The following is a 50,979-nucleotide window of genomic DNA, read 5'->3' on the forward strand; positions in this document are numbered from 1 at the left end:
GTATCATCGGGTTTAGCTTTAGTCATTAATGCCGGGTTGGCCAATACTGCCGTACCATAAGTCGAAGATGCAACTCCGGTCCCCCCCATCGCATCATTACGCGCATCGTAATAATTACCCGCAGCCAGTGCACTAATTGGAGAAAGAAATATGATAGGGAATACTACAGGACGGGAAAATCTCTTCATATTACTGGTTAATTTTGCCATTTTGCCTTAGACCTGTCGAAAAAGAGAGAGAAAGCTCCGGTAAGAGCGATAAGTTTTAGCCGCCGGAAAAATTGATTCAAAGGCAACAATTTATTGCTGTGAAATGAATAATATTGATTGGTCTTTTCAGGCCCGCACCGATTCGAACTCTGATAAGACTCTTTAATGACTTATTTAATTATTTCAAATAAAAGAAAATTTTTACTCCACTTTAAAAATACTAGTAAAATTTCAGTGCTGCAAATCTCATTATTGAGATTTTAGCAAATCTAATGAAATCTTTGCTGTATATCACTTTTTGCAAGCATATATTCTTGTTTGTATGAATTTATTAATAGATAACACTGCATTTCCAGTATAAAAATGTGGCGTATTGCTTGATCTCCTCACTCCCCCTCTTTTTTCATGGATGTACAAGACTCAACGTCTAGACATCGATTTGTTAAGTTATTTTTATTAAACGTGCCGGCAATACGGCATGTGACAGGTCTGAGGCTGTATTCAACTCTGGGTTACCACAGGATATTTTGGTAATTCTACTAATGTGACATTAATAAATTGAAAATTTTAAATTAACATCAAACTTTTTTAACATTTTTTATACGTTCAGGAATTAAAACTATGCCCTCAAGCATAATTGCAGAAAGAATTTAACTGAACAGCGGAAGCTTCCTACTCATACCGGCAGATCGATAGTTTCTGCCCAGATTGAGTTGATGCTTGATTTTATGCTTCGTGGGGAAGTTAAAGGAGAGCCTAACTGACATAGCATCGATTACCCGTACAAGGGAATCAGTGCTATGTCATAAAAGTGAAAAACTGGCAGTTCCTACAATCTGTTGTGATCAGAGTATGTTCACGGAGATCCGATATCCATGTTGAAGCAACCCCAAAATATCCTCTTTAATCAAAGCCAGCTTTAAGGATTTTAGAAATCTATGAATTTGATGCCTGAAAATTACGGCTAAAAAAGTCTATAAATGCCCTAAGCTTCGGCTGTATTGATTTATTATAGGGCCAGACCACGTTTACATCCCGTGCATTTATTCTGTCAGAATATAACGATACAACCTCACCTTTTGCCAGTAAATCTCGGGTAATAAAATTAGGGAGGCAAGCCAGGCCATCGCCATTAACGCAAAGATTTTTCACTAACTCAATGGCATTAACAACCAGAGATTTATCCGGGTTATTGTCTACCAGCTAGGCATGATAGGGTTCTGGCCAACGTTCTATTTTACCTGATGATGGATATTTATATAATAAGACCATGTTATTATTTCTTTCATCCTCGCCGACTTTATAGGCGGGTGAGTGAACAATATCCATGTAAGTGACCCCAATTTTCTTGGGAACTAACCTTGAGTCGGATACTTTGCCAAAGCGGATGACAGCATCAAAACCATCATTTATTAGGTCGATATGTTCATCGGAAAGCATCACCTCAAGGTTTATTTTTGGATATTCTTTGTTAAAGTCTGAAATTATTTTGTAAAAAGCCAAACCTACGTTAGGAAAACTCAATTTTAAAGTCCCGGATATATCCTCATTTCTTTTTTGATAGACTTCTTTTAGGCTTTCCATCTCGCTAAGAATATTTACACTATGTTTAAGGAATATTTCTCCTTCTTCAGTAAGAGACATACTTCTTGTATTTCTATTAAAAAGTTTAACACCATAGTGCTCTTCAAGACGAGTGATGACCTTGCCCACAGCTGAAGCAGTAAGCCCCAACGATGTAGCAGCATCGATAAAACTCATTTTTTGCGCGCATCGAGTGAAAATCATAAATTCTTGGTTAAGTCTCACAGTGGTGCCCCAAAACGAATTGCGGAATTTTTTTCCATTTAGTAAATACTAATCAAAACTACCTGCTTTGTCATCTGATATGCAAATATTGCCTTCCAAATAGAAGAGGGGTAACTCATGAAGAGTTTATTAATTGCAGTGCTTTTTTTTGCTCCCTTTATAGCATCTGCCAGTCAGGTTACAGGCAGTCAAATTAAATACTGGAGCCTATGGACCGATGCACAAGGTGTTTCACATCAATCTCCGTGTAAACTTGACAGCTTAGCTCTTCAAGAATTTAGTGTTAAAGGAAATCCTGAATGGGTTTCTACTGACGATATGAAAACAATCCGATACGTGCTTAATATTATGCCCACTCATTGGTCAGGCACATGGCATAAAAGTCCTGAGCCGCAATGGGTTATTCCTTTGACTGGCAAATGGTATATAGAGTCAATGGATAAAAATAAAGTTGAATATGGTCCGGGTGAAATATCTTTTGGCTATGACATCAAAGCGGTCGAAAAAGAAGGCAAGATAGGACACTTATCAGGGTCTGTAGGTAACGCACCTGCAAGAGTCATGGTTATTCAGGTTGATTCATTACCGAAAAATATCACTGATACTCGCTGCATGGCTGGCGGAGAATTTTTAAAATAACACAGGCATTAAATATGTATAAGGTAATCCACGATAGCTTTAACAATATTATATTCTCAGAAGCTAAAGTAGAAACACTATGGACTGGCGGCCGTTGGCTTGAAGGCCCTGTGTATATTCCATCATCCAAAACATTATTATGGTCTGATATTCCAAATAACAGAATTTTAACCTTCTCGGAAGTTGATTGTCATACCTGTGTATTTGAGAATAATATCGGTCATCAGAATGGTCACTGCCTTGATTTGTCGGGCCGAGTAATAGCCTGTGAACACAGTGGCCGCCGAATCAGCCGTTTAGGTCATTATGGCCATTGGGAATTATTGACCGACAGTTATCAGGGTAAAAGACTTAACTCACCTAATGATGTCATTGTCAAAAGTGACGGTTCAATTTGGTTCTCTGATCCAACATATGGCATTGATACTGATTATCTGGGGAAAAAGCAAAATGCTGAACTCAACATACATGGCGTTTATCGCTATGACCCAGAAACTCAAAGTGCAGAGTTGGTTATTAAAAGTCTGTTGCAACCTAACGGCCTAGCCTTTTCGCCGGATGAAAAAACCTTGTATGTCTCTGACAGTGGGGTAACTCATGCCAAGGATCACCCGGCAACAATCACAGCATATAGCGTGTCAAACAGCGGCACATCTTTAGATGATGCCCGTTTGTTTGCAACTTGTGATAACGGAGTATTTGACGGATTCAGAGTCGATAAACAAGGCAATATTTTTACATCTTGTGCTGATGGCGTAGCAGTCTATAACGTTAATGGTATTCTTATGGGAAAAATTATTATCCCAGAATGCGTATCTAACTTATGTTTTGGAGGACCTCTGCGCAACAGACTTTATATTACAGGCGCAACATCCCTTTACGCAGTTTATGTAAACACATCCCACCAATAACAATTAAGGCAATATCATGACAACCGCGTTCCCATATGCTGGAAAAAGCTTTACTTTATACCTTGCAGAATCTCTGCAGGTTATCAACTCATACTCAGAAGATGGCAAGACTGTATATATAGAATTTTTGAATGGTGATCTCAAAGGAACAAAAATGGATGTTCCTTTTAAATGGAAATCCCTTTCAGATGGAAACTTCCTAATATCTTGGCAGGAAGCAGATAAATCAACTGTAGTTCATTGCGATAATTTTGAACACAAGAAATCACATGCTTTTTATACTATGATGGATGGAAGTTTCTTTGTAATGGAAGGAGGCATTGAACCCACCAAAGATTTTTAAAACTCATTTATAGTGCGGATAAATTTTCTGGTTATGAATATTGAATTTATAACCAGATTTTTTATTAATTATTATTTTTAGTTGAAAGCACTAATATTTTGAAAATGGGTGTCTTACGCCCAGAGAAACCTACAGAGAATCGCTTTATAAGAGTCATTCAACGGAAATCTGCGTGATAAGTGACTATAAATTTACTGCTCCGGTTCCTATTCCTGGAAGATGCAAAGAATAAACTCAATGACGGGCGCAGGGAATATAACCATGAAAGGGAAGATTACTTATATGGACTCCATTAGAAATCAATAATCCCCCACATATTGTGCCGACAGCGCTACCTGAATAATTACTTGAACTATTCAATGCGACAACTACAGCACCATGCTCCGGCTGCATTTTTAAAAGAAAATGTTGCCGAGGGGCTTAAGTTTGCCAATATTTAATTAGTTGGGTCTGGCAGGTTTTTTCCAGTATTATTTACCCCGCCAAGCGAGTACCTGCCAAAAGATTATAATAACTCGGTTTAAGCGTTTGTCATTTATTCTCTGTAGACTTACCAAGAGCTATTCAGCACTCCTTACCCTCCTTGTAAAAACAAAATTGGAAGGTCGTCATGCTCAAAAGTGATATCCTTATCACCTTGGCCATTGCCGTCTGAAATGTTGTACTCGCGTTAATTTTGATTATGTACTCAAGTACCCTCAGACCAGCATGGTTTCTCACGTTATTTATCAGACTTGCTGATGCATGCCCCAACAAGTTAAGATTTTAAAGACCTGTTTTACAAGACAATTTAAATCAGATTAAGGCCCTAACCCGCAATGCAAGACAAAAGCGTTCAGCCAACATTTTACTTTCACGATTACGAGACTTTCGGCACTCATCCGGCGCTGGACCGTCCTGCGCAGTTTGCTGGCGTGCGCACTGACGCTGATTTCAACATTATTGAAGAGCCTCTGGTCATTTACTGCCGCCCTTGCGATGACTATCTGCCTCAGCCCGAAGCCGTGATGATTACCGGCATTACTCCACAGCTCGCACTGTCCAGAGGGTTGAGCGAGGCAGAATTCGCAGCCCAAATCCACGAGGCATTCAGCGTACCGGGCACCTGCATCGTGGGTTATAACAATATTCGTTTTGATGACGAAGTCAGCCGCAATATTTTCTATCGAAACTTCTACGATCCTTATGCCTACAGCTGGCAAAACGGCAACTCTCGCTGGGATTTGCTGGACGTGATGCGCGCCTGTTACGCCCTGCGCCCGGACGGTATTAACTGGCCGGAAAATGACGAGGGTTTCCCTAGTTTCCGCCTGGAACATTTAACCAGGGCCAACGGCGTAGAGCACGAAAATGCCCACGACGCGATGTCAGACGTTTACGCCACCATTGCCATGGCCAAATTGGTGAAACAAGCCCAGCCGCGCTTGTTCGAATATCTGCTTGAACATCGTAGCAAGCATAAAATCAATGCCCTAATCGACATCCCGACCATGGCGCCCCTGGTCCACGTTTCTGGCATGTTTGGTGCCGCTCGCGGCAATACCAGCTGGGTTGCACCCATGGCCTGGCATCCTGAGAACAAGAATGCGGTTATCGTCTGTGATTTAGCCGGTGACATGGCTCCGCTGCTGGAACTGGATTCCGATCAGATGCGCGAAAGACTTTACAGCCGCCGTGAAGATCTTCTGCCTGGCCAGTCTCCTCTGCCCATCAAGCTTTTGCACATCAACAAGTGTCCAGTTTTAGCACCGGCCAAGACATTGCTGCCTGAAAATGCGCTGCGTCTGGATATTGATCGCGAACGCTGTCTGCAAAACTTACAATTGCTGCGACAGAATTCTCAGGTGCGCGAAAAAGTGGTGGCGCTGTTTGCCGAAGCAGAGCCTTATACGCCGTCTGAAGACGTCGATGCCCAGCTTTATAACGGTTTCTTTGGCGATGCGGATCGAGCAACAATGAGAATCATCCAGCAAACCGCTCCTGAAAACCTGCCTGCTCTGGACCTGAAATTCCAGGATTCACGCCTTGAGGAGCTGCTATTTCGCTTCCGCGCCCGCAACTATCCGCTCACGCTGACTGATGCCGAGCAGCGCCGTTGGCTAACACATCGTCAGGAAGCGTTAAGTCCGGAGAAAGTTCAGGATTATGTCTTGCAGCTGGAAGCTCTTTATAATTTGCATGAAGAAGATGCCGAGAAAACCGCCCTGCTGAAAGCGCTGTTCGACTATGGCAAGAAACTGGTCGGCTAAATAATTCACCCTGAATTTTGAGCATAAAAAAGGACCTTTTCAGGTCCTTTTTAGTCTCTGCATTAACAGACTGTGGATTAGATGATTTCTTCGCTCATCTGCGGCGGCGGTTGGCGGAAACGACGAGTGATAAAGGCCAGGTAAGACAGGCCGATGGCCGCCCACACCAGACCCAGCGTCATCGAGCTGGCTTCGAGGTTCAACCAAAGCGCACCCACGGTCAACGCGCCAATCACTGGCAGGATCAGATAATGAATGTGATCGCTGATAGTGCGGTTACGTTTTTCACGAATATAAAACTGTGAAATCACCGAAAGGTTAACGAAGGTAAACGCCACCAGCGCACCAAAGTTAATCAGCGCGGTGGCGGTAACCAGGTCAAAGCTGATGGCCGAAAGCGCAACCACGCCGACCAGAATCACGTTAAATGCCGGAGTACGCCATTGCGGGTGAACGAATCCAAAGATTTTTTCCGGGAATACGCCATCGCGCCCCATCACGTAAAGCAGGCGTGAAACACCCGCATGTGCCGCCATGCCTGAGGCCAAAACGGTCACACAGGAGAAGCACAGAATAACGAACTGGAACGCTTTGCCGCCCACAAACAACATGATTTCAGGCTGCGAAGCGTCTGGATCGTGGAAACGCGAAATGTCCGGGAAATACAGCTGCAGGAAGTAAGACACCACCACGAAGATGACGCCGCCAATCAGCGCAGTCAGGAAAATAGCGCGCGGAATGACTTTATCCGCATTCGGCGTTTCTTCAGACATCGAGCTGATGCCGTCAAAACCAAGGAATGAGAAGCACAGGATCGTTGCACCCGTAATCATTGGCACAGTATGGGCATTTTCAGACCAGAACGGTTTAGAGCTGACCAGAGCAGCAGTGCCCTGGGCGTGATAGACGCCGTAAATCAGCAACGCCACGATAAGCGCCATGATAGCAACCTGAATCACTACAACAAAGCTGTTGATATTGGCAACCAGCTTGATGCCACGCAGGTTAAATGCGGTCATCAGCCCCACCAGCGCAACCACCCAGATCCATGAAGGGAAGCCGGGGAAAATAGCTTCAAGATAGATTTTTGCCAGCAGGATGTTAATCATCGGCATGAACAGGTAGTCCAGCAACGATGACCAACCCACCATAAAGCCGACGTGCGGGCTAATAGCCTTTTGCGCGTAAGTATAGGCCGATCCCGCTGACGGGAAACGTTTGACCAGCTTGCCGTAGCTCACCGCAGTGAACAGGACCGCAATCAAGGCAAAAAGATACGCCGTAGCCACATGACCGTCAGTCATGCTGGTCACGATGCCAAAGGTATCGAAGATAGTCATGGGCTGCAGATAGGCGAGACCCATCATCACCACCTGAACCAAAGTCAGGGTCCGACGAAGCTTGACGCGCGGTGCAGCGGCTATTGTAGCGGTATCATTAAGCGACATGGGCGAGCCTCCCCTGACCTGCAAAGTTCTGGCGTGCTAAGGCCGAATTCAGCAAGGTACTGGGAAAACTTCGTTCGAGGCGACTCGTTGAGTAAAATGGGGGATTAATCTTCACGTCGAAGAAAACAGACGCAAAGGCGGCCGGCTGTGGCACGCGGCAGGAAGCAACACCAGAAGGTATTGGTACAGGTTTGAAAAATTGCCCCATCTTACTATTCCTCATAGTGGCGATCGTTATTTATTTGGGATCGCACACGAAATCTGGTTATCTATCCGGATCTGGGTCCGGCCTCTGTTGAATTAGTTTGAAAAACCATGCAAAAAAAATAACCGGCGCGTTTAGGCGTCGGTTATTTTGCATGAGCGCTATTTTGCACTAATTTAGCGCCCGATGACAAGATTTCGCGGGCTAAAGTTACAAATTTCTTTTAGTAAAACATCCCGTGACTCACTCAATGCCACTCCCGACGACGCGTTAAGCCCTTTATCAGACTTTACTCAGGTTTACTCGGATCTTATTCAGGTATCCCAGTGACAGTTTAAGAAATTCCTCAGGAAAAAATCAGGCATTTCTCAGCATCCAGTCGATCTCGGTTTCAGTCACTCGGCGCTCGAACTGTAATAGCTCGTCAGATTTGCAGCTGTGGTAGACGTGGCTAAAACGTTCACCGAGATATTTTTTCAACTCGGTTTGCTGCTCAAACTCGTTAAGCGCGTCACTTTGGCGGATAGGTAACGGGATCCCTTCCTGCTCCAGACCATTACCGGTGACCGGTTCAGGCAGCGGCAGAATGTTATCAAGGCCAAACAACACTCCGGCCAACACGGTAGCGACCACCAGATAAGGGTTGGCATCAGCGCCTGCAACGCGATATTCCACGCGATGATTCTTGGCATCGCTGCACGGAACGCGCAGTGCAACGGTACGGTTGTTGTGGCCCCATGACGCCTGAGTCGGGACATACATTCCCGGCTGGAAGCGACGGTAAGCGTTGATGTTCGGTGCCAGTATCGCCATTGATGCCGGCATCATGGCAATCATTCCCGCCAGCGCTCTTTTCATCAATGCGGAATCTTCACCCTGCTCATTGGAAAACAGATTTTTGCCGTTGTCATCAAGCATGCTGACGTGAATGTGCATGCCGCTACCGGCATAATCGTCATAAGGCTTGGCCATAAATGTGGCGTCCATCTGGTGATTTTCGGCCACCAGGCGAACCAGTCTTTTCAGCGTCAGCGCATGATCGCAAGCGCCAAGAATATTTTCTGTGTGATGCAAATTGATCTCGAATTGACCTGGCGAGGATTCCGCCACCGCGCCATCAGCCGGTAAACCCTGCAGATGAGCCAGTCGGTCAATGTCGCTGAGTACGTCAGAGAAATGGTCGAGATTGTCGAGAGAATAAACCTGATTCTGTACATTTCTCTCTTGCGTACCTGGCGTACAAGGCGGCTGAAGCGCGCCATCGGCATCCCGCTGCCTGTCGAGCAGATAAAACTCCAACTCTACCGCTATCACCGGGAACAGGCCCCGCTGGCGCAATGTCTGCCAGATATGGTTCAGCACATTGCGAGGTTCAACGTCAAAGGGAGTGCCATCTTCGTCAAGCATGGTTAGCAACAGTTGACCGATATTTTCAGGATCGTTGGCTGAAGGGGTCAGCGTGCCGGGAACGGGGAGGCAAATTCTATCTGGCTCGCCTAATTCCTGCCCAAGTCCGGCCTCTTCAACCACGTTGCCTAAAATATCCATGGCGAAGACGGAGGCGGGGAAATAGCAGCCTTTTTCAATTTTACGCAGAGCTGAAAGTGGGATGCGTTTACCGCGAAAACTGCCGTTTAAATCTGTAAGAAGGACATCAACATGCTGGGTCAGTGGGTGACGTTCCAGGTAATGAGTAACTTCATCCTGGAACGCGCTACTTCGCTCTTCTTCGCCCGGGATAGCGAAGCTGTCAACTTCGATGTTATTAGTTATCAGATCAATTGCTTGCATAAAATTTCCGCCGTTATCCTTTGGATGACGTCTACCGCATTACCCTCATGGTAAGGCGCGCCAACGTTAATTTGCTCTGTTCAATTGCGTTATTCCCGTAAAGTAAAGTGCCAGATAGTTAATAAAAATAAGGTGAAATCTGCTGATATAAGTGTAAATACTCTATAAATATAGACTATGCAGAAGTTTCCGAAACATTGGTTTTAAAAAACCTTCGCGCGAAATATTGGCATTGGCGCTTAAACTCACGATTAGCGCCGCGGTTTGAAAAAGCATCAACAGGCTGTTAGATTGGTAGATCTGCTTAATTAAAAAACTTTGAACATTGCCACGCGAAGTCACTTTTGTTGAACTAACGCAGAACAATGGGAGGGCTGTCATCATTTTAATCACTCAACGAGGCGGTAAAATGGACAATAAATCTTCCACTTTAGAACTTATTCAATCCCAGGATCACGAGCCTTCCGACTATAGCCCGGTCATCGGCGTAGTGATGTGCGAAAATATTATCGATGAAAATCCTGCGTTAACTGTGCACGAAAAGTATCTCGACGCCATTTTTCACGCCAATGGCCTGCCCATTGCCCTGCCTCATGAACTGGCTTCCCGCGAAGGCGCCATCGACAGTATCCTCGCTCGCCTCGATGGCATTTTTCTCACTGGCAGCCCGAGCAATGTCGAGCCACATCAGTATGGCGAAGAAGGCGTTGAGGAACTGGCCGATCCGGGGCGGGACAAACTCAGCATCGCGTTGATTAAAGCGACGCTGGAAAAAGGCATCCCGCTGTTTGCCGCCTGTCGGGGTATGCAGGAGCTGGTTGTCGCTACGGGCGGCACGCTGTATCGCAAGGTCCACGAGCAGCCAGGTTATATGGATCACCGCGAAGATACTGCCCTGCCGCATGACAATCAGTATGATTTAGTGCATCCGGTCGAGATCCAGCCGGGTGGCCTTTTAGCGGAGTTACTGCCAGAATATCAACGCTTTGAGGTGAATTCCTTGCATGGTCAGGGGGCAAGGCGCTTAAGCTCGGTGCTGACAGTCGAAGCGGTCGCGCCGGATAATCTGGTCGAGGCGGTAAGCGTGCGTAATCACCCTTTTGCGCTCGGCGTACAGTGGCACCCAGAGTGGCACAGCCTGACGGATCCTGTCTCAAAGCAGCTGTTCGATGCGTTTATCAGCGCTTGTCGAATCCGCCATGATTTATTGCAGGAATAACGTGCTGCCTTGCGATTTTGCAGGGCAGAAAATAGAAAAAGCCGTCTGCGATTTTATCGGGACGGCTTTTTACATTACGTTTTTCGTTAGATAGTTGGCGTATTAACCAGACCATCAATCAGAATCTGCGGAGTGCCCTGCGAACAGCGCTCGATACGCCCTTTTACGCCGTAAACCCTGGCCAGGCTTTCTGCTGTAATGACCTCTTCCGGTTTACCGTCGGCAATTAGCTGGCCGTCTTTCAGCATCAATACGTTATCGCCGTGACGCAGCGCGATATTGATATCATGCACCACCACAACGGTAATGATATTTCGCTTACGAGTTTCGCGGCGCACCAGATCCATAACGTGAAACTGATAGTTAAGATCCAGCGCGCTTAAGGGTTCGTCGAGCAACAGGAGTGAAGGTTGGCGGATCAATGACTGTGCCAATCCCACCAGCTGTTTTTGGCCACCGGAGAGTTGATCTAGATAGCGCAACGCCAGATGCTCAATTCCCAGCAGCCGCAGCAGTTCCATCACCTTGTCGGTAGTTTGTGCCTGATGGGCCTGACCACCAGACGCGCGCTGGGCGACGATAATCGACTCCAACACGTGTAGATGCACGCCCGCAGGCAGCGACTGTGGCAAATAAACTACCTTCTCGGCACGTTTGGCGAAGGTCATTTTCATCAGGTCGTGACCGTCGAGAATAATCTCGCCCTGCGCCTTGTTCAAACCCGCCAGCGCGCGTAGCAAAGTAGATTTACCGCTGCCGTTGGGTCCAAGCAGTACGGTTATCTCTCCGCGCGGCAGTTTAGGCACCTGCAAGTCGCGGATCACCGCCCGCTTGGGATATCCAGCGGTAAAATCACGAATTTGTAATCCCTGCGTGCCGCTCAGCACGTTAACCGCCTGTTTTGCCAGCGTTAGGCTCATACTGTTCCCCTATGGCGCAAAATAATGCTCAGGAAAAACGGCACGCCTACCAGAGAAGTTACGATGCCGACTGGAATTATCACGCCGGGCACCAAATTTTTAGAGGCGACCGAAGCCAAAGACAGCACCAGAGCGCCAATCAACGCGCTGGCAGGCAAATAGAAACGGTGATCTTCGCCAAACATCATGCGAGCAATGTGCGGTGCAACCAATCCGATAAAGCCGATAGGCCCGACAAACGCCACCGCCAGTGCAGACAAAATGCTAATGCGCAGCAGTGTGCCAAGACGCAGGCGACGCACGTCAATACCAAAACTTACTGCACGATCCTCACCCAAACGTAGCGCGGTGAGTTTCCAGGAACTTTTCATCGACAGTGGCAGCAGGATAACAAAAGCCGCGGCCATCACCGCGAGTTTGACCCAGCTCGCACGCGCCAGGCTGCCCATGGTCCAGAAAACCAGCCCCTGCAATGTGTCTTCGGAGGCAATAAACTGCATCAGCGAGACCAGCGCATTGAAGGTAAACACCAGCGCGATACCAAACAGCACCACGCCAGAGCTGGCAACCTGCGTCCAGCGGGTGATGCCGTCCAGCATCAGCGCCGCGAGTAGCGCAAAGATAAAGGCGTTCGCCGAGATAAACCACTGATCGGGAATTCCCGGAATACCAATATTCAGCACGATAGCCAGCGCGGCACCAAACGCGGCGGCAGAAGACACGCCAAGGGTAAATGGGCTAGCCAACGGGTTATTGAGGATTGTCTGCATTTCGGCACCGGCAAGTCCCAGCGACATTCCCACGACCACCGCCATCAATGCATACGGCATGCGGATATCCCAGACGATGACGCGGGTTCCGGCATCGGCAGCCTGAGCATGGAAAATCGTTTGCCACAGTGTATCCAGCGATAAACCGGCAGGACCCATGACGAAATCAAGCACCAGAGAAGCAAAAATCGCGATGACCAGCACCAGCATCATTGAAAGGCGACGGCGCAGGATGGATTTATAACGGCCCATCACGCTGCCATCGGCACCGGCTTCACTCGGCTGACTGGCTGAATTGAAAAGGGGATCGGTTGTAGCACTCATGATTACACTTATTTCTCGCTTGGCACGGCGTGGCTAAAAAAGGCAAAGTAAGGTCTGTAACAGTAATATAAACGATAACTATTATCAATCCAGCATAACCTGAGCCGCCTCGTTTGGATTAACCAAAAAAGGTAAAAGTGACAATCAAGGAGTAACAAAGCGTGTTGTAAGAGGAAATTCTTTCCCCGCACAGTGGCGGGGAAAGCGTTAAGCGCAGATTATTTCTTTTCTACTTCAGGAAATTCCATTTCTTGATACTTGATGAACTTGGTGCCTTGGGTCAGTTTGTAACCAAACCAGATAATCAGGAACAGCGGAATACCGATGTAGGTTGCCGCCACGCCGTACCAGTCGATTTTATCAGCCAGGAATGCCTGATAGTTCTGACCCAAAGTGATGATCATACACAGTATGAAGGCAAAGATTGGCCCCAGCGGGAACAGGCTCGATTTATAGGGTAGCACGTTGAGGTCACGCCCTTGCGCCACATAGCCACGACGGAATCGGTAGTGGCTAATCGCAATACCCAGCCAGGCAATAAATCCGGTCATACCCGAAGTATTCAACAACCACATATACACGGACTGGTTGCCGTACATCGAACTGAAGAAGCACAGCGCCGCAATTACCGTGGTGGCATACAGCGCATTACGCGGCACACCGCCTTTCGACAGTTTGGCGAACATGCGCGGTGCTTTGCCTTCGGTAGCCAGGTTGTATAGCATGCGGGTTGAGGCATACATCCCGGAGTTACCGGCTGACAGCACCGCAGTGAGAATCACCGCATTCATTACCGCCGCCGCCGACAGCAGGCCAGCATTGCGGAATACCAGCGTAAACGGACTCACGCCGATATCTTTGACGTCGTTACGCAGCAGGCTTGGATCGGTATAGGGAATGATCAGGCTGATGACCAGAATTGCCAGCACATAGAACAGCAGAATACGCCAAAACACCTGACGCACCGCGCGTGGAATATTCTTGCCCGGATCTTCTGATTCGCCCGCCGCAACGCCGATAAGCTCGGTTCCCTGGAATGAGAATCCGGCTATCATCGCCACGCCAATCATCGAGGCAAATCCTCCGGCAAACGGCGCATCGCCGATGGTCCAGTTTTGCCAACCAGCGTGTTCGCCACCCTTCATGATGCCGAAAATCATCAATACGCCAACGACGATAAAGACAATAACGGTCAACACTTTAATCAGCGAGAACCAGTATTCTGCTTCGCCAAAACCGCGAACAGAAATGTAATTCAGCAGGAAGATAATCCCCAGGAACAGCGCGCTCCAGATCCAGCCGGGAGTGTGCGGGAACCAGTAATTCATCACCAGCTGCGAGGCAACCAGCTCAACGGCAATGGTCACCGCCCAGTTGTACCAATAGTTCCAACCCAGCGCGAAGCCAAAGCCTTCTTCAACATATTTCGCACCGTAAGTGGAGAAAGAACCGGCAACCGGCATGTAAGCGGCCAATTCGCCGAGGCTGGTCATCAGGAAATAAACCATCAGACCAATTATTGCGTAGGAAAGCAGTGCCCCACCCGGGCCTGCCTGAGAAACGGTTGCACCAGAAGCCACAAACAGGCCGGTTCCGATAGAGCCACCAATGGCAATCATGGTTAAGTGACGCGCTTTCAGCTCTCGTCGCAGTGTAGGCGTCGCAGCCACCTGCTGATTTTTTGTATGCTTTTGAGCCATCTTTGCCCTATTTCTGCTCGTCGTGAGTAATTTTAGCCGCGGATTGTAACAAAAACCGCCGTGCTGAGTAGCAGGAACACGAGGACATAAGAATGCTTCATAATCGACTGTGGATTATTAGGAGACCCAATACCTTTCACGATGCAGCGGCGCGCAAAGACGCTTCTACATAATGAAAAATAATGAATTTACCATCAGGAAAGTTCTTTGCAGTAGGTCAGAAAACGCGATAGCGCGTTAGAGATATGTTTTTGACGATGGTGAATCAGGTAAAGCTTGCGCACCAGTGGCGGCAATGGAAGCCTGATTTCCACCAGCGAACCACTAAGCAGCTGCTCGGCAATCACCCGCCGTGAAAGACAGCTGATACCAATGCCGTGGCGTACCGCGTGTTTGATCGCTTCGGAATTACCCAGCTCCATGACCAGATTAAAATCGCCAAGCTGGGATAACAGCTGGTGATCAAGCACCTCGCGCGTGCCTGAGCCACGCTCGCGCAGGATCCACGGTGCTTCGGTGAGCATTGCCAAAGTAACCTGCCTGCCGACCAGAGGATTATCCGGCGCGGCAAACACGACCAGCTCGTCGTCAAGCCAAGCCTGGGTGATGAGTTCCGGCATACGACACGGACCTTCAATCAGCCCAAGATCAACGCGAAAATCGGCTACGGCATTTATCACATCGTCGGTATTACCCACATTGAGTTCGAGGGGGGTATCGGGGAAATCCAGCCGGTAACCGGCTATCATCGCGGGCAACATATAGTTACCGATGGTACTGCTGGCACCAATTTTCAGCGAGCCGCTGTCATGGCTGAACAAGCGTTCTATTTCGCTGGCCTGCTCAAGCAGAGCCAAGGCCTTAGGGTATAACAGACGTCCGTGCTCGTTAATCACCAAACGTTTACCCACGCGGTCAAACAGTTTTACTCCCAGCTGCCCTTCTATATCCGCCAAGGCTGCACTGACCGCCGATTGTGATAGAGACAAAACAACAGAGGCCTGAGTGGTTGACCCACTTTTGAGCACCTCGGAGAAAACTTCCAGTTGACGCAGTGTAATATGCATAGAGTCTCGATATCGGTTACCTGCCCTGAATGCTGGCCTATAACTTGTTGATTCATTAGTAAAAAGTGCTCAGCGTCTTATCTGCGCCCCTTGGCCGAATCCGCTCCTCCCGCTTTTTGTCTCACTATTGAGTATAGCTCCATCCGCATTAGCCATCTGCGCCGGGTTATGCTTATTCTATACCAGTTTTTTCGATTGTTTATAGGATTACAATCAATTTCACATTTATAACCCTGCTGGATATGCTTATTCCCAGGCAATCTAAGCAGGATTACATCATGAGCCACGTCCTTTCAGAGCAACATCGAGCACCAAAATTACGTAACCTGAATAAACCGATCTATTCATTTGGACGTCTTTTACCGGGTTTAGTTCTCACCGGGTCAATAACTAGCCTGGTTTTGTGGTTAAGCCACTTCGAATTCCTGATTTCGCTGGGGATGAGCGCGCTAACGCTGGCGATCGTTGTCGGTATGATTATCGGCAATACTGTTTACCCGCTAGCCCGCCCGCAGTGCGCCGAGGGGGTTAATCTGGCAAAGCAGAAACTGCTGCGCCTGGGTATTATTCTCTATGGTTTCAAGCTGACTTTCACCCAAATTGCCGACGTTGGCGCATCCGGCATCGTCATCGATTTATTGACCCTTGGCAGCACCTTTTTTCTGGCCTGCTGGCTTGGCAAACGCGTGTTTGGTCTCGACAGCGAAACCACCATGCTGATAGGCGCGGGTAGCAGCATTTGCGGTGCCGCCGCTGTGATGGCGACTGAGCCGGTATTGAAAGCCGATGCCGAGAAAGTCACGGTTGCGGTGGCGACGGTAGTGATTTTTGGCACCATTGCCATCTTCCTTTATCCGTGGTTATGGCAGTTAAATCAGCACTATCACCTGCTGGAGATCACTGCCACACGCTTTGGCATTTATACCGGTTCAACCTTGCATGAGGTCGCACAGGTGGTCGCCGCCGGGCATGGTGTTTCGCCCGATGCTGAAAATGCGGCGGTGATCGCCAAGATGATCCGCGTGATGATGCTGGCACCTTTTCTACTCATGCTCAGTTTTTGGAAAAGTCGGGGTCAGGCGCACGCTGGTGGCAGCGCTCAAAGCAAAAGCCTGTGGTCGAGCATCACCATTCCGTGGTTTGCGCTGTGGTTTATCGGCGTGGCGGCGTTCAACAGCTTTGGCTTATTGCCGGCAAGTTGGGTGCATAGTCTGTTAACGCTGGATACTATCCTGCTGGCAATGGCGATGGCCGCGCTGGGATTAACCACGCATTTCAGTGCGTTGCGCCTCGCTGGCATGAAACCACTGCTGCTGGCCGGGCTGCTGTTTGCGTGGCTGATTGTCGGCGGTGCAGGCATCAACCTGCTGGTACAGCATCTGCTGTAAGTCACTTCATCTGTCAGGTTTGCGTGAACTTTTAACATTTATTGCCTGCCCAGCTGCCGATAAAGAAGCTATCATTCGGAAAAACAGAATGTCATCAGCAGGGGTTAATATGAAATTTGTAGGGGCACACGTTAGTGCAGCAGGCGGGGTCGATCAGGCAGTTTTGCGCGCACATGAACTGGAAGCGACTGCATTTGCGCTATTCACCAAGAACCAACGGCAATGGCGCGCAGCTCCTCTGGCAGAAGATGTTATTGAACGCTTTAAAACGGCATGTGAAAAATACGGTTACAGCAGTAACCAAATTCTGCCCCACGACAGCTACCTGATTAACCTCGGTCACCCGGTCGAAGAGGCGCTGGAGAAATCCCGCGAGGCGTTTATCGACGAACTTCAGCGCTGTGAACAGCTTGGACTCTCGCTGCTGAATTTCCATCCTGGCAGCCACCTGATGCAAATCGATGAAGATAAATGTCTGGCGAAGATTGCCGAGTCAATCAATATTGCTTTGGATAAAACCAAGGGCGTAACTGCCGTGATTGAAAATACTGCGGGTCAGGGCAGCAATCTGGGCTTTCGTTTCGAACATTTGGCGGCAATTATTGACGGCGTAGAAGATAAAAGCCGCGTCGGTGTCTGCATTGATACCTGTCACGCTTTCGCAGCAGGTTATGATTTGCGCACCGAAGCCGCCTGTGAAGAGACTTTTAAACACTTATCTGACGTAGTGGGGTTCCAGTACCTGCGCGGTATGCATCTCAATGATGCGAAAAGTGAATTCAACAGCCGCGTTGACCGCCACAACAGCCTGGGTGAAGGTAACATCGGTAAAGCTGCATTCAGCTATATTATGCGCGACCCACGTTTCGACAACATCCCGATGATCCTTGAAACTACGAATCCAGATATCTGGATCGATGAGATCGCCTGGCTGAAATCCCAACAAAAAGCCGATCAGGATGAAGCCGCAGCCTGATAAGTTCTCGCTGTAGCGAATGAAGTAAAAAACGAATGAAGTAAAAAACGTCTGATGCTTCGGCTCAGACGTTTTTGTTTAAATTCAGAAATTTAGCTGGCAGGCAGCGGCATAATTAAACGTTTCTCCGCCAACCCCGCAAATCTTGCTTTACCCTTTTACCTCTATTATATCAAACCAGGTCTCAGCCCCCTTCTTTTAGCCCGCCAAATAGTCGTAGTGATCGAGCCAAGGGCAACTGCTGCAATGAAAATCCCCACCGCGGTCATCGAGTTCAAACCAAATTGCTTATAGAGCAGAAGTCCTGTGATCCCGCCGATTAAGAAGGACATGATTGTCACCGAGTGAGTAATAAACTGGCTGCGCTGAGCTTTGATCTGTTTTGATGGATCGCGTCTCATCAGCGTTGCCATCACCGAACCTAAAGATATTCCGGCATCGGTCAACGTGCCCGTAATGTGGGTCGAGCGAACTCGCCCGTTGGAAAGCTGGGTCGAGGTCGAGTTATGTATCCCCATCAGGAAGCTTAGAAACACGATGATTTCATGATTATTTTTCAATGAGAAGAATAATATTTCGAACAGCGAAGTGAGAATTAACAGTATTCCTTCCATCAGTAAAATCAGACTAAATATGGTGCGAATATTATTTTTAATTCCACTAATGGCTATCAGCCGCGAAGTGGTTGATCCAATAACAAACGCGCCAATTATTGCCGACAGTAATAAAACGTCACTTAAGTCAGTATTAGTCATTTCTGAGGATAATTGTGAGGTATTTCCTGACATGTGCGACGGAAAGAAGCCAAAAGCTCCAAGCGCCATAGCATTAAGGATGCCTGCGCTGGTAGCCAGCACTAATGCAAGGTGGCGGTCTTCGGTGTGCGTTCTACGCCCCTTTCTTTTTATCAACATTTTCAACATGATCGCCCCTCATTTAACTTCTGTTTAATAAGTATATATGACTAAACATAACAATTAGCTTATTTACTTAAAGTATTGTAAATGTTTGGGCATTTATTAAAGGTATTCAGCATGAGTAATTAAGAGGCGGTAAATTAATTAGAGTCCAATTAATTTAGTTTAGTAATTAAAAATAAAGTCCCAATTGCTATTTATAATAATAAATTCTTGTCTCAGTGGCAGACTGTTTGATTCATTAAATAAAAAAGCGCTGCGATCAGGCAGCGCTTTATATTTGCAAAAACTTCAAATTAATTAGCTGTTAGCTACCACTTTGGCGGCAACGGCTGCGTCAGAACGTTTCAGAATCGCGTAAGACACGCCAGTCAGAACCGTACCCGCAATAATCGCTACCAGATACAGCAGCACCGGAGTAATTGCGCCTGGGATCAGCAATACAAACAGACCGCCGTGTGGTGCCATCAATTTTGCGCCAAAAGCCATGGAAAGTGCGCCGGTCAAGGCTCCGCCTGCGATACAGCAAGGGATCACACGCATTGGATCACGCGCCGCGAAAGGTATTGCTCCCTCGGAGATAAAGCACAGGCCCAGCACCAGCGCCGCTTTTCCACCTTCTCGTTCACCTTGTTCAAACTTGTGACGCGCCAGCAGCGTAGCGAGGCCCATTGCCAGCGGAGGAACCATTCCCGCCGCCATGATTGCCGCCATTGGGGCATACACGGAAGAACTCAGTAATGCGACACCAAACGCGTAGGCCGCCTTGTTAACCGGACCACCCATATCAGTACACATCATCGCGCCGACGATTGCGCCCAGCAGCACCGCGTTGGCTGTACCCAGTGACTGCAACCAGGCAGTCAGGCCCAGCATGATTTTAGCGACCGGCGTACCGACCACATAAATCATCACCAAGCCGGTTATCAGACTGGCAATCAGCGGAATAATCAGTATCGGCTTAAGAGCTTCCATACTCTGCGGCAGGCGCAGCTTGTTGCTGATAAATTTAGCCACATAACCCGCCAGGAAACCGGCAATAATACCGCCGATGAAACCGGCACCGGTACTGACAGCCAGCATACCGCCGATCAGACCTGGGGTCAGACCCGGACGGTCGGCAATTGAGAAGGCGATAAAACCTGCCAACACCGGAACCATCAAAGCAAAGGCTGAAGCCCCGCCAATCTGCATCAATGCCGCTGCCAGCGTGCCTTTCACTTCAAAGGCCTTGATACCGAAGATAAACGACAGCGCGATACACAAACCGCCGGCGACAACCATTGGCAGCATGTACGACACGCCTGTCAGCAGGTGACGATAAGGACCGCTGCCCGTCTCTTTTTTCTTGCCGGAAGACGCCTGCCCCTGCTTTTTAGGCTCGAACAGTTCGGCTTCAACCAGCGCTTTATCCAACTCTTGTTTAGTCTTTTTCAGTGCCAGACCGGTGGAAGTGCGGTACATCTGCTTGCCCGCAAACTTCTCGAGATCCACCTCGATGTCGGCGGCCACGATGACTAAATCGGCAGCAGCGACTTCTTCAGCAGTGATGGCGTTACCGGCACCCACTGAGCCACGGGTTTCAACCTTGACCCACCAGCCACGCTTTTTGGCTTCGGTTTCAATGGCTTCAGCCGCCATAAAGGTATGGGCCACGCCGGTTGGGCAGGCGGTGATTGCTACGATGCGTTTCGGGCCTGCGGCTACGGGGGCGGCAGCCGAGGCGGTAGTTTTCACAGTCTGCGCCGGTGCCTGATAAGGCTTGGCGTCGATTGCCGCCTGCTGCACAAAGGCGTCCGGCGCACGAACTGCGTCAGCCAGAGACCCTAAATAAACGTTTTTGCCGTTCAGCTCGGCGTCAGCTGGCACTGTATCGCCAACGGCCAACACAATTTCAGCCTCGGCAGCGCGGGTCACGACCTGATGCCCTGCTTTTACCGCGGCAGCCGCAAGCATATCTCTTGCAATCTGCGCGCTCGCCTGTCCAATCGATTTATCTACTATCAGCAGCGTCTTCATACTTGCTCTCCTGCTGTCAATTAAAGGGTTTCAGATCAACACGTGCCATCATCGCCGCCAACTGCGGGCGATCTTTGACACCAACATTGCTTTGGCTCACGGCAAGCGCGGCGACGGCAGTAGCCAGACGCAGCGTGTGCTCGCTTGATTCACGCATCAGCAAACCGTAAATCAGCCCGCCGACCATCGAGTCACCGGCGCCTACGGTACTGACCACTTCACAGGCCGGTGGCTTGGCAATCCACGCGCCAGAAGCGTTTACCCACAGCGCGCCTTCAGCGCCCAGAGAAATCACAACGTGTGCAATGCCCTGATCGCGTAAGGCGTGGGCGGCCTCGACGACGTCGCTTAAATCGTTAAACTTGCGTCCAGCCCAGATTTCCAGCTCACGGCGATTAGGCTTGACCAGCCAAGGTGCAGCTTTAAGTCCTGCTACCAGCGCTTCGCGGCTGCTGTCGAAAATAATGCACGGACACTGACTGCGCAGGCGGGTCATCCAGTCGGTAAATGCCTGAGGATCAACGCCCGCCGGCAAGCTACCGCAAACTGCAACCATGTCGAACTGCCCAAGCCAGCTCAGGGAATCATTAACAAAACGTTCCCAGTCCTGCGGGGTCACTTCGAAGCCGGAGAAGTTAAAATCACTGACCTCACCGTCTTTTTCAGTCAGCTTAACGTTGATACGGGTACGGCCTTCGACCACCTGAAAACGGTTGGCGATGCCCAGACTGCTGAACAGGTGCTGAAAGCCATCCTGATTCTCTTTACCCAGAAATCCGCCCACGGTGACATCTATACCCAGGTCTTTAAGCACCTTGGCAACGTTAATGCCTTTACCGGCGGCGTGCAGACCGGCGGTCTGAACCAGATTGACTTCACCGCGTTCAATTTCAGGGCAATATCCCACTAAATCGTAAGCAGGATTTAAAGTAATAGTGGCTACTCGACGACTCATGCGCCCTCTCCCAGACCTTCGGCAATAGCTTCACCGATAGATTTCAGTGCAACTTCGGCATCTTCACCGCTGGCAGTGAAGCGCAGGTGATGACCTTTTTTCACACCCAGTGCCACGACTTTCATCAGGCTGCGACCGTTGGCTGGTTTACCGCTGCCGTCCAGATTGGTCACTGTAATTTCGCTGTTGAATTTCTTGATGCAGTTAACCAGCGCGGTGCCCGGACGAGCGTGCAGGCCGTGCTCATTGCGGATCACATATTCGGCGGTCAGCACTTCGCTTTGCTCTTCGACTTCGCTGGTCAGCAGCGCCAGCACACCTACCGCATCGGCCGTCAGCAAACGTTCAGCCTTGCCCGCTCTCAGTAGAGAGCCAAGGTAACCCAACAGCTCGACAGGTTTGTCGTCGGCGACAGCAATAGTAAGCAACAACGCGACTTTCTCACCCTCATGTTCGAAAGCAGTCTGAGGACGGCTAACAGTTGCAGCACTGCTCAGGTTGCCGTTAACCGCATCGCTCAGCCACACACCCTGACCCAGACTTAGTGGTTTACTGCTGATTACTTCGCTGACGAACGCAGTATCAACCGCGCCAATCTGCTGTAAACGCCCGGCGTTCAGGGCTTGCAGAGTGATCAGAGTATCGGCGGCAACGTCGACGGAAATCAGCTGAGTGTCGAAACGAAATTCAGCGGCGGTTTTTTCGCCCATTAACAGGCTGCGCAACTCTTCAGTTGAATCCGTTTTAGCCAGCTGTTCCGCCACGCTGTCATCGCTGAGAACGTGGGTGAGTTGGCGAAGCAAGGTAAGGTGTTCATCGGAGCGGGCGGCGATACCAATCACCACGAAGGCTTTTTGCCCTTCACCCCATTCGATCCCCTGTGGAAACTGGAACACCTGAACACCGGTATTCAGCACCAGATCACGCGTGTCGGTTGTGCCGTGCGGGATGGCAATGCCATTACCCAAATAGGTTGAGGTTTGCAGCTCTCGGGCCAGCATTCCTTCTACATAACCTTCGCTGACGCGACCCGCTGCGGTCAACGCGGCGGCGACTTGACGGATTGCGTCCTGCTTATCGCCTGCGGCTGCGCCCAGGTGGATGTCTTGCTGTGACAACTCGAACATAGTTCTCCTCTCCTGCCGAACTTGAATCGTTTCAGCTTTACTGAGAAAAAAGGAGCGCCGCAGGATTATTAAGAATAATCGAACAACGCTGAAACGTTTCACTGAGTCTCATTCTGCGCCGCTTATTTTGCAAGCGTTGCGTGTTTTGGCGTTGCATTTTTATGATGCTACGCACATTTTTCCTTTTTAGTTTCGAGACTTTCAATCAAGCCGAAAAAAGCTGAAGTATAGCTGACAGTGTTTGTTACCGTGGCTGAAGTTGGCTGACGTAAATTTCGCCATATCGCGTTTTGAACATCTCGTGCTGAAAGTGAAAAACGCCCTGCTTAATTACGATCAAAACCCGTGTTTGTTATTTAAAACAAGCGTATTATTCGCGCGAATTTCCTCTCCGCTACAATATTATTCGGGTATACACCTAAAAAATGACCGTTTTTACCACCACAGCGCGCCGCCTGCGTTTGCCTGACATGACGTCAAGCGCGTTCCTGATCATTGCTTTTTTGACCGGTATCGCCGGTGCGCTGCAGACCCCGACGCTGAGCCTTTTTTTGACTTCCGAAGTCAAAGTCTCGCCCTTTATGGTCGGACTCTTTTTTACCGGCAGCGCGGTGATGGGGATTCTGGTCAGCCAGTTTTTGGGGAGTTGGTCAGATAAAAAAGGCGACCGCAAAACGCTGATTCTTTTTTGCTGCATTCTTGGAGCGCTGGCGTGTGTGCTTTTCGCCTTTAACCGCAGCTATTTCATCCTGCTGTTGGTCGGCGTGCTGCTTTCCAGCTTCGGCTCGACCGCTAACCCGCAAATGTTTGCTCTGGCGCGTGAACATGCCGACAAAACCGGCCGCGAGGCGGTGATGTTCAGCTCAATTTTGCGAGCGCAGGTCTCACTGGCATGGGTCGTCGGCCCGCCGCTGGCTTTCGCGCTGGCGCTGGGCTTTGGTTTCACCTTTATGTATTGCGCGGCGGCAGCGGCCTTTTTGTTGTGCGGACTGATGGTGCGCGGCTTCCTGCCTTCAATGCCTAAAGCGGTGTTGACGGGCACTGTTCCTCTGCAAGCACCGCGCGTTAATCGTCGCGACACGTTAATGCTCTTTATCGCCTGCTCGCTGATGTGGGCCGCAAACAGTATCTATCTGATTAACATGCCGCTTTATGTCGTTAAAGAGCTGCATTTACCGTCGAAGCTGGCAGGAATGCTAATGGGCAGCGCCGCATGCCTGGAAATCCCGACGATGCTGATAGCCGGATATCTTGCCAAACAGCTGGGCAAGCGTTTTCTCATGCGTTTTGCGGTCATTAGCGGCGTGTTTTTCTATTCAAGTCTACTGTTCTTCACTGGCACCGCAGAGCTCATTGCCATTCAGGTGCTGAATGCATTGTTTATTGGCATTCTCGCCGGGATTGGCATGCTGTATTTTCAGGACTTGATGCCGGGTCAGGCCGGTGCGGCGACTACGTTGTTTACCAATTCAACGCGAGCGGGCTGGATTCTGGCGGGTTCAATAGCGGGATTAGTGGCGCAGTTCGCCAGCTATTACGCGGTATTTTACGCGGCGCTGGCGATGGTGGTGATTTCGGTAGGCTGTATCTGGCGGATAAAAGAAGCTTAAAACTGAGCTTATGGCGCCGCGCGGAAAATCAGGGCGCGGTATCGGCTTCAAGGGTAATTAAATAGGTCAATGCCTGATCGCGATGGGTAAAACACATCTCGCGGCTGGCCTGCAGGCTGGCACAGACTTTTGGCCGCAGCGGCGAGGTAAAAATCTTGCACATAAAGTTGTCTGCCAGTTGAACGCAGCGGGTATTGGCAGGTTTACCGTTAGGCATACCCGGGATCGGGCTCGAAATCGAAGGCGCGATACAGCAAGCACCACAGTCTGTACGACAGTCCATCGGTAGCTCTCCTCTGGGCTGCGATTGAAGGGCGGATGGGCACCAGACCCATTAGCCGCAGACAATAGCAGCACGGTGAAAATCTCACCAGACAAATCGCCAAAATCCCGCTACAACGGCCATTTCGTCACTCTTTTTGAGCTAGCTACTTGCCTGAAATCACGCGCGCGAGTAACGTGTCGCCCATTATCCAAACTTTTTGCAAACAGGTTATTTTTATGGCACGTGCTAATGAAATTAAACGCGGTTTCGTTGTAAATTACGACGGTAAATTGCTGCTGGTTAAAGATATCGACGTTCAGAGTCCTAGCGCGCGTGGCGCAAGTACGCTGTACAAAATGCGGTTCTCCGACGTGCGTACCGGCATGAAAGTTGAAGAGCGTTTCAAGGGTGACGACATCATTGATACCGTGACTTTGACCCGCCGTAAAGTGAACTTCTCCTACGTTGACGGCGACGAGTACATCTTTATGGATGACGAAGACTTCACGCCTTATACCTTCAATAAATCGCAGATCGAAGAAGAGCTGCTGTTTATCCCTGAAGGCGGTCTGGCCGGGATGCAGGTTCTGTTGCTGGAGACTCAGTTGCTGGCGCTGGAAATGCCACAAACTGTTGATCTGGAAATCATCGAAACCGCGCCTGGCATCAAAGGCGCGTCTGCCAGCGCTCGTAACAAGCCCGCAACGTTGAGCACCGGCCTGGTGATTCAGGTTCCAGAATACTTGAGCAGCGGCGACAAAATTCAGATTCATATCGCAGAACATCGCTATATGGGCCGCGCATAAGCGTTTAACCCTTATGTTTTTCAGAGCGCTGCGGCGCTCTTTTTTTTGCCTGCAATTAATCAGTCAGCTTGTTTGCAGCATAGTTATGATCTGTCTCACAAATGCGCCTTAATATTTGGACTTACCAATTCTCATTGCTGTTATATCACTTTACACTGAATGCTTGATTAAACGGCTGATTAAGACGAAAAATCGACCTTAATCCTTTGCCTTGGCTATTTTGGCCTGACCAATTTAACCTAAGCCCGAATGTGACGGAGTCAAAATGAACAAGATTTCCACTAGCCCGCTGCCCGCTAATGTCCAACATCCTAAATACGACCGTAAAGCGCTGAAAACCCGCATCGTGCATATCGGTTTTGGAGCCTTCCATCGTGCCCATCAGGCGCTAATGACCGACAGAGTGTTGAATCAACAGGGCGGCGACTGGGGAATCTGCGAGATTTCACTGTTTGGTAGAGATAATTTAATTAAAGCGCTGCGTGAGCAGGATCATTTGTTCTCGGTACTTGAGAAAGGCGCGGAGGGAAATCAGCCGATTATTATCGGTGCAGTGAATGAGTCTATGCATGGGCGCATTGAAGGAATCGGGGCCATTGTGGAAAAGCTGGCCGAGCCGCAGGTTGCGATTGTCACTCTGACCATCACTGAAAAAGGCTACTGCATTGAGCCGGTTAGCGGAAAACTTGATGTTAATCATCCAGATATCATCAAAGATCTGCTCGGTGGACAGCTCCCTGCGACTGCGCCGGGTCTGCTGGTCGAAGCACTGCGCCTGCGTCACCAGCGCGGTCTGCCGGGTTTTAGCATCCTTTCCTGTGACAATATTCCTGAAAACGGTCACGTAGTAAAAAACGCCATTCTCGGGCTGGCGCAGGCAAAAGATCCGGCGTTAGCCAGCTGGATCCATGAAGCGGTGACTTTCCCCAGCACCATGGTTGATCGCATTGTCCCTGCCTTGACGGAAGAGTTTGAAGCCGAGATCACCGAGTCGCTGGGCGGCATTAGCGATCCCTGCGGGATTGCCGCCGAGCCGTTTATTCAATGGGTGATCGAAGATAACTTTGTGGCAGGTCGCCCGGCCTGGGAAATTGCAGGCGCGCAGCTGGTCGATGACGTTCTGCCGTTTGAGCAAATGAAACTGCGCATGCTCAACGGCAGTCACTCTTTCCTGGCCTATCTCGGCTATCTGGCGGGTTATCAATACATTAATAGCTGTATGGAGGATGAAAATTATCGCCGTGCGGCCCGCCAATTAATGTTGAATGAACAGGCTCCAACCTTAAACGTCAAGGCAATCAATCTGACTGCTTACGCTGACAGCCTGATTGAGCGTTACAGTAATCCTGCGCTGAAACACCGTACCTGGCAGATAGCGATGGACGGCACGCAAAAGTTACCGCAGCGCATGCTCGATTCGTTGCGCTGGAATCTAGCCAACGGCGGCGAGTATGCCTGTCTGGCCCTGGGTGTCGCGGGCTGGATGCGTTATGTCGGCGGCGTAGACGATGCAGGTCAAGCGATTGAAATCAAAGACCCAATGGCGGCAAAACTGAGTGAAATCGTAGCATCCAGCGAGGACGGCGAGGCCCGAGTTCATGCGCTGCTGGGACTCACGTCGGTGTTTGGCGAACAATTACCCAATAATAAAGACGCCGTAGCGGCGATTGTCAGCGCCTACCTCAATCTGCAACAGCATGGCGCGAAGGCTACCGTAGCTAAACTGTTGAGATAAAACACTTACTGCCCCGCTAGTCATTTAGGCTGGCGGGTATTGATCTAAACAAATAACCATCGAACGCGGGGTCTTCGGCATCTGATATTTCCAGCAGTTTGCTTTTTACATTTTCGAGATGTTGCCACGTGGCCTGCTTGGCGGCCTTCGGCTCGCGGCGCAGCACTGCCTGCAAGATTTGCTGATGATCATTGAGCCACAGCTGGCTGTAATTCTCACCGCCAATGTGCTGATGCAAACCCTGCCACATCCGGCTATTTTTTCGTACCTGCCAAAGTTCATAAACCATATTCGCCAGTACACTATTTTGCGACGCCTGCGCCAATAAAGTGTGGAACAGCTCATCGGCACTTTCATCGATAATACCCTGCGCGACAAAACTCTTTTCCAGCTCGATAGCATCGCGCATCTTCAGGATATCGGCTTTAGTGGCCTGGACGGCGGCAAAGGCGGCAACCTCACTTTCTAGCAACTGTCGTGCCTGAAGCAGCTCAAAAGGACCGTAACCACTGTCGCCGAAGGGGGTCACGATGGCACTATTTTGTTCCAAAACATAAACACCAGAACCTTTACGCACCTCGACCACTTTCTCCAGCTCTAGCATGATCAGTGCTTCTCGCACTACGCTGCGGCTAACGGAAAAACGTTCTGCGATATCACGTTCTGGAGGCAGGCGATCGCCGGGCTGATGCTGGCCGGAAACAATCGCCTGGCGCAATTGATTGCCGATTTCCTGATAAAGCCGCATGTTTACCCTCCTTCGCCTGCAAATAATGAAAACAGTATACCATGCAGCCAGTTAGCGTTGCAGAGAGGTTAAATGTCGGCGGCTGCACAATTTGAACATTGATTCGTCGGCATAAAAGAGCTTTCCTGAGGCGTAAAAGTCTCAATGGGCTAGATTTTCTGTTCATAGAGGGGCATCTTATTGCGGATATTTTGATTAACAACTTTGCTGTTTGCCTGGCATCAGGCCGAGAGTGAGGGGTCACAAGGACAATGACATGACGCAAACCAACCTTATCACCGGATTCCTTGGCAGTGGCAAAACTACCACTATCCGCCACCTGCTGGCCCAAAAGCCGGAAAACGAAAAATGGGCGGTGCTGGTCAACGAATTTGGCGAAATCGGCATTGATGGCGCTCTGCTGGCAGACAGCGGCGCGGTGCTAAAAGAGATCCCCGGTGGCTGCATGTGCTGTGTCAACGGACTGCCGATGCAGGTTGGTCTGAATATGTTGCTGCAAAAAGCCAAACCGGATCGCCTACTGATCGAACCCACCGGACTGGGCCATCCTAAACAGATCCTGTCACTGCTGACCTCCGAGGTTTACCACTCCTGGCTGACATTGAATGCCAGTCTCTGCCTGCTGGATGCCCGCCTGCTCAGTGATGAGCGCACCTTCAATAATGAAAATTTTCGCGATCAGCTCGCCGCGGCGGATATCGTTATCGCCAACAAAGTCGATACCTACACTGAAAATGATAACCAGAAGCTGGCCGAGTGGATCGCCACTCAAAACCCGGCCTTGCGGATTGAACGGGTATCGCAGGGGCAAATTGATGCCAGCCTGCTCGATGAACTGCGTTTAAACCAGCGCGAATTACCCGACGGCAAACATCACCACGCCCACGCCTCGAAACAAGGTTTGGCAGCATTGAGCCTGCAGGGCCTGCAGCGCTGGCGACGGGCGCTTAACGAAGCCGGTGAATATTCAAGCTGTGGCTGGATTTTCGATACCGAGACAGTCTTCGACACTGCGGGAATTCTTGATTGGGCCAGACAAGCACCGGTAGATCGCGTGAAAGCCGTGGTACGTATTAAGGAAGGTACGCTGCGGGTCAATCGTCAGGGAAATGATCTGCACATTGAGACGTTAGGAGCCGCGCCTGTAGATAGCAGAATCGAGCTAATATCACGCAACAAGTGCGACTGGAATACTCTACAGTCCCTTTTGTTGAAGATCCGTTTAAGTTAGCAGGCTTACCGTATTTGGCAGTAAAAAAAACTGCACTCCAATAAATACGGGTTTAAATCTATGTTTCGCCGCAATCTTCCTGCGATCCTTGTGCTTAATGTGCTGGGGATCGCCCTTTTCCTATCTTACTACTTGCCTGCCAACCACGGATTTTGGTCGCCTATCGACAAGTCGGTATTCTTCTTCTTTAATACGCGTCTTGCGACCAATGAAACCTTCCTGCATCTGGTCGCCGTCACCAACAACCGCGCCTTTGACGTATGCTCACTCTTGGCAATGGGCCTGCTTTATCTTTCCTATTATGTGAAAAGAGACAGTGCTGGCCGCCGCAAGATGATTATTGTCGGCATTGTGATGCTGCTGACCGCCGTGGTGTTGAATCAGCTTGGCCACCAGCTACCCGTGGTGCATAAAAGCCCTTCTTTGAGTTTCCCCCACGTTAACCGCGTGAGTGAACTGACCGGCATTCCGACTAAAGATTCTTCCGGCGACAGTTTCCCGGGCGATCACGGCATGATGCTGATGGTATTCACCGTATTTATGCTTCGCTATCTGGGCGCTCGCGCCTTCGCCATTGCCCTGCTGATAACGGTGGTATTTTCAATGCCGCGTTTGATGATCGGTGCGCACTGGTTTACCGATATTATGGTCGGTTCGCTGTCGGTGGTATTAGTCGGTGGAAGCTGGTGGTTAATGACCCCGGCCAGCGATTTATTAGTGAATTGGTTAGATAAAAAATTGCCAAAGAAAAAGGCAAATTAATTCCTTTTTAGGAAAAACCTTATTTTCTTAAACATAGTTTTTAATTATGGCTCGAGACATATTGTCATGTTTTCGGGCCATTTTATTTGTTGCCAATGTAAATAGGCGAAAACAGAAAATTGCTCGCAGACCGCACTCTGCTGCGCTTTTAAGCCAAACCAGCGCAAATCTCAATCAGCTGATTTTACATTAATAGTTACATTGCCTTACATCAGTATTTCTTATTAAAAAAGCGTTAAAACATCTCGCTTTCCCTAAATCATTACGGTAATCTCGACCTCGTTGCACAGAAATGTGGCATTACTGGCTTGATTCCAATTAAAAGTGTGTTGTACCACACAATTTCCTGGCTAAGCCTTTGCCCCAGCTGATCGCGACAGGTAATCTCGCTTGGTTTTTGGCAATTTGATAACGAACTTTCGGCTTCGTTAAGGACAGCAAGGGAAAACAACATACATGGTCAAGTCTCAACCGTTTCTGAGATATGTGCTGCGGTTAATCCCCGCAATTGGCGCGGCAATTCTTCTCTCCGCGTGTAGTACTACTCATTCTTCGAACACAGAAAGCGCACAAACTGAGATGCATGCAGTTAAAGACAAAGATGGTCTTTTACTTCAATCCTCTCAGGATGAATTCGAAGCAATGGTTCGTAACGTCGATATTAAATCCAAAATCATGGATCAATATGCAGACTGGAAAGGCGTTCGTTATCGGTTAGGCGGCGACAGCAAGCGTGGTATTGATTGCTCAGCCTTCGTACAGACAACATTCCGCGAACAATTCGGCATGGACCTACCGCGTTCTACCTATGAACAGGAAGATATCGGTAAGAAAATTCAGCGTAACAAGCTGCGTCCTGGCGACTTAGTGTTATTCGGTGCAGGCTCTACGGGCCGTCACGTAGGTATTTATCTCGGCAACGATCAGTTCGTTCATGCTTCAACAAGCAATGGCGTAATGATTTCAAGCCTGAGTGAAGCTTACTGGACCAAACGTTATCGCGAAGCAAGACGTGTATTGCCAGGTGCAACGCAGAATGCGGGTAACGGGAACTTGACGACTGCCATGCTGCAATAGCGGCTAAAACAGAAGTCCCTCTTGTTGTCCAGGCCAAGCGAATAAAAAAAGACTCTTTTCGAAGGGTCTTTTTTTATTGATGCTTTCCCCTCTGTAAATCAAGCCTCTCCCCTCTGTTTTGCTATAGACTCATTCAGCCACTGTGCTAGAACTGCCAAAATGGTTATTTAAACATTTTCAATCTATTATTGACTCATTACCCGTCAGCGACGCCCAGACAGGAGTTAACTTTCAGGATGTTTCCTCGCGCACTCACAGCTCTGTTATTGTCGCTTATTGGATTTTTCGCCCATGCCGACACGATAGAAGACGGCTATGCCTTCGCGATTCTTGGCGATCCCAAATACATTTATAACTTTACCAATTTTGACTACGTGAACCCCGCCGCGCCCAAAGGCGGCAGCATCACTTTTTCAGCCCTTGGCACCTTCGATAACTTCAACCGTTTCGCTTCGCGAGGTAATGCCGCTATCCGCAGCGATACCTTGTACGACAGTCTGTTCACCCCTTCCGCCGACGAGATTGGCAGTTATTATCCGCTGATTGCCGATTCGGCGCGCTATGACAGCGATTTCAAGTGGGTTGAAGTGGAAATTAATCCCCACGCCGTTTTCCAGGATGGTAGCCCGATAACCGCCAATGACGTGGCCTTTACCTTCAAGAAGTTTATGACCGAGGGCGTGCCGCAGTTTCGCGTGGTTTACAAAGGCGTGGTAGTGAAAGCCATCTCGCGACTCACGGCACGTTTTGAATTCCCTTCGCCCAACAAAGAGCAGATGCTGGGACTTCTCGGCCTGCCGGTTTTGCCGGAAAAGTTTTGGCAGCATCGTAAACTTAACGAGCCGCTTTCGACACCGCCGCTCGGCAGCGGGCCTTATCGCATCAGCGACTATAAGCTGGGTCAATATGTTACCTATTCCCGCGTTAGCAACTATTGGGCCGCCAATCTGCCAGTGAACCGTGGACGCTATAATTTTGATACCATCCGCTATGACTATTATCTTGATGATAACGTTGCCCTCGAGGCGTTTAAATCTGGCGCGTTCGATTTCCGCAGCGAGGCTTCACCCAAAAATTGGGCCACCCAGTATCAGGGCAGCAACTTTAGTCGTGGGCTGATAATCAAGCAGGACGATGAAAACAAGGCTGCGCAGGATGCTCGCTGGCTGGCGTTTAATATTCAACGGCCTATGTTTGCCGATCGCAAAGTACGTGAAGCCCTGACGCTGGCATTTGATTTCGACTGGATGAACAAAGCACTGTATTACGGCGCTTATCAACGCACGAATAGCTATTTCCAGAATACCGAATATGCCGCCGGCAATTATCCCGACGCCGCAGAGCTGGCCTGGCTAGCACCGCTTAAAGGTAAAATCCCTGACGAAGTTTTCAGTCAGCTTTACCAGCCACCGCATTCGGACAGCAGCGGTAACGATCGTGCAAACCTGTTAAAAGCTACCGCGCTGCTGAAAGAGGCCGGTTGGACGGTGAAAAATCAGCAGCTGGTGAATGATAAAACCGGCAAGCCGTTTAACTTTGAGCTGCTATTGCCCAGCAGCAGCAACTCGCAGTACGTGCTGCCGTTCCAGCATAACTTGCAGCGTTTAGGCATCACCATGAGCATTCGTCAGGTTGATAACTCTCAGTTTGTCAGCCGCTTGCGCTCGCGCGACTATGACATGATCCCGACGCTGTACCGCGCCATGCCCTACCCCGGCACCGATTTGCAAATCATGTGGAATTCCAAATACATCAACTCGACCTACAACGCGCCAGGTGTTTCCGACCCGGCTATTGATACCCTGACCAACGAGATCGTTGCCCATCAGGGCCAGCCGGATGCACTGCTGTCTTTGGGTCATGCCATTGACCGCGTATTGACCTGGCACATGTATATGATCCCGATGTGGTATTCCAATCGCGACCGCTACGCCTACTGGGATAAATTCTCGATGCCGGCGATTCGCCCACCTTATTCATTGGACCTCGATACTTGGTGGTTCGATATGAATAAAGCCGCGCGGCTGTCCGCCGCCAGAAAATAAGGAGACGACATTGACCGCCTATCTGCTTCGTCGACTTCTGCTGGTGATCCCCACGCTGCTGGCAATCATTACTATCAACTTTTTTATTGTGCAGATTGCTCCGGGCGGCCCGGTAGACCAGGCGATTGCGGCGATTGAGATGGGCCAGGGCAATGGTTTACCAGGCGGCAATGCGGGCAGCGGAAATGGCCATGCGGTTGCCGGTGTCGGCCAGGTTGGTGACAGCAACTATCGTGGTTCGCGCGGGCTTGACCCAGAGGTTATCGCCGAAATCACTAAACGCTTTGGTTTTGATAAACCGCTGCATCAGCGCTATTTCGACATGCTGTGGCAGTATGCGCGTTTTGATTTCGGCGACAGCCTGTTTCAGGGCGCAACAGTGATGCAGCTGGTGAAGTCCAGCCTGCCGGTCTCTATTAGTCTGGGGTTGTGGAGTACGCTGATTATTTATCTGGTGTCGATTCCGCTGGGCATCCGCAAGGCGGTAAAAAACGGCAGCGCGTTCGATACCTGGAGCAGCTCGGTGATCATCATCGGTTATGCCGTACCGTCGTTTTTATTCGCCATTTTGCTGATTGTGTTCTTTACCGGCGGCAACTATCTCGACTGGTTCCCGCTGCGCGGCCTGACCTCGGCTAATTTCGACTCGCTACCGTGGTACGGTAAAATTACCGATTATCTATGGCACATCACGCTGCCGGTGCTTGCGACGGTGATCGGCGGTTTTGCTACCCTGACCATGCTGACCAAAAATTCGTTTCTTGACGAAGTGCAGAAGCAGTACGTGGTTACCGCCCGCGCCAAAGGGCTCGACGAGAAGAAAATCCTCTATCGCCACGTTTTCAGGAACGCCATGCTGCTGGTGATCGCCGGTTTTCCGGCTACTTTTATCAGCATGTTTTTTACCGGTTCGCTGCTGATAGAGGTCATGTTCTCGCTACACGGACTCGGGCTGCTGGGTTACAACGCCACGCTACAGCGCGATTTCCCGGTGATGTTCGGCACGCTGTATATTTTCACCCTGATTGGCCTGCTACTGAATATCATCAGCGATATAACTTACACGCTGGTTGACCCGCGCATTGATTTCGAGGGCCGCGAACAGTGAAGCTCAATCCTGCCAACCGTGCCCTCTGGATGCGTTTTCGACAAAATCGACGTGGATTCTGGTCGCTGTGGATCTTCGCCGTTGTTATGGTGCTGGCGCTGTTATCCAACGTGATAGCCAATGAAAAGCCGCTGCTGGTGCGCTATCAGGGCCATCTCTATCTGCCATTTATGTTTAACTATACCGAGTCGACCTTTGGCGGCGAGCTGCAAACCGCGGCTGACTATCAAGACCCTTTCGTGGTGAAACAGCTGGAAAGCCACGGCTGGGTTATTTGGGCACCGCTGCGGCAAAGCTACAATTCAATCAACTTTTCAACTCTTCAGCCCTTTCCTTCGCCGCCGTCGCGACACAATCTGTTAGGCACTGACAGCAACGGGCATGACGTGCTGGCGGAAATACTCTATGGCCTGCGTATTTCGCTGTTCTTCGGCGTAATGCTGACTCTGTTCTCTTCGGTAATTGGCATGGTTGCAGGCGCAATTCAGGGCTATTACGGCGGCCGGATTGATCTGTGGGGGCAGCGATTGATTGAAGTCTGGGCCGGCATGCCAACGCTTTTCCTGATTATTCTGTTGTCGAGCGTGGTGCAGCCGAATTTCTGGTGGCTGCTGCTGATTACCGTACTTTCAGGCTGGATGATACTGGTTGGAGTGGTACGCGCCGAATTTCTGCGTACTCGCAATTTCGATTACATCCGCGCAGCGCAGGCCATGGGCGTCGCCGACAGCACTATCATGCTGCGTCACATGCTGCCAAACGCGACGGTCGCGACCCTGACCTTTATGCCTTTCATTCTTTGTGGCTCTATCACTACGCTGGCATCGCTGGATTTTCTCGGCTTTGGTTTACCGATTGGTTCGCCTTCGCTCGGCGCGCTGCTGCTGGAGGGCAAAAATAATCTGCAAGCACCGTGGCTGGGGATCAGCGCCTTTATGGTTCTGGCTATCCTCCTGTCGCTGCTAATCTTTATCGGTGAAGCGGTGCGCGACGCTTTTGATCCCAGTCAGTCACGTTAGGATTGCCATAACATGTCTCAAACGCCCCTGCTCAGCATAGAAAATCTCGATATTGCCTTTCGCCACGAGGGGCAGCTTTCGACCGTGGTCAATGACCTGTCGCTGACCCTCTCGGCCGGGGAAACGCTGGCGCTGGTTGGCGAGTCCGGTTCGGGCAAAAGCGTGACCGCGCTGTCGATTCTGCGGCTGCTGCGATCGCAGTCAGTGGTTTATCCTCAGGGCGATATTCTTTATCAGGGGCAAAGCCTGCTTCACGCCAGCGAACCGGCGCTGCGCAAGATCCGCGGTGACCGGATCGCGATGATTTTTCAGGAGCCGATGGTTTCGCTTAATCCGCTGCACACCATTGAGAAACAGCTGGCAGAGGTTTTGACGCTGCACCGAGGGATGCGACGTGACGCCGCGCGTAAAGAGATTATTCAATTCCTGGACCGCGTTGGTATCGCTCAGGCAGCCTCCAGACTGAGCGACTTCCCGCACCAGCTTTCCGGCGGCGAACGCCAGCGAGTGATGATTGCCATGGCTATTCTCACCCAGCCCAGCCTGCTGATTGCCGATGAACCCACAACCGCGCTGGACGTGTCAGTGCAGGCGCAAATCCTCTCCCTGCTGCAAGAGCTTAAACAAGAGCTGGGGATGGCGATGCTGTTTATTACTCATAATCTGCGCATTGTCCGTTCTATTGCCGATAACGTGGCGGTGATGAAAGAGGGGCGCTGCGTGGAGTATAACGCGCGCGAGGCGCTGTTTACCGCGCCTCGACATGCTTACACACAACAGCTTTTGCAGGCCGAACCTAAAGGTAGCCCGCGTCCAGTGCCGCCGGAAAGCCCGGTTCTTCTAAAGGTTGAAAATCTCGGCGTTGGCTTCCCGGTCCGCCGTGGTCTGCTGCGCCGCACTGTGAGCACCAAGATGGCACTGCAAGGCCTTAGCTTTACTCTGCGTCGCGGTGAAAGTCTTGGCTTGGTGGGCGAGTCTGGATCGGGCAAAAGCACCACCGGCCTGGCGCTGCTGCGGTTGCTGCGCTCACAGGGCGGTATCGAATTCGACGGCCAGCCGCTGCAGTCGTTAAATCGCAAAGCAATGCTGCCATTTCGCAGCCGCATTCAGGTAGTGTTTCAGGACCCGTATTCGGCGCTAAATCCGCGTCTCAACGTGATGCAGATTATCGCCGAGGGCTTACAGGTGCATAAACGGCTAAGCGAGCAGGAGCGCGAACAGCAGGTGATTGCCGCCATGCAGGAGGTAGGGCTTGATCCGCAAACGCGTCATCGTTATCCCACCGAGTTCTCAGGAGGGCAACGTCAACGTATAGCCATCGCCAGAGCGCTGATTTTGCAGCCGGAGCTGGTGATCCTCGACGAGCCAACCTCTTCGCTGGATAAGTCCGTACAGGCGCAGATTTTGCAGCTATTACATAATTTGCAGCAGCGCTACGGCCTGTCATATCTGTTTATCAGCCATGACTTACAGGTGGTGAGAAGCTTGTGCCATCAGGTGATTGTGTTACAGAGCGGGAAGGTCATTGAGCAGGGGGAGTGCGAAAAACTGTTTACTCGGCCTGAGCAGCCGTACACGCAGCAGCTGTTGGCGCTGGCGGAGGCGAATGACGGCCAGCAGCGTTAGCTGATAGTCGTCAGAAAGGATAGATTGCAGACACAGAAACGGATTCGGCAATGGCAGTACCGATATTTTTCAAACGACACATCGTGGCGCTTTCATCGTCGCGCTTAACAAATAGGCAAAGCTCGCCTTCACATTCTACGATATTGCTTTCAACCTGAATTTCACGCAGGGAAAGATTTAGCCCCTGTAGCACCTGACGCGCGCTCTCCCCTTCAGGGCTTAACAATTTTAGGCCGATCAGATTGCTGTCTTCTTCATCGGCAGGCAGTGGGATAACTTCCACTTTAATGCCCGCAAAGCCTGACAGCCAGCGATAGCTTTGTGGTAATCGATGTACCACCGAAAAGTGATTATTGTTCACGGTGCTCCCCAAAAGCATTTATTAAAATTGTATTTCCAACGAAAGACTCATCTTTAAACAATAAATTTACAAATACGCAACGCATGAACCAAGTTATAACGCAGACCAAGCCTCTACGCTTGTAAAATAGTTAAATTTAAACCTATTTTTCACATCTCATTAACCATTTAAGTACAGAAATGGCCCGTTGTGACGTTTTATTGAACACTCTCCGTTTAAAATGGGATCCGGCTCTCACTTCGCCTCATTTGTAACCTGTTCAGAATCATTTCTCAACCAATTTCATTCATCACCGTTACTTTTTTGACGCTAAAATATCACAAATAATAAACAAAACTCAGCGTCCATGATGGATTTTATTCATTAAATCAATGAATTAATAATGAAACATTTGGTTAATAAATAATGAACCATTGGGTTCGTAACGACTTGGACATTTCGGATTTTTTCGACTAGCGCCTGTTGCAATTTTGTTAAGTCAATTTCAAATGAAAACGGAATGTTATTTTTTTAGCACGATTTGTTAGCGCTTTTTTGCATTACTGGCATTATCATCCACACCGTTTTTACTGGATTACCCTATCCAAGAGGCGCCGAACCTCCGTAAAGAGGCCTCAGCTTCTGCATAAACAAAAAAATAATAATAATTCTAAGCCGACTAATGGCTCACTCACCCGATCTAAAGAGAATTGAGATGGACAAAAATCGTTCACTTTTTGACGCAGGCACTCAGGAAAATGGTACCGGTTTCAGTCGCCGCGATATGTTAAAAGGCGTTGGTTCAGCCATGGTAGCCGCTACCTTGCTGGGCTTCCCCTTCCTAACTCAGGCAGAAACAGCTACCGCAACTAACTCCCCGGTCATTTTTACCCAGTTTTTTATTGTTTCTCAGGCCATTACCGAGCATCAAGATCTGAGCCCCGGAATGTCGGCACAGATTTTCAACGCCTTTTACCACGGTAACCCACAGTTTTCTGTTCAGGTTGCGAAACTGTACGCCCTGCTCCAGCCTAATATGCGTGCCAAACAGTTTCAGGATTTGGCTAAACAAAACGGTTTGGGTGACCTGCTAACCAGCATCATCACGGGCTGGTATACCGGTACAGTGAAAAATGGTACCGATACCATACTGATCGCATATAAAGATGCGCTGATGTATCGACCGGTTAGTGATGGGCTGATCGTTCCGACTTACTGCGGCAACGGCCCGCTGTGGTTCACCGCCGCACCTCCCGCTGCACCAATGCCGGAATATATGAAAGAAGAGCGCCTTAAGGCGACGCCAGATTCAGTTAACGCGAGTAAAGCATGATGAATAAACCTACTTTTACCGCAGACGGCGATGCGTCTGCGGATGTGATCATTGTCGGATCAGGGATTGTTGGCGGTATGATTGCCGACCAAATGGTCAGTCTGGGACATTCCGTATTGGTGCTTGAGGCCGGTTTGCGTATTGAACGCGCACAGGCGGTTGAAAACTGGCGCAATATGCCGTTTGCAAACCGCGCGGGTTCTGACTTCCAGGGCCTTTATCCGCAGTCTGAACTGGCTCCTGCGCCGCTATATTTCCCAAAAAACAACTACGTGAACCTGACTGGACCTAGCGCCAGCAGCTTTCAGCAGGGTTATCTGCGTACCGTAGGCGGGACAACCTGGCACTGGGCCGCTTCATGCTGGCGTCACCTGCCAAACGATTTCAAAATGAAAACGCTGTACGGCATTGGTCGCGACTGGCCGATTTCCTATGAAGAGCTGGAACCTTACTATTGCCGTGCCGAGGAAGAAATTGGCGTGGCCGGTCCAAGCGATCCAGAGCTGCAATCCCCCTCCGAGCGCAGCAAGCCATATCCAATGGAACAAGTGCCTTACGCCTACGGCGATACCCGTTTCGCCGAAGTGGTAAATCCGCACGGTTTCAAATCAGTACCTATCCCGCAGGGCCGCAGTACCCGCCCGTGGAATGGTCGTCCAACCTGCTGCGGCAACAACAACTGCCAGCCTATTTGCCCAATCGGCGCGATGTACAACGGCATCAGTCATGTTGAACGCGCTGAGAACAAAGGTGCAGTAGTTCTCGCTGAATCAGTGGTTTATAAGATTGATACTGACGAAAACAACAACGTGACCGCTGTGCATTGGCTGGACAATAAAAAACAGTCGCACAAAGCTACCGGTAAAATCTTTGCTCTGGCCTGTAATGGCATCGAGACACCGCGCCTGCTGCTGATTGCCGCCAACGAAAAAAATCCGAACGGCATCGCCAACTCTTCAGACCACGTTGGCCGCAACATGATGGATCACTCCGGTTTCCACTGTACTTTCATCGCCTCTGAACCACTGTGGATTGGCCGCGGCCCCGCACAAAGTAGCTGTCTGGTCGGCCCTCGTGACGGCGAATTCCGTAGCAAATATTCAGCCAACAAGATGATCGTCAACAATATTAGCCAGGTCATTCCAGCCACTAACAAGGCGCTGCAAATGGGACTGGTTGGCGAAGAGCTGGATGCGGAAATCCGTCGTCGTTCAATTTACGGCGTGGACTTGTCAATCAGTCTTGAGCCGCTGCCAGATCCCAATAACCGCCTGACACTAAGCACCACCCGTAAAGATCCGCACGGCCTGCCTTGCCCGGATATTCACTATGACGTAGGTGATTACGTGCGCAATGGTGCCGTTGCTGCGCACAAACAGTTGGAGGAAATCGGCAAACTGTTTATGGCTGAAGATTTCAACATCACTACCAGCCTGAACGCCAATAACCACATTATGGGCGGCACTATCATGGGCAACGATCCGAAAGACTCGGTGGTTAACGGCAATTGCCGTACCCATGACCATGCCAATCTGTGGTTGCCGGGCGGCGGTGCAATCCCGTCTTCCAGCGTGGTAAACAGTACATTGACCATGGCTGCACTGGCGTTGAAAGCGGCTGATGATATGGCTAAATCTCTGGCAGGTCAGGCATGAAAAAACTTCTGAGTTTAGGATTACTCGGCGCGGCGCTGACTGGTTTCGCAGCCATGGCGTCGGCACAGGACAGCCAGCTGGACCTGATTGCCAAAGGTAAACTGGTCGCCACCGCGGCTGACTGTCAGGCGTGTCATACCAATCCTGAAGGCGGTAAGCCTTTTGCTGGTGACTACGCAATTCATTCCCCGATGGGCACCATTTACACCACCAACATCACCCCGTCCAAACAGTTTGGTATCGGCAATTACACTTTGCAGCAGTTCGGCAAAGCGGTGCGTGAAGGGGTTCGCCCCGACGGTGAAAACCTTTATCCGGCAATGCCTTACACCTCTTACAGCCATATGAGCGACGAAGATATTCAGGCGATGTATGCCTACTTCCAGCTCGGCGTGAAACCGGTAGAACAGCCAACCAAACCGACCGCGCTGCCGTTCCCGTTCAACATGCGTATCGCAATGGCTGGCTGGAACATGATGTATCTGGACAGCTCCGCCTTTAAACCGGACGCCAGTAAAAGCGCAGAATGGAATCGTGGGGCTTATCTGGTTAACGGCGCGGGCCACTGCGATACCTGCCATACGCCGCGTAACCTGATGATGGGCGAAGTCACCGATAAACCGTTGGGCGGTGGCATGGTTGGCCCATGGTATGCGCCAAACATCAGCTCTGATCCAGTTAGCGGCATTGGCAATTGGACCCAGGCACAGCTGGTCGAGTACATGAAAACTGGCCGTACCGTAGGCAAAAACCAGGCCGCAGGCCCGATGGCTGAAGCCGTGCAGAACAGTTTGCAGTACCTGCCTGACTCCGACCTGAATGCCATCGCGGTTTACCTGAAAACCAGTACTCCGGTGCGTAATCCGGGCGATAAACAGGCGGCGGACAGCTTTGGCCCGAAAGGCGTTAACGTCGAAGATGGCCTGCGCGGTATACATCCGTCCAACTCCAACCACACCATTATTGGTGGCGCGGCGTTGTTCAGCGGCTACTGTGCCAGCTGTCATCAGCCAGACGGCGGCGGCAGCAAAAATCAGGCATACCCGTCACTGTATAACAACACCGCGACCGGTATGACCAACGCGTCAAACCTGATTTCAGCTATTCTATACGGTGTCGATCGTCAGGTCGGTGACCAGCATGTGCTGATGCCGAAATTTGGTGAAGGTTCGTATGTCGGCCAGTTGACCGACGCACAGATTGCTGACATCTCCAACTACGTGCTGACCAACTATGGTAACCCGGCGATTCAGGTTACCCCGCAAGATGTGGCGGTGCTGCGCGGCGGTGGCCCTGTGACCCTGCTCGCGAAGCTTCAGCCATATATGGCTCCGGCAATGATTGTAGGCGTGATTATTGTACTGGCGCTGATCTTCTGGTTATTTAGAAGACGCAAAACTCGCTCACGTTAATAATGTATTAACAGTTTTTGGCGAGCAAAGTAAAAGGAGAGTGCCGGGGGGCGCTCTCCTTTTTTTATTTGCCTTTGCCAAATGAAACGTTATCCGCGGCCCACGAACGGCATCGCGGTAGCCATTACCGTCAAAGTCAGAATATTGGTACCATCTGGCTGATTAGCCATAAACGCCACGGCTTCTCCGACTTTGTCTGCCGGCATTACCGGCTCGGGTTCCAGCTCGAAATTAGCCTGTAATCTGCCGCCCAATGCCTTGTTGCCCATATCAGTGGCAGCATTTCCCACATCAATTTGCCCACAGGCAATGTTGTATTGTCGACCGTCCAGCGAGGTGCTTTTAGTCAGGCCGGTAATAGCGTGTTTGCTGGCCGTATAAGCCGCTGAATACGGGCGTGGAGTATGGGCTGAAATTGACCCGTTGTTGATGATTCTTCCGCCGATTGGCGTTTGCTGTTTCATCAATTTTACTGCCGCCTGAGTACACAAATAGGCGCCGTTAAGGTTGGTATTAATCACCGTCAGCCAGTCTTCATAAGGCTGGTCTTCAATCGGCTGTTCCTTGACGTTGGTTCCGGCATTGTTAAACAACACATCTAAACGACCAAAAGTCTCCTGCACCGTTGAAAACAGCGTCGCGACCGACTTGGGATCGGTGACGTCTACCGTCAGCGCATGAACTTGCCCCGGCTCAAACAGCGCGGCAGCCTTTTGCAGTTTATCCTGATTGCGCCCAGTCAAAATAACCAGAAACCCGCTGGCCACCAATGCTTTGGCAGCACTCAACCCGATGCCACTGCCGGCACCGGTAATCAATGCAATTTTCTTATCAGTTGTGATCATAAGGTATCCAAAATCTATTCAGCTTGATTGCAAAAAATCAGCGATCAGACCGCCGCCATCATGCCGCCGTCGATAAACAGCAGCTGGCCGTTTACGAAATCTGACGCGCGAGAAGAAAGGTAAACCGCACCGCCGATTAGCTCTTCAGGATTACCCCAACGGGCGGCTGGCGTTCTTTTACAAAGCCAGTCGGAGAACTCTTTGTTATCCACCAGCGCCTGGGTCATATCAGTTTTGAAATAGCCGGGAGCAATGCCGTTGACCTGAATATTATAGCGGGCCAGCTCGACACACATGCCGCGGGTCAACATTTTGACCGCGCCTTTTGAAGCAGCGTATGGGGTGATGGTGTCGCGACCCAGCTCACTTTGAATCGAGCCGATGTTAATGATTTTGCCGCGCTCGCGCTTGACCATGTAACGAGCAACCGCCTGTGAAACCAGGAATACCGATTTCTGGTTTACCGCTACGATGTCGTCCCAGTCTTTTTCCGGGAATTCGGTAAACTTGTGGCGACGCTGAATCCCGGCATTGTTGACCAGCACGTCGATAGGCCCGATTTCCTTTTCAATTTTGTCGATCGCCTGATTCACTGCAACACTTTGAGTAACGTCAAAAGCGACCGCATGAGCAATAAAACCTTCGGCACGCAAAGCTTCGGCAGCTTTAGCCGCTGATTCCTGCGTGGTGCTGTTGATGATGACTTCGGCGCCATTTTCAGCCAGACCTTTTGCCAAGAGGAAACCCAGTCCGCGCGAAGAACCGGTAACCAGAATTTTTTTGTTATCCAGGGAGAATAAATTTGTCATTGTGATTTTCCTGACGTTAAAAACGAATAGAGTTCGTGAGACCCACGATCAAATGAATAAAGTGATGTTCATCAATAAAAGCGGTTTATCGGCCCACAAACTGTGATGCAGATCACTTTATTGGGTGTTAAGAAACTCTGTTACCGCAAGCGTGATCGGGGTCATTCGATAAATTTCTCCTAACGCAAATTTTGCCAGTCAGAGAGAGGTGTTAAGGGCAACAAAATGTGTCATCGTCATGAAAGTAAAAGTTTTTTATGCCCTTCTATTGCGTTGTTATGAGATAAGCTATTTGGTAACATAAACCGTATCATTTTCCCGCCACTTGATGTTACCCACAGCGGCACCAGCAGGACTTCTGGATGAGAAATCAGCGCGTCACACTGCAAGATATCGCGTTACTCGCCGACGTCACTAAAATGACCGTCAGCAGGTTTCTCCGCACGCCTGAAAAAGTCTCTCCAGAAACGCGGGAACGCATTACCAAGGTGATGCAAGAAGTTGGATTTCCGCTGGAAGAAACAGAAAAAAAGAATAAAAGCAGGAAGATAGGCATTCTTGTTCCCTCTTTTAATAATCAGATTTTCTCCGAACTGTTGGCAGGCATCGAATCGGTAACCTCAGAACAGGGTTATCAAACGCTGGTAGTGAATTACGATTACAGCAAAGAACGTGAAGAAGAACATATTATCAATTTGCTGACCTACCGCCTTGCCGGTCTAATCCTGACTGATTCAGTACACACGCTAAAAGCCGATAAATATCTCAATGCCGCTGATATTCCTATTGCTCAGGTAATGGATCTCGATGATTCCCATGGCCGTATAGCCGTCGGCTTTGATAATTTTCAGGCCGGGTTTGATATGGCGACGGCGTTAATTGCCAGCGGCAAAAAACACGTCGTTTATTTCGGCTCGATGTCCGATCCCCGTGATATGAAACGTTATGAGGGATACCGAAAAGCCATGGAAAATAACGGACTTACTCCGCAGCATATTACGCCAAATAAAGTTTCTTCGGTGTCTATCGGCGCAGGAATGTTGACCATGGCACGCCAGTTTGATCCGCTGGTTGATGCGGTTCTTTGCACCAACGATGATATTGCCGTCGGCGTGTTGCAGGAATGTCTTCGCTTAGGCATTCGAGCACCGCAGGAGATGGCGATCTCCGGCTTCCACGGCCTGGATATTGGCCTGGCGACTACGCCACTGCTGGCCAGCGTGATCACCCCGCGCTTCGAAATCGGCAAAGTCGCAGCTGAAATCATGCTAAAAAAGATTAATAAAATTCCGACAATTGAAAGAGTTGACCTGCATTATCGTATTTCCCTCGGCGGTACAATTTAACCTTCCATCTCAAAATTACACCATTCACTTCCTGGGGTAACGATCACGTTACCAGTAACATCCTTTTTTAACATGATCTAACGTGACTTGAGTCACATATTATATTGACAGAAATGCTTTTATTAAGGCATCGACGGATCAGGTTAATAAGAACATTATTCCAATGCCTTATTTCATGTACCAACCGAATTCGCGTATTAATTCATTCCCTATAGTTGGAATGCTTCTGTGAATAAACGAGGTGTACCCATGGATAAAAAAATACCAAAGGCCCGCTGGCTTCGCGTTATAACGCCAATACTCATCGCCTGCATTATTTCATTCATGGACCGAGTCAATATCAGCTTTGCAATGCCAGGCGGGATGGATAGCGCATTGGGCATCACGTCATCAATGGCCGGTCTTGCCGCGGGTATTTTCTTTATCGGTTACCTGTTTTTACAGGTTCCCGGTGGCAGCATTGCAGTCCACGGCAGCGGCAGAAAATTTATTGCCTGCTCACTGGTCGCCTGGGCAATCATCTCCGTATTGACCGGGATGGTGACTAACCAATATCAACTGCTATTCCTGCGCTTTGCGTTGGGTGTGGCCGAGGGTGGGATGCTGCCGGTGGTGCTAACCATGGTCAGCAACTGGTTCCCGGATGCTGAACGCGGCCGTGCCAATGCCTATGTACTGATGTTTGCGCCAATTGGCGGGATGATCACCGCGCCGCTGTCTGGCTATATTTTACAGGCACTTGACTGGCGCTGGCTGTTCATCATTGAAGGTATGCTTTCCGTCGTCGTAATGGTGTTCTGGTGGTTTACCATCAGTGACCGCCCTGAAGAAGCCAAATGGCTGTCCGAGCGTGAACGTAATTATCTGGTGACCGAGCTGACACGCGAACGTGACGCGCTGAAAGAGCTGGCTCCCGTTGAGAATGCCCCGTTGAAAGAGGTATTCCGCAATGCTTCAATCATTAAATTAGTGGTGATTAACTTCTTCTATCAGACCGGGATTTACGGCTATACCCTGTGGTTGCCAACAATCCTCAAGGGTTTGACCGGCGGAGACATGAGCAAAGTAGGTCTGCTGGCAATAATCCCTTATATCGGGACCATGCTGGGTATTTTGGCCTTCTCTGTGCTGTCGGATAAAACGGGCAAGCGCAGACTGTATATCATCCTGCCATTGTTAGGATTTGCCGGCAGTCTGGCATTATCAGTCACTTTTAAAACCAACATTGTCGCCTCTTACTGCTTCCTGGTCTGTGCCGGATTCTTCCTGCAGGCCGCAACCAGTGGTTTCTGGACTATACCGGGCAAGGTTACCACTCCTGAGGTGGCCGGTAGCGCACGAGGTGTTATTAACGGTTTAGGTAATTTGGGTGGCTTCTGCGGCCCGTACCTGGTGGGTGTTTTGGTGAGCCTGTATGGCCAAAGCACGGCGATTTACGCTCTGGGCGGCTCATTGCTGATTGCTGCTATGGTCACTGCGCTGTTGCCGAAAGAGTGTGATATCGCGCTGGTCCCTGGTGCCAAAGCCATAGCGTTGGCGGAGCATTACGCCGTAATGCGTGCAAAATACAAACCTCAACGTATAACGGCATAACCGCCAACTTAGGGTCACGCCAATGAAAAGGCCAGTGTTAATCACTGGCCTTTTCGTATCTTGAGAACGACAGCTTGCGGCGTTATTCAGCCGCAGCGGAACTCGCCTCGGTGCCAGCAACCCTGGACGGCCTGCTGGCATACAAATACAGCGCGACGGAAGCAATGATACAGAACGCCATCGAACCGACCATCGGCCAGGCACTGTGTGCCGGGAACATCGACAAAAGCGAGCCTACCAACGCACCGGTACCAAAGCGGATCGTTCCTGCCAAAGATGCCGCCGTGCCAGCCATATGCGGGAAGTCATCCATAATCACCGCCATCGCATTGGACGTTACCATCGCGATACAGCCCACATAACCCGCTACACCCAGCACCAACGCCCAGAATCCAAGGCCGAAGGCGAGCACCACCAGCAGCCATAGCCCCATCGTCAGCTGAATCATCAGTCCAAGACGGAACATTTTTACCGCCCCCATCCGACGCACATTACGGCTGTTGATAAAGGTCAGTACTACCAGAAACACCACATTCAGTGCGAAATAGAAGCCAAAGTTCTGCGGCGACACGCCGTTAAGCTGGATATAAACAAAAGGCCCGGCGCTCAGAAACGAGAACATACCGGCAAAAGAAAAGCCGCTGGCCAGCATGTAGCTCAGCACGCGTTTGTGTCGAAACAGCGAAGCAAAGTTGCCCAGACTGGTGCGCATGTGAAAACGCTGCCTGCGCTCTTTGGGCAGCGTTTCTTTTATGAATACCGCCACCAGCACCGCAGCAATCAGGGCCGCAATCGCCATCGCCCAGAAAATTGCGTGCCAGCTGAACCACAGCATCAGCGCACCGCCGAGCATAGGGGCCAACAAAGGCGCCACGGTCATTACCAGCACCACAAAAGACATCATTCGCGAGAATTCGTCTTTGGTGAACATATCGCGCATCAGGGCGTTGATCACCACGCTGCCCGCTGCTGCTGCAAGGCCATGCAGAAAGCGCATATTGACCAACTGCTCAACGGAGTTGGACAGCGCACAGGCCGCCGCCGCGATGGCAAACACCAGCACGCCCCAGAAAATCACCGGTTTACGTCCCAGACTGTCGGCCATCGGACCATAAAAAAGCTGGCCAATAGCAAAACCCAGCACATAAGCACTTAGCGTCATTTGTACCTTGCCAGCCGGAACACCAAACTCTTGGGCAATCATCGGCATACTCGGCAGATACATGTCGATCGCCAGCGGCATCAACATCGACAACAGTCCCAATATCAGGATCAGACCTAAGTGGGATGTCCGGGGTTCTTGCACTTTTTACAGCTCCTGTTAGCTAGAAAAACCTGTGATTGAAAACTAGCGCGGTACGACTACGCTGGCGATTTCTTCTTCAGTTAATTGACGATATTCACCTGGCTCCAGGTCTTCATCCATCACTATCTCGCCAATGCGTTCGCGATGCAGCTCGACAACGCGGTTACCCACGGCGGCAAACATGCGCTTAACCTGGTGGTAGCGGCCTTCACTGATAGTCAAGCGCACAACGTGTTCGCTCAACTGCTCAAGAACGGCAGGCTTGGTCAGTGAATCTTCATTATGCAGTTGAACGCCAGCGGTAAACTGGGCGGCGGTATCTTCAGCCAGCGGCAGCTCCAGCGTCACCAGATAGGTTTTTTCGCAATGATGCTTTGGCGAGGTGATGCGGTGTGACCACTGACCGTCGTCGGTCATAAGAACCAGTCCGGTGGTGTCGATATCCAGACGGCCCGCGGCATGGAGCTTGTAAGCAACCGGTTCTTCGAGGAAGTACAGTACGGTAGGATGATCCGGGTCATCGGTTGAGCAAACGTAGCCCTGCGGTTTGTTCAACATGAAATAACGAAAACCGGTGATCTGCTCCAGCACGTTGCCGTCAAACTCAACGGACATTTCCGGGGTCAGTTTTAACGAACCACTCTTGACCACTTCGCCGTCTACGGTAACGCGCTTTGCACGCAGTTCGCGCGCCACTAGCGCACGGCTTACGCCTAACTGTTGAGATAAAAACTTGTCCAATCGCATTGAATCTACTTAGCCTTTGCTGGCGAGCGGAAGTTGCCCGCGCTTTAATAAAATACAACACCCCGCCGCTGCATAACGCTGCAACCGCAGGGTGTAAGGTATTGTTTAATGAATTCAGAGTTAATGAATTTAGAGCGGCAGTCGGCCCGCCGTTTAGAGCCGTCATTATAGCGGGCCTTGGCAGGCATTGTCGCGTCTATCTGTAAAAGTTAGCAGACTAAATTTTCACGTTGAGTGACATCGCCCAGGTTCGCGTTAGGCGATAAATGTTGGCATACTGATAACCTGTAATTATCAACAGGTAAGTTTCGAGCTCTTCATGCAAGCACTCCCCTTTACTCTTCGCCCCTATCAGCAAGAAGCCGTCGACGCCACGTTGCGCCATTTTCGCAAATATGACGAGCCAGCGGTGATCGTACTGCCTACCGGTGCGGGGAAAAGTCTGGTTATTGCCGAGCTGGCAAGGGTGGCTCGCGGGCGCGTGTTGGTGCTTGCTCACGTTAAGGAGCTGGTGGCGCAGAATCATTCAAAATATCTATCATACGGTTTGCAGGCCGATATTTTCGCCGCCGGGCTGAACATCAAGCAAAGTGAAGGCAAGGTAGTCTTCGCCAGCGTGCAGTCGGTCGCGCCTAATCTCGACAAGTTCGACAGCGCCTTCTCGCTGCTAATCATTGATGAATGTCACCGCATCAGCGACGACGACAAAAGCCAATATCAGCAGATTATCGCCCATCTTCGCACCCAGAATCCGCGCTTACGCCTGTTGGGACTGACCGCGACGCCCTATCGTCTCGGCAAAGGCTGGATTTATCAGTACCACTATCAGGGCATGGTGCGCGGCGATGAAAAAAGCCTGTTCCGCGACTGCATCTACGAGCTGCCGCTGCGCTACATGATTAAGCATAAGTTTCTGGTGCCGCCAGAACGGCTGGATATGCCCGTGGTGCAATATGATTTCAGCCGCCTGCAGCCCAATGGCAGCGGGCTGTTCGCCGAGGCGGATCTCAACGATGAGCTGCGTCGGCAGGCGCGCATTACGCCGCACATTGTTAATCAAATCATCGACTTTTCCAAAGACCGCAAAGGAGTAATGATTTTCTGCTCGACGGTAGAACATGCCGGGGAGGTGTTCAAACTGCTTCCCGCTGGCGAGGCGGCGCTGGTCAGTGCCCAGACTTCGGCACAGGATCGAGATCGGCTGATAAACGCGTTTAAACAACAGCAGTTGCGCTATCTGGTTAACGTTTCGGTGCTGACCACCGGCTTCGACGCGCCACACGTTGATTTGATTGCTATTTTACGCCCTACCGAATCGGTTAGCCTGTATCAGCAGATTGTCGGGCGTGGCCTGCGACTGGCAGCAGATAAAACTGACTGCCTAATCCTCGACTACGCTGGCAACCCGCACGACCTGTTCACCCCCGAAGTGGGCAGTCACAAGCCGGGTAGCGATAATAAACCGGTGCAAGTGTTTTGCCCCGCCTGCGGCTTTGCCAATATTTTCTGGGGCAAAACTACTGAAGATGGCACGGTTATTGAACATTTTGGCCGCCGCTGTCAGGGCGTTCTTGAAGACGATGATGACAATCGCGAGCAGTGTGATTTCAGATTCCGCTTCAAAAGCTGTCCGCACTGCGGTGCAGAAAACGATATCGCAGCCAGGCGCTGCCATCAGTGTCAGGAAGTTCTGGTCGATCCCGACGACATGCTCAAGGCTGCGCAAAAGTTGAAAGATGCGCTGGTGCTGCGTTGCGGTGGAATGAATCTGGAAACCGGTCAGGATGATAAAGGCGAATGGCTGAAAATCACCTATTACGATGAGGACGGAGCCAATGCCAGCGAAAGATATCGTTTGCAAACTCCGGCCCAGCGCACCGCCTTTTTACATAGTTTCATGCGCCCGCACCAGCGTGCGCCGGGTATTGAGCTGGTGTGGAAAACTGCCGCCGATATCATCGCGCAGCAGGCCCTGCTTCGGCATCCTGATTTTGTGGTCGCACGCATGAAGGGCCGTTTCTGGCAGATCCGCGAGAAGATCTTTGACTATCAGGGGCGTTTTCGCCGCGCTTACGAGCTACGCGGCTAACGATTTAAGGCATTCTCAGGGATTAATCATTTGCCGTACAGGCGATACTTCGGTAACATACCGCCCGCTTTCGCCATGTGCGGAGCGAAGATCTATCACCTGTTGCTGGGTCGCCTGTAACAGTAATTTTCTTTTTAAGAGAAAAATCATGACTACTATTAATGCACAAGTACGTACTGCGCAGGGTAAGGGTGCGAGCCGCCGCCTGCGCGCAGCAAACAAATTCCCAGCTATCGTTTACGGTGGCTCTGCTGAACCTGTTTCTATCGAGTTGGACCATGACTCTGTAAAGAACCAGGAACTGAAAGCGGAATTTTACAGCGATGTAATTACTCTGGTTATCGACGGTAAAGAAACCAAAGTTAAAGTACAATCTGTACAGCGTCACCCGTTCAAGCCAAAACTGGCTCACATCGACTTCGTTCGCGTTTAATCGCAAACTGAGCAGATGCGCCTAGGGACGCCTAAGCGAGAACAATAAAAAAC

The 50,979-nt window shown here is 50.2% G+C and carries 41 protein-coding genes and 2 pseudogenes; 24 read left to right on the top strand and 19 right to left on the bottom strand.

The window, feature by feature from the left end; genetic code table 11:
- Nucleotides 1-188: pseudogene (locus SPM24T3_RS19510) on the bottom strand (conjugal transfer protein TraF); the annotation flags it as partial.
- A 957-nt stretch (nt 189-1,145) separates the two neighbouring features.
- A pseudogene (locus SPM24T3_RS19515) lies at nt 1,146-1,997 on the bottom strand (LysR family transcriptional regulator).
- Nucleotides 1,998-2,135: 138 nt separating this feature from the next.
- Here SPM24T3_RS19515 and SPM24T3_RS19520 point away from each other — a divergent pair.
- The 4 genes from SPM24T3_RS19520 to sbcB all read left to right on the top strand — a co-directional run bounded on the left by SPM24T3_RS19520 (nt 2,136) and on the right by sbcB (nt 6,160).
- A complete protein-coding gene (locus SPM24T3_RS19520; RefSeq protein WP_009638535.1) occupies nt 2,136-2,657 on the top strand; it encodes a hypothetical protein in 522 nt (173 codons plus the stop codon).
- A 14-nt stretch (nt 2,658-2,671) separates the two neighbouring features.
- On the top strand, nt 2,672-3,568 hold the full coding sequence (locus SPM24T3_RS19525; protein WP_009638536.1) for an SMP-30/gluconolactonase/LRE family protein: 897 nt from the start codon (nt 2,672-2,674) through the stop codon (nt 3,566-3,568).
- A 16-nt stretch (nt 3,569-3,584) separates the two neighbouring features.
- Nucleotides 3,585-3,911, top strand: a complete 327-nt coding sequence (locus SPM24T3_RS19530) for a hypothetical protein (protein ID WP_009638537.1) — start codon at nt 3,585-3,587, stop codon at nt 3,909-3,911.
- 818 nt (nt 3,912-4,729) lie between these two features.
- Nucleotides 4,730-6,160: an exodeoxyribonuclease I gene (gene sbcB, locus SPM24T3_RS19535; RefSeq protein WP_009638538.1), complete on the top strand. Its 1,431-nt coding sequence runs from the start codon at nt 4,730-4,732 to the stop codon at nt 6,158-6,160.
- 77 nt (nt 6,161-6,237) lie between these two features.
- On the opposite strand, the gene SPM24T3_RS19540 is transcribed toward sbcB, so the two are convergent.
- Together SPM24T3_RS19540 and SPM24T3_RS19545 are read right to left on the bottom strand one after the other, a co-directional pair.
- Complete coding sequence (locus tag SPM24T3_RS19540) at nt 6,238-7,608, bottom strand: APC family permease (protein ID WP_009638539.1); 1,371 nt, start codon at nt 7,606-7,608, stop codon at nt 6,238-6,240.
- A 562-nt stretch (nt 7,609-8,170) separates the two neighbouring features.
- Entirely contained in the window at nt 8,171-9,589 is a 1,419-nt protein-coding gene (locus SPM24T3_RS19545; RefSeq protein ID WP_037379226.1) for a glutamine synthetase family protein, read from the bottom strand.
- A 424-nt stretch (nt 9,590-10,013) separates the two neighbouring features.
- Between SPM24T3_RS19545 and puuD the strand changes: the two genes are divergently transcribed.
- Nucleotides 10,014-10,823: a gamma-glutamyl-gamma-aminobutyrate hydrolase gene (puuD, locus tag SPM24T3_RS19555; protein ID WP_009638543.1), complete on the top strand. Its 810-nt coding sequence runs from the start codon at nt 10,014-10,016 to the stop codon at nt 10,821-10,823.
- A gap of 86 nt (nt 10,824-10,909) precedes the next feature.
- On the opposite strand, the gene SPM24T3_RS19560 is transcribed toward puuD, so the two are convergent.
- The 4 genes from SPM24T3_RS19560 to yieE all read right to left on the bottom strand — a co-directional run bounded on the left by SPM24T3_RS19560 (nt 10,910) and on the right by yieE (nt 15,604).
- Nucleotides 10,910-11,743 (bottom strand): ABC transporter ATP-binding protein, encoded by an 834-nt coding sequence (locus SPM24T3_RS19560; protein ID WP_009638544.1) that lies wholly within the window; start codon nt 11,741-11,743, stop codon nt 10,910-10,912.
- The gene (locus SPM24T3_RS19565; protein ID WP_009638545.1) at nt 11,740-12,837 is read right to left on the bottom strand and encodes an iron ABC transporter permease; all 1,098 of its coding nucleotides are present in this window, start codon (nt 12,835-12,837) and stop codon (nt 11,740-11,742) included. Before SPM24T3_RS19565 ends, SPM24T3_RS19560 begins: the two co-directional genes overlap by 4 nt.
- A gap of 218 nt (nt 12,838-13,055) precedes the next feature.
- Complete coding sequence (locus tag SPM24T3_RS19570; protein ID WP_009638546.1) at nt 13,056-14,537, bottom strand: amino acid permease; 1,482 nt, start codon at nt 14,535-14,537, stop codon at nt 13,056-13,058.
- Nucleotides 14,538-14,731: 194 nt separating this feature from the next.
- On the bottom strand, nt 14,732-15,604 hold the full coding sequence (gene yieE / locus SPM24T3_RS19575; protein WP_009638547.1) for a DNA-binding transcriptional regulator YeiE: 873 nt from the start codon (nt 15,602-15,604) through the stop codon (nt 14,732-14,734).
- Between the two features lie 278 nt (nt 15,605-15,882).
- On the opposite strand from yieE, the gene SPM24T3_RS19580 reads away from it, so the two are divergent.
- Both SPM24T3_RS19580 and nfo read left to right on the top strand, forming a co-directional pair.
- Entirely contained in the window at nt 15,883-16,992 is a 1,110-nt protein-coding gene (locus SPM24T3_RS19580; protein WP_009638548.1) for a YeiH family protein, read from the top strand.
- 109 nt (nt 16,993-17,101) lie between these two features.
- The gene (gene nfo / locus SPM24T3_RS19585) at nt 17,102-17,968 is read left to right on the top strand and encodes a deoxyribonuclease IV (RefSeq protein ID WP_009638549.1); all 867 of its coding nucleotides are present in this window, start codon (nt 17,102-17,104) and stop codon (nt 17,966-17,968) included.
- Between the two features lie 167 nt (nt 17,969-18,135).
- On the opposite strand, the gene SPM24T3_RS19590 is transcribed toward nfo, so the two are convergent.
- From SPM24T3_RS19590 to fruB, 4 genes are all read right to left on the bottom strand, one after another.
- Nucleotides 18,136-18,891, bottom strand: coding sequence for a YoaK family protein (locus SPM24T3_RS19590; protein WP_009638550.1), 756 nt, complete (start codon nt 18,889-18,891; stop codon nt 18,136-18,138).
- Between the two features lie 294 nt (nt 18,892-19,185).
- The gene (gene fruA / locus SPM24T3_RS19595; RefSeq protein WP_009638551.1) at nt 19,186-20,904 is read right to left on the bottom strand and encodes a PTS fructose transporter subunit IIBC; all 1,719 of its coding nucleotides are present in this window, start codon (nt 20,902-20,904) and stop codon (nt 19,186-19,188) included.
- A gap of 16 nt (nt 20,905-20,920) precedes the next feature.
- Complete coding sequence (gene fruK, locus SPM24T3_RS19600; protein ID WP_009638552.1) at nt 20,921-21,859, bottom strand: 1-phosphofructokinase; 939 nt, start codon at nt 21,857-21,859, stop codon at nt 20,921-20,923.
- Complete coding sequence (gene fruB, locus SPM24T3_RS19605; RefSeq protein ID WP_009638553.1) at nt 21,856-22,986, bottom strand: fused PTS fructose transporter subunit IIA/HPr protein; 1,131 nt, start codon at nt 22,984-22,986, stop codon at nt 21,856-21,858. Before fruB ends, fruK begins: the two co-directional genes overlap by 4 nt.
- A gap of 425 nt (nt 22,987-23,411) precedes the next feature.
- Between fruB and SPM24T3_RS19610 the strand changes: the two genes are divergently transcribed.
- Nucleotides 23,412-24,596: a sugar efflux transporter gene (locus SPM24T3_RS19610; RefSeq protein ID WP_009638554.1), complete on the top strand. Its 1,185-nt coding sequence runs from the start codon at nt 23,412-23,414 to the stop codon at nt 24,594-24,596.
- A gap of 28 nt (nt 24,597-24,624) precedes the next feature.
- Here the strand turns inward: SPM24T3_RS19610 and SPM24T3_RS19615 are convergent, their stop codons facing one another.
- Nucleotides 24,625-24,879: a YkgJ family cysteine cluster protein gene (locus SPM24T3_RS19615; RefSeq protein ID WP_009638555.1), complete on the bottom strand. Its 255-nt coding sequence runs from the start codon at nt 24,877-24,879 to the stop codon at nt 24,625-24,627.
- A gap of 218 nt (nt 24,880-25,097) precedes the next feature.
- On the opposite strand from SPM24T3_RS19615, the gene yeiP reads away from it, so the two are divergent.
- Together yeiP and SPM24T3_RS19625 are read left to right on the top strand one after the other, a co-directional pair.
- Nucleotides 25,098-25,667: an elongation factor P-like protein YeiP gene (gene yeiP / locus SPM24T3_RS19620; protein ID WP_009638556.1), complete on the top strand. Its 570-nt coding sequence runs from the start codon at nt 25,098-25,100 to the stop codon at nt 25,665-25,667.
- A gap of 265 nt (nt 25,668-25,932) precedes the next feature.
- Nucleotides 25,933-27,402, top strand: a complete 1,470-nt coding sequence (locus SPM24T3_RS19625) for a mannitol dehydrogenase family protein (RefSeq protein ID WP_009638557.1) — start codon at nt 25,933-25,935, stop codon at nt 27,400-27,402.
- Between the two features lie 16 nt (nt 27,403-27,418).
- On the opposite strand, the gene SPM24T3_RS19630 is transcribed toward SPM24T3_RS19625, so the two are convergent.
- Nucleotides 27,419-28,150 carry a GntR family transcriptional regulator gene (locus SPM24T3_RS19630; RefSeq protein ID WP_009638558.1) on the bottom strand — a complete coding sequence of 244 codons (732 nt, stop codon included), beginning with the start codon at nt 28,148-28,150 and terminating at the stop codon, nt 27,419-27,421.
- 256 nt (nt 28,151-28,406) lie between these two features.
- Here SPM24T3_RS19630 and SPM24T3_RS19635 point away from each other — a divergent pair, with 256 nt between their 5' ends.
- The 7 genes from SPM24T3_RS19635 to yejF all read left to right on the top strand — a co-directional run bounded on the left by SPM24T3_RS19635 (nt 28,407) and on the right by yejF (nt 37,018).
- Entirely contained in the window at nt 28,407-29,381 is a 975-nt protein-coding gene (locus SPM24T3_RS19635) for a GTP-binding protein (protein ID WP_009638559.1), read from the top strand.
- 60 nt (nt 29,382-29,441) lie between these two features.
- Complete coding sequence (locus SPM24T3_RS19640) at nt 29,442-30,143, top strand: phosphatase PAP2 family protein (RefSeq protein WP_009638560.1); 702 nt, start codon at nt 29,442-29,444, stop codon at nt 30,141-30,143.
- A 456-nt stretch (nt 30,144-30,599) separates the two neighbouring features.
- Nucleotides 30,600-31,220, top strand: coding sequence for a bifunctional murein DD-endopeptidase/murein LD-carboxypeptidase (gene mepS, locus SPM24T3_RS19645; protein WP_050956190.1), 621 nt, complete (start codon nt 30,600-30,602; stop codon nt 31,218-31,220).
- A gap of 236 nt (nt 31,221-31,456) precedes the next feature.
- Nucleotides 31,457-33,265: an extracellular solute-binding protein gene (locus SPM24T3_RS19650; protein WP_009638562.1), complete on the top strand. Its 1,809-nt coding sequence runs from the start codon at nt 31,457-31,459 to the stop codon at nt 33,263-33,265.
- Between the two features lie 10 nt (nt 33,266-33,275).
- Nucleotides 33,276-34,373 (top strand): microcin C ABC transporter permease YejB, encoded by a 1,098-nt coding sequence (locus SPM24T3_RS19655; protein WP_009638563.1) that lies wholly within the window; start codon nt 33,276-33,278, stop codon nt 34,371-34,373.
- A complete protein-coding gene (locus tag SPM24T3_RS19660; protein WP_009638564.1) occupies nt 34,370-35,392 on the top strand; it encodes an ABC transporter permease in 1,023 nt (340 codons plus the stop codon). Before SPM24T3_RS19655 ends, SPM24T3_RS19660 begins: the two co-directional genes overlap by 4 nt.
- A gap of 12 nt (nt 35,393-35,404) precedes the next feature.
- On the top strand, nt 35,405-37,018 hold the full coding sequence (gene yejF / locus SPM24T3_RS19665) for a microcin C ABC transporter ATP-binding protein YejF (RefSeq protein ID WP_009638565.1): 1,614 nt from the start codon (nt 35,405-35,407) through the stop codon (nt 37,016-37,018).
- Nucleotides 37,019-37,028: 10 nt separating this feature from the next.
- Here the strand turns inward: yejF and SPM24T3_RS19670 are convergent, their stop codons facing one another.
- Nucleotides 37,029-37,379, bottom strand: coding sequence for a YejG family protein (locus tag SPM24T3_RS19670; RefSeq protein WP_009638566.1), 351 nt, complete (start codon nt 37,377-37,379; stop codon nt 37,029-37,031).
- Nucleotides 37,380-38,073: 694 nt separating this feature from the next.
- On the opposite strand from SPM24T3_RS19670, the gene SPM24T3_RS19675 reads away from it, so the two are divergent.
- Genes SPM24T3_RS19675 through SPM24T3_RS19685 form a run of 3 tightly spaced genes read left to right on the top strand, consistent with a single transcriptional unit; the run spans nt 38,074 to nt 41,758 of the window.
- Nucleotides 38,074-38,691: a sorbitol dehydrogenase family protein gene (locus SPM24T3_RS19675; RefSeq protein ID WP_009638567.1), complete on the top strand. Its 618-nt coding sequence runs from the start codon at nt 38,074-38,076 to the stop codon at nt 38,689-38,691.
- Nucleotides 38,691-40,346 carry a GMC family oxidoreductase gene (locus SPM24T3_RS19680; RefSeq protein WP_009638568.1) on the top strand — a complete coding sequence of 552 codons (1,656 nt, stop codon included), beginning with the start codon at nt 38,691-38,693 and terminating at the stop codon, nt 40,344-40,346. Before SPM24T3_RS19675 ends, SPM24T3_RS19680 begins: the two co-directional genes overlap by 1 nt.
- Nucleotides 40,343-41,758, top strand: a complete 1,416-nt coding sequence (locus tag SPM24T3_RS19685) for a cytochrome c (RefSeq protein WP_009638569.1) — start codon at nt 40,343-40,345, stop codon at nt 41,756-41,758. The genes SPM24T3_RS19680 and SPM24T3_RS19685 overlap by 4 nt, the downstream gene beginning before the upstream one ends.
- A gap of 89 nt (nt 41,759-41,847) precedes the next feature.
- On the opposite strand, the gene SPM24T3_RS19690 is transcribed toward SPM24T3_RS19685, so the two are convergent.
- Both SPM24T3_RS19690 and idnO read right to left on the bottom strand, forming a co-directional pair.
- Entirely contained in the window at nt 41,848-42,603 is a 756-nt protein-coding gene (locus SPM24T3_RS19690) for an SDR family oxidoreductase (protein ID WP_009638570.1), read from the bottom strand.
- 44 nt (nt 42,604-42,647) lie between these two features.
- Nucleotides 42,648-43,412 carry a gluconate 5-dehydrogenase gene (gene idnO, locus SPM24T3_RS19695; protein ID WP_009638571.1) on the bottom strand — a complete coding sequence of 255 codons (765 nt, stop codon included), beginning with the start codon at nt 43,410-43,412 and terminating at the stop codon, nt 42,648-42,650.
- Between the two features lie 362 nt (nt 43,413-43,774).
- Here idnO and SPM24T3_RS19700 point away from each other — a divergent pair, with 362 nt between their 5' ends.
- Both SPM24T3_RS19700 and SPM24T3_RS19705 read left to right on the top strand, forming a co-directional pair.
- Nucleotides 43,775-44,758, top strand: coding sequence for a LacI family DNA-binding transcriptional regulator (locus SPM24T3_RS19700; RefSeq protein WP_009638572.1), 984 nt, complete (start codon nt 43,775-43,777; stop codon nt 44,756-44,758).
- A gap of 249 nt (nt 44,759-45,007) precedes the next feature.
- Nucleotides 45,008-46,351 (top strand): MFS transporter, encoded by a 1,344-nt coding sequence (locus SPM24T3_RS19705; RefSeq protein WP_009638573.1) that lies wholly within the window; start codon nt 45,008-45,010, stop codon nt 46,349-46,351.
- 82 nt (nt 46,352-46,433) lie between these two features.
- Here SPM24T3_RS19705 and SPM24T3_RS19710 read toward each other — a convergent pair whose 3' ends face one another.
- Entirely contained in the window at nt 46,434-47,657 is a 1,224-nt protein-coding gene (locus tag SPM24T3_RS19710) for a Bcr/CflA family multidrug efflux MFS transporter (protein WP_037379223.1), read from the bottom strand.
- 42 nt (nt 47,658-47,699) lie between these two features.
- A complete protein-coding gene (gene rsuA / locus SPM24T3_RS19715) occupies nt 47,700-48,404 on the bottom strand; it encodes a 16S rRNA pseudouridine(516) synthase RsuA (RefSeq protein ID WP_009638575.1) in 705 nt (234 codons plus the stop codon).
- A gap of 319 nt (nt 48,405-48,723) precedes the next feature.
- On the opposite strand from rsuA, the gene SPM24T3_RS19720 reads away from it, so the two are divergent.
- Both SPM24T3_RS19720 and rplY read left to right on the top strand, forming a co-directional pair.
- Nucleotides 48,724-50,493, top strand: coding sequence for a DEAD/DEAH box helicase (locus SPM24T3_RS19720; RefSeq protein WP_009638576.1), 1,770 nt, complete (start codon nt 48,724-48,726; stop codon nt 50,491-50,493).
- 148 nt (nt 50,494-50,641) lie between these two features.
- Nucleotides 50,642-50,926 carry a 50S ribosomal protein L25 gene (rplY, locus tag SPM24T3_RS19725; RefSeq protein ID WP_009638577.1) on the top strand — a complete coding sequence of 95 codons (285 nt, stop codon included), beginning with the start codon at nt 50,642-50,644 and terminating at the stop codon, nt 50,924-50,926.
- The last annotated feature ends 53 nt before the right edge of the window (nt 50,927-50,979 follow it).

The sequence above is a fragment of the Serratia sp. M24T3 genome (assembly GCF_000257645.1).
Lineage (GTDB): Bacteria > Pseudomonadota > Gammaproteobacteria > Enterobacterales > Enterobacteriaceae > Rouxiella.

Coding starts and splice junctions, on each gene's coding strand:
- mepS (WP_050956190.1), top strand. CDS start 30,600: ATGGTCAAGTCTCAACCGTTTCTGAGATATGTGCTGCGGTTAATCCCC.
- yejF (WP_009638565.1), top strand. CDS start 35,405: ATGTCTCAAACGCCCCTGCTCAGCATAGAAAATCTCGATATTGCCTTT.
- SPM24T3_RS19675 (WP_009638567.1), top strand. CDS start 38,074: ATGGACAAAAATCGTTCACTTTTTGACGCAGGCACTCAGGAAAATGGT.
- SPM24T3_RS19680 (WP_009638568.1), top strand. CDS start 38,691: ATGAATAAACCTACTTTTACCGCAGACGGCGATGCGTCTGCGGATGTG.
- SPM24T3_RS19530 (WP_009638537.1), top strand. CDS start 3,585: ATGACAACCGCGTTCCCATATGCTGGAAAAAGCTTTACTTTATACCTT.
- SPM24T3_RS19570 (WP_009638546.1), bottom strand. CDS start 14,537: ATGGCTCAAAAGCATACAAAAAATCAGCAGGTGGCTGCGACGCCTACA.
- SPM24T3_RS19590 (WP_009638550.1), bottom strand. CDS start 18,891: ATGTTGAAAATGTTGATAAAAAGAAAGGGGCGTAGAACGCACACCGAA.
- SPM24T3_RS19720 (WP_009638576.1), top strand. CDS start 48,724: ATGCAAGCACTCCCCTTTACTCTTCGCCCCTATCAGCAAGAAGCCGTC.
- yieE (WP_009638547.1), bottom strand. CDS start 15,604: ATGCATATTACACTGCGTCAACTGGAAGTTTTCTCCGAGGTGCTCAAA.
- SPM24T3_RS19615 (WP_009638555.1), bottom strand. CDS start 24,879: ATGGACTGTCGTACAGACTGTGGTGCTTGCTGTATCGCGCCTTCGATT.
- SPM24T3_RS19650 (WP_009638562.1), top strand. CDS start 31,457: ATGTTTCCTCGCGCACTCACAGCTCTGTTATTGTCGCTTATTGGATTT.
- SPM24T3_RS19705 (WP_009638573.1), top strand. CDS start 45,008: ATGGATAAAAAAATACCAAAGGCCCGCTGGCTTCGCGTTATAACGCCA.
- SPM24T3_RS19690 (WP_009638570.1), bottom strand. CDS start 42,603: ATGATCACAACTGATAAGAAAATTGCATTGATTACCGGTGCCGGCAGT.
- sbcB (WP_009638538.1), top strand. CDS start 4,730: ATGCAAGACAAAAGCGTTCAGCCAACATTTTACTTTCACGATTACGAG.
- SPM24T3_RS19525 (WP_009638536.1), top strand. CDS start 2,672: ATGTATAAGGTAATCCACGATAGCTTTAACAATATTATATTCTCAGAA.
- nfo (WP_009638549.1), top strand. CDS start 17,102: ATGAAATTTGTAGGGGCACACGTTAGTGCAGCAGGCGGGGTCGATCAG.
- SPM24T3_RS19565 (WP_009638545.1), bottom strand. CDS start 12,837: ATGAGTGCTACAACCGATCCCCTTTTCAATTCAGCCAGTCAGCCGAGT.
- idnO (WP_009638571.1), bottom strand. CDS start 43,412: ATGACAAATTTATTCTCCCTGGATAACAAAAAAATTCTGGTTACCGGT.
- rsuA (WP_009638575.1), bottom strand. CDS start 48,404: ATGCGATTGGACAAGTTTTTATCTCAACAGTTAGGCGTAAGCCGTGCG.
- fruA (WP_009638551.1), bottom strand. CDS start 20,904: ATGAAGACGCTGCTGATAGTAGATAAATCGATTGGACAGGCGAGCGCG.
- SPM24T3_RS19630 (WP_009638558.1), bottom strand. CDS start 28,150: ATGCGGCTTTATCAGGAAATCGGCAATCAATTGCGCCAGGCGATTGTT.
- SPM24T3_RS19560 (WP_009638544.1), bottom strand. CDS start 11,743: ATGAGCCTAACGCTGGCAAAACAGGCGGTTAACGTGCTGAGCGGCACG.
- SPM24T3_RS19610 (WP_009638554.1), top strand. CDS start 23,412: ATGACCGTTTTTACCACCACAGCGCGCCGCCTGCGTTTGCCTGACATG.
- puuD (WP_009638543.1), top strand. CDS start 10,014: ATGGACAATAAATCTTCCACTTTAGAACTTATTCAATCCCAGGATCAC.
- fruK (WP_009638552.1), bottom strand. CDS start 21,859: ATGAGTCGTCGAGTAGCCACTATTACTTTAAATCCTGCTTACGATTTA.
- SPM24T3_RS19540 (WP_009638539.1), bottom strand. CDS start 7,608: ATGTCGCTTAATGATACCGCTACAATAGCCGCTGCACCGCGCGTCAAG.
- SPM24T3_RS19700 (WP_009638572.1), top strand. CDS start 43,775: ATGAGAAATCAGCGCGTCACACTGCAAGATATCGCGTTACTCGCCGAC.
- SPM24T3_RS19685 (WP_009638569.1), top strand. CDS start 40,343: ATGAAAAAACTTCTGAGTTTAGGATTACTCGGCGCGGCGCTGACTGGT.
- yeiP (WP_009638556.1), top strand. CDS start 25,098: ATGGCACGTGCTAATGAAATTAAACGCGGTTTCGTTGTAAATTACGAC.
- fruB (WP_009638553.1), bottom strand. CDS start 22,986: ATGTTCGAGTTGTCACAGCAAGACATCCACCTGGGCGCAGCCGCAGGC.
- SPM24T3_RS19520 (WP_009638535.1), top strand. CDS start 2,136: ATGAAGAGTTTATTAATTGCAGTGCTTTTTTTTGCTCCCTTTATAGCA.
- SPM24T3_RS19640 (WP_009638560.1), top strand. CDS start 29,442: ATGTTTCGCCGCAATCTTCCTGCGATCCTTGTGCTTAATGTGCTGGGG.
- SPM24T3_RS19580 (WP_009638548.1), top strand. CDS start 15,883: ATGAGCCACGTCCTTTCAGAGCAACATCGAGCACCAAAATTACGTAAC.
- rplY (WP_009638577.1), top strand. CDS start 50,642: ATGACTACTATTAATGCACAAGTACGTACTGCGCAGGGTAAGGGTGCG.
- SPM24T3_RS19635 (WP_009638559.1), top strand. CDS start 28,407: ATGACGCAAACCAACCTTATCACCGGATTCCTTGGCAGTGGCAAAACT.
- SPM24T3_RS19625 (WP_009638557.1), top strand. CDS start 25,933: ATGAACAAGATTTCCACTAGCCCGCTGCCCGCTAATGTCCAACATCCT.